Below are 57,671 nucleotides of genomic sequence, written 5' to 3'. Positions count from 1 at the left end.
TGAGCGCCGCCGGGCGCCCGGCAACCGTGGCCCCGAACGTGACGCTGTCCTGCCCGGTATAGCGTTGCAGCAGCAACAGCCAGGCACCCTGCAGCAAGGTGTTGAGGGTGACCTTGTGTTGGCGCGCCAGTGCCACCAGCTGCCCGGTGGTGGCGGCATCGATCACCTGCACATGCTCGGCGTAGCCCTGCCCGGCTTCGGCCTGGGCCTCGTAGGCAATGGCCTGCGCCAGGCGGGTGGGCCCTTGCAGGTCGCGCAGGCAGTCTTTCCAGAACGCTTCACCGGCAGCGGCGTCCTGCCGGCCCAGCCAGCCGATGTAATCGCTGTAGCGGCTGGTGACCGGTGGCAATGCCGAGGGCTGCCCGTCGCCCAGCAGGGCGTACTGGTGCAGCACTTCGCCCAACAGCTGGGAGTTGCTCCAGCCATCCATGAGGATGTGATGGCTGGTATAGAGCAAGTGCTGCCGGGCCGGACCAGTGCGCACCAGCGCCAGGCGCAGCAACGGCGCCTGGCTGAGGTCGAAGCCCTGCTGGCGCTGGTCGAGCGCCAGTTGCTCGAGGGCAGCCTCAAGGCCTTCGCGCCCCTGCCAGTCGTGCACCACGAACGGCAGTTCAACGTGTTTGCGTACCACCTGCAGGGCCTGCTCGTGTTCCCAGTGGAACTGCGTGCGCAAGATATCGTGGCGCTGCAGTACAGCCTCCCAGGCACGGCGGAAACGCTCGACATCCAGGCCGTCGACATCGACGCGCATCTGGTTCACGTAGTCCCCCGCCTGCTGCTCGTACAAGGCGTGGAACAGCATGCCCTGCTGCATCGGCGCCAGCGGATAGAGGTCGGCGATCTCGGCCGCGGGCACTGGCAGTTGGTCCAGCTGGGCCTGCGACAGGCGCGCCAGCGGGAAGTCGGACGGCGTCACACCGCACACCCCCGGTGTGCAGCAGTGCTCGATCAACGCCTGCAATTCGCGGGTGTAATCTGCGGCCAGGCGCTCAAGGGTGGCGCTATCGAACAGCTCGCGACTGAACGTCCAGCCCAGGCTCAGCTCACCGCCGTACACTTGGCCATTGAGGCTCAACAGGTTGCCCAGCGGCGCCTGCGCGTCGTGATCGGCGCCCTTGTCTTCCTTGGCCGGCACGAACAGCGCTTCGGCCTGATCGAAGCTGCCATCGAACTGGCCCAGGTAGTTGAAGGTGATTTCCGGCAGCGGTGCATGGCCCAGTTGCTGGCGCGCCTCGGCGCTGCCCCATTGGCCCAGCACCCCGAAACCGATGCCGTTGTCGGGAATGCTGTGCAGGTGCTGCTTGACCTGCTTCAAGGTGTGGGAACGCTCGCTGGGCACCGCCAGCTTCAGCGGGAACACCGTGGTGAACCAGCCGAGCGTGCGGCTGAGGTCCAGGTCGTCGAACAGCGCTTCACGGCCATGACCTTCCAGCAGCACCGACACTTCGTCGCGCCCGGTCCAGCCTGCAATCACCCGCACCAAGGCTGCCAGCAGCAGGTCGTTGACCCGTGTGCGGTAGGCGGCCGGCGCCTCGCGCAGCAGCCGCTCGGTCCATGCCCGGTCCAGGCGGCTGTAAACCGTGTGGGCGTGGCACTGCTGATTGGCTGCGGCCAGGTCGCTGACCTGCCGACGTGGCAGTGCGGCGCGCCCCTGCAACTGCTCGCACCAGTAGCCAAGCTGGCCCTGCATGTGCGCTGCATGCCCCTGCAAGCGCTTGGCCCATGCCTGCATGGAATGGCTCTTGGCGGGCAGGTTCGGCTGGTTACCCGCAAGCACGGCAGCGTAGGCCTGTTGCAGGTCCTCCAGCAGGATGCGCCATGACACCCCATCCACCACCAGGTGATGAACGACCAACAGCAAGCGCTGGCTGCCGTCCGCCAGCGTTGCCAGCAAGGCACGCAGCAATGGCCCGTTTTCCAGGTCAAGGCTGCGCTGCGCCTGCTCTACCAAGCTTTGCAACGTACCTTCGTCGGCCACCGCGGCCTGCCATAGCAGCGCCGCCTGGGCGCACTGGGCAGGGCTGCGGTAGCGCGCCTTCCAGCTGTCATCGGCGGGCGCAAAGCTCAGGCGCAAGGCATCATGGTGCTCGACCAGGGCGTGCAGGGCCTGGTCCAGGTCAGCAGCGTTCAAAGGCTGCCGTGGTTCAAGCAGGATCGACTGGTTCCAGTGGTGACGTGCCGGAATCTCCTGGGCAAAGAACAGCTGGTGCACCGGTAGCAGCACCTGCTCGCCACTGAGCGGCCCCTGGTCGGCTTGCACCTCGCATGCGCCGACCTGGGCAACGCTGGCCAGTGCGGCCACGGTCTGATGCTCGAACAGATCACGGGCACTGAACAGCAGGCCATCCTGACGCGCCCGACTGACCAGCTGGATCGAGATGATCGAGTCGCCCCCGAGCTCGAAGAAGTTGTCACTCACGCCCACCTGCGGCAGCTTCAGCACGCGCTGCCACAACGCGGCAAGACGCTGCTCCAGGGCATTGCGTGGCGCCACGTAGGCCTGCTGCAGGGCGCTGAAGTCGGGTGCCGGCAGTGCTTTGCGGTCGAGCTTGCCGTTGGGCAGCAACGGCAGTTGCTCAAGCACCAGCCAGTGGGTCGGCAGCATGTAGTCCGGCAGGCTCTGGCGCAGCGCCGCCTTCAGCTGCTCGCGCTGCTCGGCCGGCCCGTGTGCGGCAATGCTATCGGCCAGCACCAGGTAAGCCGCCAGCTGCTTGCCGCTTGGGCCGTCGACGGCTACCACCACGGCCTCGCGCACCTCGGCGCAGGCCAGCAGGCACGCCTCGATTTCGCCCAGTTCGACACGGAAGCCGCGGATTTTTACCTGGTTATCGATCCGCCCCAGGTAATCGAACTGCCCGTCGGCGCGCAGGCGAACCTGGTCACCGGTGCGGTACAGGCGCGCACCCTCGGTGCCAAACGGGTCGGGCACGAAGCGCTCGGCCGTCAGCCCCGGGCGCCCCAGGTAGCCGCGGGCCAGGCCGGCACCGCCCAGGTACAGCTGCCCGGCCACGCCTGCTGGCAGCAGGCCCAGGGCGGCGTCCAGCACACACGCGCTGCGCTCGCCGACAGGCTGGCCGATCGGTGCATAGGCGCTGTCGCAATGATCCCCGGCGCGGGTACGCCAGACCATCGGCGTGACCACGGTCTCGGTGGGGCCATACCCATTGATCATCACCTGGGGTTGCAGGCTTTGCTGCACCCGCTCGTAAGTCGCCCGCGGCATGGCATCGCCGCCAAAGCTGTAAAGACGAACCGGTGGAGGGTTACCGGCATGCGCCGCATGCTCGGCCAGCTGTTGCAGGTAGGCCGGCGGGAATCCGGCCATGGTCACCCCATGCCGGCGTATCTCCTCGTAGGTGCGCTCGGGGCTCCACAGCTCATCGTCGCGCAGCAGCAGGCTGCCCCCCATGACCAGCGAAGTCAGCCAGCGTTCATGGGCACCGTCGAAGGCAAACGACAGGAAATGCAGCTCACGGTCCGCCGGGGTCATTTCGTACCATTGGCCAGTGGCCAGGCAGTGCATGACCAGCGGCCCGTGTGCGACCGCAACGCCTTTGGGCTGGCCGGTAGAACCGGAGGTATAGATCACGTAGGCCAGGTTCTGTGGGTTCAATGCCACGGTGGGCGCATGGTCGGCGCCCGGCTGCTCAACCCGTTGGTCGAGCAGCAGCGTACGCATGCCGGCCTGCACGTCCAGGCCCGGGAGCACCCGGCTGTGACTGAGCAACAGGTCGATGCCGCTGTCCTGCATCATGTAGGCCAGGCGCTCTGCCGGGTACTGAGGATCAAGCGGCAGGAACGCGCCACCGGCCTTGAGGATGCCCAGCAAACCGACAACCATGTCGAGCGAACGCTCCAGGGCGATGCCCACCAGCACGTCGGGGCCGACACCCAGCGCCCGCAGGCGGTGTGCCAGCTGGTTGGCCCGGGCCTCGAGCTGGCCGTAGCTCAGTTGCTGGTCGCCGACCAGCAACGCTACCGCTTGCGGTTGGCGCAGGGCCTGTTCGGCAATCAGCTGGTGGACCGCCGCCGGCGCGGCCGCGAGCCCCGCCTGTTGCCAGCCCTGCAACAGGGCCGCCTGCTCCTGCGGCGCCAGCAACGGTAGCTCGCCGACAGCCTGGCCTGGGTCGGCGGCCAGGCCGCGCAGCAAGTTGCACCAGTGCTCAGCCATGCGTTGCAGGGTAGCGGCTTCGAACAGCTCGGCAGCGTAGAGGAACGACACGTTGATCGCCGCGTCGGTCTCCAGCGTTTCCAGGGTCAGGTCGAATTGCGCGGTGCCACCCTGCAGGGTCATTTCCTCGGCATGCAAACCTGCCAGGCTGGTGCTGCCCACCTGCTGGCCGGCAATGCTGAGGTGGTTGTACATCACCTGGAACAGCGGGTTGCGGTCCAGCGAGCGTTGCGGGTTCAAGGCTTCGACCAGGCGGTCGAACGGCAGGTCCTGATGCGCCTGGCCGGCCAGCGCCGTGGCCTTGACCTGGCTGAGCAGCGCCGCGCCGCTCATGGCCGGGTCGACTTCGACGCGCATGACCAGGGTATTGACGAAAAAGCCCAGGACGTTTTCCAGCTCTTGCCGGCTACGGTTGCTCACCGGTATGCCGATGCGTACATCGGGCTGTTCGCAGTAGCGTTGCAACAACAGGGCAAAAGCCCCGAGGAACAGCTGGAACAGGGTCAGCTCATGCTCACGTGCCAACTGCCGCAAGCGCTGCGCCAGTTCGCTGTCCAGGGCGAACGCGACCCGCCCCAGGCGGTGGTCTTTCAGCGCGCTGCGCGGGTGGTCGATTGGCAGCTCCAGAATAGGCTGCTCGCTTCCCAGCTGCCCGCGCCAGTAGTCCAGTTGGCGCTGGAGCTCGCCCTGCTCAAGCCAGTGCTTGTGCCAGGCGGCGTAATCGGCGTACTGGATCGGCAGCTTGGCCAATGCCGGCGCTTCGCCCCGGTGCAAGGCCTGGTACAGGGCAACGAACTCACGCACCATCACGCTCATCGACCCCCCATCGGAAATGATGTGGTGCAAGGTGACCACCAGCAGCTGGTCCTGCTCGCCCAACTGCAGCACCCTGGCGCGCCACAACGGGCCGGTGCCCAGGTCGAACAGCCGCTGGGTCTCGGCCAATACCTGAGCCTGTATCTGTGCCAGCTCGGCCGTTGCCGGTAGTCGGTCCCAGGCCAGCGGTAATTCACCCGCAGGCTGAATGCGCTGCAGCAGCACGCCATCGCGCTCGACGAACGTCGTGCGGAAGGCTTCATGGCGCTCGCAAAGGGTCGCGAAGGCCTGGGTCAATGCGGCACGATCCAGTTCGCCGCGCAGGCGCACGACCATAGGTGTGTGGTAGGCGGTGCTGTGCGGCTGCATCTGCCAGAACAGCCATTGCCGCTGCTGGGCGTGCGACGCGACCAGGGGCTGGTCACGCGGCACCGCTGCGATCGGCTCGACGTGCTGCGCGCCAGCGCCCAGTACCTGTTCGGCAAAGCCCTGTAGCGAGTTGCTTTCGAAAAGGCTGCGCAACGGTACGTCACGCCCCAGGATGCGCCGGACCCGGGCGATGATCTGCGTCGCCAGCAGGGAATGCCCACCCAGGGCAAAGAAGTTGTCGTCAAGCCCTACCTGGGCGACGTTCAGCACGTCCTGCCAGATCAGCGCCAGCTGCTGCTGCAAGGTGGTCTGCGGGGCACGGTAGGCCTGTGCCGGGCCTTCGTCAGGCACCGGCAAGGCACGTAAATCGAGCTTGCCGTTGAGTGTCAGTGGCATGCCGGGCAATGCCATGAAGCGGCTCGGCAGCATGTAGTCCGGCAACTGCCTGGCCAGCGCCGCTTGTACGTCGGCAAGCACCTGCGGGGCGTCGGCCTGGCTGTCGGGCACCACGTAGGCGACGATTCGGGCCGCGCTGCCGGTGCCGTGGATAACGGCCACGGCGTCGTGCACACGGGGCTGGCGCTTGAGGGTGTCGGTGATTTCACCCAGTTCGATGCGGTAACCGCGAATCTTCACCTGATGGTCGACCCGCCCCAGGTAATCGACCTGGCCGTTCGCCAACTGCCGCGCCAGATCGCCGGTTCGGTACACGCGGCTACCGGCGGCCCCGAACGGGTTGGGCACGAAGCGTTCGGCGGTCATCGCCGCGCGGCGGTGATAGCCTCGCGCCACCCCTGCGCCGGCAAGATACAACTCGCCCTGGCAGCCGGTGCTCAGCGGTTGCAGCGAAGCGTCCAGCACATAAGCCTGCATGTTGGCCAACGGCCGCCCAAGCGGCGCACGCCCCGTCGCCGGTGGCGCCTCGACCGCATCAGCGAGCGCGCCCACGGTGGTTTCGGTTGGGCCGTAATGGTTGAACAGCGTGCAGTGCGGGGCCAGCTGCGCCAGTTGTGCCATCAGCCCGGCGGGGCAAGCCTCGCCGCCCAGCACCAGCGCACGCTGCGGCAGTGCCCGGGCCGGGTGCGGGCCATCGAGCAATGCCTGCAGGTGGGAAGGGACAATTTTCAGCACGTCCACGGCGTGTGCGTGCATGTAGGCGGCGAAACGCTCGGCGTCCAGGCTGATGTCCAGGGCAATCACATGCAGGCAGCTGCCGCTGCACAGTGCGCCGAACAGAGTGGTATGGCCAAGGTCGGCCGCCAGCGTGGAGACCACCGCCATGCTCGCAGCCTGGCCCAGCGCAAGGCGCTGCAAGGCCGCCTGCACGTAGTTGGCCAGGGCGCCATGGCTGATGGTGACACCCTTCGAACGCCCGGTAGAGCCCGAGGTATAGATGACATAGGCCAGGTTATCGGCATTCAGCTGTGCAGGCGGAGCCGTCGTACTGAAGCGCGCCAGCTCCTCTGCTGCCTGGTCGAGCACCAGGTAGCGCACTTGTGTGTCCTGCGGTAGACGGGGCAGCAGCGCCTGCTGGGTCAGCAGCAGTTGAACACCGCTGTCGTCGAGCATGTAGGCAAGCCGCTCTTGCGGGTATTCGGGGTCGAACGGCACATAGGCACCGCCGGCCTTGAGGATGGCCAGCAGGCCAACGATCATCTCCACCGACCGTTCGACTGCAATACCCACCCGTACTTCAGGCCCGACGCCCCACTCGATCAGTTGGTGTGCCAGCCGGTTGGCATCGGCATCGAGTTCGGCATAGCTCAGTTGCCGGTCGCCGAACACCAGTGCCGGGGCCTGCGGCTGCTGCGCCACCTGCGCGGCGAACAGCGCAAGTATGTTGTCGACGGCGAACTCGCTGGCGGCCGGTTGGCTGGCCTGCAGCAGCCGCTGCCGCTCGCCGGCACCCAGCAGCGGCAAATCGCCGATGGCCGCCAGCGGGTCGGCGGCCATGGCCTGCAACAGGTTCAGCCAATGGCTCGCCATACGTTCGATGGTGGCCGGGGCGAACAATTCGCGGGCATAGGTGAAGGCGGCCTGCACCTGGCCATCGCGCTCCACGGTATCGAGGGTGAGCTCGAACTGGACACTGCGCTCGTGACGCTCCAGCACGTGCAGCTCAAGGCCTGATTCGCTGCGTAAGGCGCCGATGTCGGCGACGTTCGCCTGATGGTTGTGCAACACCTGGAACAACGGCGTGTGGCTGAGGCTGCGCTCGACTTGCAGGCCTTCGACCAAACGCTCGAACGGCAAATCCTGGTGGCTCTGGGCCGCGCGGGTGGTTTCGCGGATATCGGCCAGCAATTGGGCGACGGACATCTGCGGGTCGAGCTCGGTGCGCAACACCTGGGTGTTGACGAATACGCCAATCAGCCCCTCGACTTCTTCGCGATTGCGGTTGGCGACCGGCACCCCGACACGGATGTCCTGCAGGCCACTGTAATGTTGCAAAAGCAGCTTGAAACCGGCCAACAGCACACTGAACAAGGTGACCCCTTGCTGACGCGCCAGGCCCGCCAGTCGCTCGCTCAGGCCCTGTGGCACCGCGATGGGCAGGCGCTGGCCCTGGCGGCTGGCATGCAGCGGGCGCGGGTAGTCGGCAGGCAACTGCAATACCGGGTGCTGGTCGCCCAGCTTGGCCTGCCAGTAAGCCAGCTGTCGCGCCTGCTCCCCGGCCTCCAGCCAACGCCGCTGCCACAGCGCATAGTCACTGTACTGGATCGGCAACTCAGGCAGCACCGGCACCTGCCCGCGAACCAAGGCGTCGTAGCCGTGGACGAATTCCTGGATGAGCACGTTCATCGACCAGCCGTCGGCGACGATATGGTGCAGCGTCAACAGCAGCACATGCTCCTGTGCCGCCAGCTTCAACAAGCGTACGCGAAACAGCGGGCCCTGCTGGAGGTCGAAGGGCAAACCGGCTTCGTCCCGCACCGCCTGCGCGACGGCGGCGTCGCGGGCTTCGGCGGCCAGCGCCTGAAGGTCGTGTTCTTCAATGACGATGGCCGCTGGCTGCACCACTTGCACCACGTCGTCACCCTGGGTCTGGAACACAGTACGCAGGGCCTGGTGACGCTGCAGTACCTGCTCGAACGCGCGCTGTACCGCCGAGGTGTCCAGCGCCCCTTTCAGCACCACCGCACTGGGCAGGTTGTAGGCGGCACCGTGTGGGTCCAGTTGCCACAGAAACCACATGCGCTGCTGGGCATAGGACAGTGCATGGCGATCGTCGACGGCGACGTCCGCAGGGATCGGGAATTGTGAAAAGTCGATACCCTCGCTGGCCAGGGTTTCGAGAAACAGCCGCCGCTTTTCCACCGGCAGCTCAATGAAACGGCGGGCGAGCTTCAGGGACTTCTCAACATTCATCGGGTTTCATCCGTGCACATGGGTTTCGAGTAACAACTCGGCTATCCCTACGAAACGGATGGAACACCGGGAAAATTAACCCGTCACGGCCACCGGCAAAGGCAGGCTCAGCGGGGGCCTGGGGGTTCGCCATGACAGACGGTTTTCCGGTTTGCCTGCCCTCGCGCGTCATAAGGGTACCGGCGGGATTTTCCTCATACCGCGAGGGATCGACGCGCAAGCCACCCAAACCACAAGGCACCGGCCCCTATGTCCAAAAAGTCACGCTCGAAACTCTGGTTCCTGGTTCACAGCTGGCTGGCCCTGCCCATCTGGTTCTTCGTGCTGATCGTCTGCTTCACCGGCACCCTGGCAGTGGTCAGCCAGGAACTGGTGTGGCTGGCCAAACCGGAGATACGCGCGGCGAAGCCGAGCGATGATGCGCCACTGCTGACTTACGACCAGGTGCTCAAGGCCCTGCGTGAAGCCCGCCCCGATCTGGATGTGCAATACATCATGCGCCCGGACGAGTCGCACTTCGCGCTGCAGGTGCAGGTGGTGCAACCGGACAACACCACCCAGAACCTCTACGTGAACCCCTATACAGGCAAGATCCAGGGCATCAGCCCTTCCTTCGACTTCCGCCAGTTCACTCGCGCCTTGCATGGCTGGTGGCTGGTACCTTTCGGCAACGGCTACCCGTGGGGGTGGTACCTGGTCTCGCTGCTGGGCTTGCCGATGCTTGCCTCGCTGGTCACCGGCCTGGTCGTCTACAAGCGCTTCTGGAAAGGCTTTCTGAAACCTACCCTGCGCTTTCGCCAAGGTGCCCGCATCTTCTGGGGTGACTTCCATCGCCTGAGCGGTATCTGGTCGATCTGGTTCATTGCCGTGATCGCGATCACCGGCACCTGGTTCCTGATCCAGGCGTTGCTGGCCGACAACCACATCTCGATCTCAAGCCGCGACGTCCCCGCCGTGGTGGCCCGCGAGGACGTACCGCTGCTGCAGGCTGGCGAAGCGCCCCGGCTGGTCAGCCTGGAGCATGCCATCGAAACGGTAAAGGCGCAGATCCCCGGCTTCGAGGCATCCTTCGTGCGCCTGCCCGGCAATGCCTATGACACCTTCAACATCCGTGGCCGCGGCTGGTACCCGCTGATGTTCCAGAGCGCCAGCATCAACCCGTACACAGGCGTGGTCGCCACCTCGCACACCCTGGATGATCGCACGTCGCTGGAGTTCGTCACCGAATCCATGCGCCCGTTGCACACAGGCGACTTCGGCGGGCTGTGGGTCAAGATGATCTGGTTCGTTTTTGGCCTGGTGCTGACCTTGATGGTGCTCAGCGGCCTGTTGATCTGGAGCAAGCGCACCGCACAGGCCACTGCAGCCGCACTGAAACGCAAGCCGCGCAGCGCACCAACGGCCAACGCCGCGCAAGACGCCCACCTGCCGGAGACCGCCCGATGAGCCGAGCCACCACCACCGACGCACCTTCGGCCTCACGCCGCCTGTGGCTGAAATGGCGCTTTCACCTGAACATCCTGCTGATACTCATCCCCTTGGGGTTCATGCCCAGGTATTTTGCCGACCAGGCGTTGTTCAAAGGTGAAGCCGGGCTGGGTGAGCGGGAGGCGGGTGTGGTCGCAGTGGGCCCATGGAGCCTGCGCCTGGCCGAATTCCGTGCGTCGGCGCCCCGCCAGGAAGGCCCGGCCGGGTATTTCAAGAGTTTCAGTGCGGCGCTGTGCAACCACTGTATCGGCGAAGTGAAGGCCACCTACCTGCGGGTGGGTAAGCCACGCAGCCTGCGCGCGGCCGGGAGCATCTTCTTCGGTTCACCCTACAGCATGGGCGCTTCCGTCCCGGTTCCGGCCAAGACCCGTCCCAACGCTGAATTGTGGATCACCATGGAAGGCTGGGATGGCAGCGTGCACCAGGCTTCGATTCCCCTCAGCCAGGCCTCGCCGGCGACAGTTGCCTGGCTGCAGGCGCAGGTTGGCAGCCGCTAGACAACCCGGCGGCGCCCCCTGATCGGGTCAAGCGTTGCCAGCGGCGCTTTCCTTGCCCGCGTCCGTGGGGGCGCTTTCAGTGGGCGTGAAGACCATCACTTCCAGTACATCGGAATGGAACTCACGGCGGTACAGGATCAATACCACGCCCACACTCACCACCATGAATAGCCAAGGGCTGATGAACCAGGTCAGCATGGCCATGCCGAAGTAATACGAGCGCAGGCCGAAGTTGAACTGGTTGGCGGCCAGTGACAGCACCCGCGCCGCGCGGGAGGCGAACGCCTTGCGCTCCAGCTCATTGACCAGCCGTTCGCCGATCATCGGCGCCGACCCCACCAGCACGGCGGCAAAGTTGTATTGGCGCATGCACCAGCTGAACGTGAAGAAGGCATAGACAAATACCATGGCCAGGCACAGCAGCTTGATCTCCGACATGCCCTGGGATGTTTGCTGAACCAGCGGCAGGTCGGCCAGCAACGACAGTGCCCGGTCGGAGGCACCGAGCACGGTGAGGATGCCAGCCAGAATGATCAGGGTGCTGGAGGCAAAGAACGAAGCGTTGCGCTCCAGGTTACCGATCACGCTGGCATCGGCGATGCGGTTGTCGCGCAGCAGCATGCGGCGCATCCAGTCTTCGCGGTACAAGTGCAGCACACTGGCCAGGCACGCGGTGTCGCGCCCCTTCCAGATCGCATAGCGGGTATAGCCACCCCAGCACAGGGCGAACCAGGCGATGGCCAGCAGGTTGTTGAGGTTGCTTTGGATGAAGTTCATGCAGGGTTACCGAAAGGGCCATGTGCCTAAAGGATAGGGACCGGATTTCGACGCTGGCAAGCGGCAAAAGGCACACCTGCACACTGAAAAATGCATTACCTGTTGCGAAGCGGCCGAAACAGGCAAACAGCAAAAAGCCCCGCATCCTTTCGGAGACGGGGCTCTCTTGTTTTCACCCTTGGCGGGCACCCTTCGGCTTGTGGCCGGTGCCGCCCTCAGGCTTCGACTTGTCCGGTCAGGCCAGCGCCTCGCGCGGCTTGCCGAGCATGCGGTCGCAGGCCACGGCACCCACCAGGGTCACCACCGAAGGTACCAGCCAGGCCATGCCGGCATCACTCAATGGCAGGTGCGCCATGAAGTCTGGCAACACGTGGGCAAGGCTGCTGCCCTTGATCGCATCGACCATGCCGAACAACAGCGACACCAGCATCACCGGTGCCAGGATGCGCGTTGGCGAGTTCCACAGGTCTTTCACGAAGCTCAGGCCAACCACCACGATGCACGGCGGATAGATGGCGGTGAGCACCGGGATCGAGAACATGATCAGCTTGGTCAGGCCAAGGTTGGAAATCAGCAGCGAGAAGCCGGCGAGGATCACCACCAGCGCGCGGTACGACAGCGGCAGGATCTGGCTGAAGTACTCGGCGCAGGCACAGGTCAGGCCAACCGCGGTCACCAGGCAGGCCAGCGCGATCAGCACGGCCAGGAAGCCGCTGCCCAGGGAGCCGAAGGTGTGCTGTACGTAGGCATGCAGCACCGCCGCACCGTTGGTGGCGTCCGCCGCGATGTCGTGGCTGGTGGCACCCAGGCGGAACAGGCTGATGTAAACCAGGGCCAGGCCGACACCGGCGATCAGGCCGGCGATGATGGCGTAGCGGGTAATCAGCCTCGGCGACTCGACACCGCGCGAGCGAATGGCATTGACAATGACGATACCGAACACCAGGGCACCCAGGGTATCCATGGTCAGGTAGCCATCGGAGAAGCCCTTGGAGAACGCAGCGGCGGCATAGGCAGGCTGGGCGTCACCGATGGTACCGGCGGGCAAGGCGAAGGCAGCGATGCCCAGTACGGCCAGGGCAATGATCTTCAACGGTGCCAGGAAGCGGCCCACGGTGTCGAGCAACTTGCCAGGGTACATGGACACGGCCAGCACGACGATGAAGTACACCAGGCTGTAGATGAACAGCGCCAGCGGGCTTTCACCGGTCAGCGGTGCAACGCCCACTTCGAACGACACGGTCGCGGTACGCGGGGTGGCGAACAGTGGGCCTACCGACAGGTAGCACACAGCAGCCAGCAAGCCACCGAAGAACTTGCCGATCGGGCTGCTCAGGGCATCCATGCCGCCACCGACCTTGGCCAGGGCGACCACGGTGATGACCGGCAGGCCGACGGCAGTCACCAGGAAGCCCAGTGCAGCCATCCATACATGCGGGCCAGACTGCAGACCGACGATAGGCGGGAAGATGATATTGCCTGCACCCACGAAAAGCGCAAACGTCATAAAGCCAAGCGCCAGGATATCCTGGCCTTTGAGAACTTTCATTTAAGGTAGTACCACACTGCTGAAATCGGGATTCGAGAGGGGATTTCCCTTTGGGTAAGGGGAAATGCTGCCCGGCTTGATAGGCCAGACCCGTTTAGCGTGTCGTTCCCTTTTGGGGTACGGGCACAGAGTGAACGCGTAATGTAACTGTTTTGTCAGTCAAACGCACTGGCACAGTGCTGCTTGTCCGATGTGCGTACATGTTTGTCGTCTGCGCGACCGAGGACAGCAGGCATTATCCTCGGATTGAAACATTCGTCTGCGTGAAAATTCCTATTAAACCTGTCGAAGAATCTCTATCGCCAGCACCGGCCTCTTCGCGGGTAAACCCGCTCCTACGAACCCCACATACGACAAAGGCCACCCGAAGGTGGCCTCTGTGCGCGTGGGGGGTGTAGCAGTATTACTTCTTGGCTTCCCAGCCAGTCAGCTCGGCCAGGGCCTTGCCGATGTCAGCCAGCGAACGCACGGTTTTCACACCCGCGTCCTGCAGGGCGGCGAACTTCTCGTCCGCAGTACCCTTGCCACCGGAGATGATGGCGCCAGCGTGGCCCATGCGCTTGCCCGCAGGTGCGGTAACACCGGCGATGTAGGAAACGACAGGCTTGGTGACGTGGGCCTTGATGTAGGCCGCGGCTTCTTCTTCAGCCGAACCGCCGATCTCACCGATCATCACGATCGCTTCGGTCTTCGGGTCTTCCTGGAACAGCTTCAGGATGTCGATGAAGTTGGAGCCCGGGATCGGGTCACCGCCGATGCCGACGCAGGTCGACTGGCCGAAGCCGGCGTCGGTGGTCTGCTTCACAGCTTCGTAGGTCAGGGTGCCGGAACGCGAAACGATACCGACCTTGCCTGGCAAGTGGATGTGGCCTGGCATGATGCCGATCTTGCACTCGCCCGGGGTGATGACACCTGGGCAGTTAGGGCCGATCAGGGTCACGCCCAGCTCGTCGCACTTGACCTTGGCATCCAGCATGTCCAGGGTAGGAATGCCTTCGGTGATGCAGACGATCAGCTTGATGCCGCCAAAGGCAGCTTCCAGGATCGAGTCTTTGCAGAACGGAGCCGGTACGTAGATGACCGAAGCGTCAGCGCCGGTAGCTTCCACGGCTTCCTTGACGGTGTTGAACACCGGCAGGCCCAGGTGGGTGGTGCCACCCTTGCCTGGGGTTACGCCGCCGACCATCTTGGTGCCGTAGGCAATGGCCTGTTCGGAGTGGAAAGTACCCTGCGAGCCGGTGAAGCCCTGGCAGATGACTTTGGTATCTTTATTGATCAGGACGCTCATTACTTGCCCTCCGCAGCTTTGACAACTTGTTGAGCAGCGTCGGTCAGGCTGGTTGCCGCAATGATGTTCAAACCGCTTTCTGCCAGTACTTTAGCGCCCAGTTCGGCGTTGTTGCCTTCGAGGCGAACGACGACCGGAACTTTAACGCCGACTTCTTTCACTGCACCAATGATGCCTTCGGCAATCATGTCGCAGCGAACGATGCCGCCGAAGATGTTGACCAGAACGGCCGCGACATTGCTGTCGGACAGAATGATCTTGAACGCTTCGGTAACGCGCTCTTTGGTAGCACCACCGCCAACGTCGAGGAAGTTGGCCGGCTTGCCGCCGTGCAGGTTGACGATGTCCATGGTACCCATGGCCAGGCCGGCACCGTTGACCATGCAGCCGATGTTGCCTTCAAGGGCAACGTAGTTCAGTTCGAACTTGGCAGCGTGGGCTTCACGGGCGTCGTCCTGCGACGGGTCGTGGAAGGTTTTCAGCTTCGGCTGACGGTACATGGCGTTGGCGTCGATGTTGATCTTGGCATCGAGGCAGTGCAGGTCGCCATCGGCCTTGATCACCAGCGGGTTCACTTCCAGCAGCGCCAGGTCATGATCCTTGAACAGCTTGGCCAGGCCAACGAAGATCTTGGCAAACTGTTGAACTTGCTTGCCTTCCAGGCCCAGCTGGAAAGCCAGCTCGCGACCCTGGAACGGCTGAGCGCCGACCAGTGGGTCGATGGTGGCCTTGAGGATTTTCTCAGGCGTTTCGTGAGCGACTTTCTCGATGTCCACGCCACCTTCGGTGGAAGCCATGAACACGATACGGCGGCTCGAACGATCGACTACAGCGCCCAGGTACAGCTCTTTGGCGATGTCAGTGCAGGATTCGACCAGAATCTTGGAGACGGGTTGACCGTTGGCATCGGTCTGGTAGGTAACCAGATTCTTGCCCAACCACTGTGCAGCGAACGCCTTGGCGTCTTCCTTGCTGCGAACCAGCTTTACGCCGCCCGCTTTACCGCGACCACCCGCGTGAACCTGGGCTTTTACAACCCACTCGTTCCCGCCGATCTTGTCGCAGGCTTCTGCAGCTTGCTCAGGGGTGTCGACTGCGAAACCCTTGGAAACTGGCAGGCCGTATTCAGCGAACAGCTGCTTACCCTGATACTCGTGAAGATTCATGCTTTTTACCGTCTTCGTTAGGTACTGCGCTTCGGCGCTGCGCCATCAGTGGCGCCGCACCACCTGTGACCGTTGACCCCGGGTTTCCCGTGTGATCCGGTCCGGCGGACTTTCCGCGGTGAGTCATGCACGCAAGACTCACGACGGGCAGCCCGCCGTGGTTTCTTATAATTAACGCTTCTTACGGTTGGCCACGTGAATGGCGCCGCCATTCACCGCCAGCGCTGCTTCATGCAACGCTTCGGACAGGGTTGGATGGCTGAAGACCATCATGCCCAGATCCTCGGCACTGGTGCCGAATTCCATTGCGATTGCGCCCTGCTGCACCAGTTCGGCAGCCGATGGGCCAATCACGTGAACACCCAGAACGCGGTCGGTCTTGGCATCGGCGATGACCTTGACGAAACCACCGGTGTCGTTGGCAGCCATCGCACGGCCGCTGGCCGCGAACGGGAAGGTGCCCACGTTAACCTCAACGCCCTCGGCCTTCAAGGCCTGTTCGGTCTTGCCGACCCACGCGATTTCCGGGTGGGTGTAGATGACCGATGGGATCAGGTCGTAGTTCATCTGGGCCTTGTGGCCCTTGATGCGCTCAACGACCATGATGCCCTCTTCCGAAGCCTTGTGGGCCAGCATCATGCCGCGTACCACGTCACCGATGGCGTACACGCCCGGAACGCTGGTGGCGCAGTAATCGTCGACGAAGATGTAGCCACGCTCGTCGATGGTCACGCCGCTGTCGGCAGCCAGCAGATCGGTAGTCACCGGGCGACGGCCGACGGCAACAATCAGCTTGTCGAAGGTGATCTTCTGCTCGCCTTCGGCGTTGGTGTAGGTCACTTCGACTTCATTGCCGTTGACTTTCGAGCCGGTGACGCGAGCGCCCAGCTTGATGTCCAGGCCTTGCTTGGTCAGGGTCTTCTGGGCTTCTTTCGACACGGCGGTGTCGGCAGCCATCAGGAAGGTGTCCAGGGCTTCCAGGACGGTCACTTCAGCACCCAGGCGAGCCCATACCGAGCCCAGCTCCAGGCCGATCACGCCTGCACCGATAACGCCCAGGCGCTTCGGTACGGCCTGGAATTCCAGGGCGCCGGTGGAGTCGACGATGACGTTCTGGTCGACCGGGGCCGGCGGAATGTCGATCGGGCGCGAGCCGGAAGCCAGGATCACGTTCTCGGCTTCGATGATTTCAGTGGTGCCGTCAGCTTTGGTAACTTCGACTTTCTTGCCGGCCAGCAGCTTGCCGTGGCCCTGGATCGAAGTGACGCCGTTGGCCTTGAACAGGGTGGCAACGCCACCGGTCAGGTTCTTGACGATGCCCGCCTTGCGGCCAACCATCGCGGCCACGTCCATCTTCACTTCGCCAGTGGAGATACCGTGGACGTTGAAGCTCTCTTTGGCTTCCTTGTATTTCCAGGAGCTGTCCAGCAGCGCCTTGGATGGAATGCAACCTACGTTCAGGCAGGTGCCGCCCAGGGCCAGCTTGCCCTCGGCGTCGGTGTACTTCTCGATACAGGCAGTCTTCAGACCAAGTTGTGCGGCCTTGATGGCAGCCACATAGCCGCCTGGGCCTGCACCGATTACCACTACGTCGAATTTCTGGGTCATAAAAGATTCCTTATCAGCTACAAGCTACAAGCCGCGAACCGCGCGGCATGGCTTCTCGCGAAGCCAGGCCCGGCACGGTACGCAGCCAGAGGGTTAGATGTCCAGCAGCAGGCGAGACGGATCTTCCAGCAGGTTCTTGATAGTGACCAGGAAGGTTACCGCTTCCTTGCCGTCGATCAGGCGGTGATCGTACGACAGCGCCAGGTACATCATCGGGCGAATCACGACCTGGCCATTGATGGCCATCGGGCGCTGGATGATGTTGTGCATGCCGAGAATGGCAGCCTGCGGCGGGTTGACGATCGGGGTCGACATCATCGAACCGAAGGTGCCACCGTTGGTGATGGTGAAGGTACCACCGGTCATCTCTTCGATGGACAGTTTGCCGTCACGGGCCTTCTTGCCGAAGGTAGCGATGCCGTTCTCGATTTCAGCCAGGCTCATCGACTCGGCGTTACGCAGCACCGGCACCACCAGGCCACGGTCGCTGGACACGGCAACACCGACGTCGGCGAAGCCGTGGTAGACGATGTCGTTGCCGTCGATCGAGGCGTTGACAGCCGGGAAGCGTTTCAGCGCTTCGGTAGCAGCCTTGACGAAGAACGACATGAAGCCCAGGCGCACGCCATTGTGGGTCTTCTCGAACAGGTCCTTGTACTTCGAACGCAGGGCCATGACTTCGGTCATGTCCACTTCGTTGAAGGTGGTCAGCATCGCCATGTTCGACTGGGCTTCGACCAGACGCTCGGCGATCTTGGCACGCAGGCGGGTCATCGGCACGCGCTTCTCGGTACGGTCGCCAGCGGCGACGACAACCGGGGCAGCGGCAGCAGCGGCAGGCTTGGCAGCCGGTGCAGCGGCAGGAGCCGACTTCTTGTTGGCAACAGCAGCAACCACGTCTTCCTTGGTGACGCGACCGCCTTTACCGGTGCCTGCCACGGTAGCCAGGTCGATGCCGTTTTCTTCAGCCAGCTTGCGCGCAGCCGGGGCAGCGATCGGGTCATCTTCGCCGGCGTCAGCGCTGGCAGCGGCCGGAGCCGCTGCTGGTGCGGCGGCCGCGGCAGGCGCGGCGGCAGCACCGCCTTCAACGATCGAACCCAGCAATTCGTCGGACAGGACGGTGTCGCCCTCGCCCTTGACGATGTCGCCCAGCACGCCATCGGCAGTCGCCAGTACTTCCAGGACAACCTTGTCAGTCTCGATGTCGACGATCAGCTCGTCACGCTTGACGGCTTCGCCCGGCTTCTTGTGCCAGGTGGCAACGGTGCCATCGGCAACCGATTCCGGGAAGGTTGGGGCTTTGATCTCGATAGCCATTATCTGTGTTTCCTTAAATTCGGTTTCAGGTGCGCGAAGGCGTTAGACAGTGAAGGCGTCTTGCAGCAGTTTTTCCTGCTGTTCGGCGTGCTTCGAAGCGTAACCACAGGCTGGCGCGGCAGAAGCGTCGCGACCGGCGTATTCCAGGACCAGTGCCTTGTTGTGGCGGCCCAGGATACGGCGCATGTGGTGCTGGCTGCTGTACCAGGCACCCTGGTTCATCGGCTCTTCCTGACACCAGACCGCATGCTTGAGGTTGGTGTAAGGGGCGAGGATTTCGACCAGATCGTCCTCAGGGAACGGATACAGCTGCTCGATACGCAGGATGGCGATGTCTTCGCGGCCTTCGGCACGGCGTTTTTCCAGCAGGTCGTAGTAGACCTTGCCGCTGCACAGCACCAGACGCTCGACCTTGGCCGGATCGATTGCGTCGATTTCCGGGATCACGGTCTGGAACGAGCCTTCTGCCAGGTCTTCCAGGGTCGAGATGGCCAGCTTGTGGCGCAGCAGCGACTTCGGCGTCAGGACGACCAGCGGCTTGCGCAGCGGGCGAATGACCTGGCGACGCAGCAGGTGGTAAATCTGTGCCGGCGTCGTCGGTACGCAGACCTGGATGTTGTGCTCGGCGCACAGCTGCAGGTAACGCTCCAGACGCGCGGAGGAGTGCTCCGGCCCCTGCCCTTCATAGCCGTGTGGCAGCAGCATGGTCAGGCCACACAGGCGGCCCCACTTGTGCTCACCACTGGTGATGAACTGGTCGATCACCACTTGCGCACCGTTGGCGAAGTCGCCGAACTGGGCTTCCCAGATCACCAGCGCGTTCGGCATGGTGGTGGAGTAGCCGTATTCGAAGGCCAGTACCGCTTCCTCGGACAGGAACGAATCGTACAGATCGAAACGTGGCTGGCCAGGGAACAGGTTCTGCAACGGAATGTAGGTGCTGGCGTCCTTCTGGTTGTGCAGCACCGCGTGACGGTGCGAGAAGGTGCCACGGCCGATGTCCTGGCCGGTCATGCGGATCGGGTGACCTTCGAACTGCAGGGTGGCGTAAGCCATGGTCTCTGCATAACCCCAGTTGATCGGCAAGCCACCGGCCTGCATCTTCTGACGGTCTTCGTAGATCTTCGACACCTGACGCTGGACCACGAAACCTTCCGGCAGCTCGAGCAGCTTGGCCGACAGATCCTGCAGGGTCTTGAGGTCGAAACGGGTGTCGTGACGCGCGGTCCAGGCATGGCCCAGGTACGGACGCCAGTCGACGAACAGCTCGCGGTTCGGCTCCTTGACCAGGCTTTTCACCACGTGCAGGCCATTGTCCAGCGCGTTGCGGTACTCGTCGATCTTGGCCTGAGCGCGCTCGGCGTCGATGCGACCGGCCTGGATCAGCTGCTCGGCATACAGCTCACGGGTAGTGCGCTGCTTGCTGATTTGCTGGTACATCAGCGGCTGGGTGCCGTTCGGCTCGTCAGCCTCGTTGTGGCCACGGCGACGGTAGCAGACCAGGTCGATGACCACGTCACGCTTGAACTGCATGCGGTAGTCGATGGCCAGCTGGGTGACGAACAGCACGGCTTCCGGGTCATCGCCGTTCACGTGCAGGATCGGTGCCTGGATCATCTTGGCAACGTCGGTCGCGTACTCGGTGGAGCGCGCATCCAGTGGGTTGCTGATGGTGAAACCAACCTGGTTGTTGATCACGATGTGCACGGTACCGCCGGTCTTGAAACCGCGGGTCTGCGACATCTGGAAGGTTTCCATGACCACGCCCTGGCCAGCGAACGCAGCGTCGCCGTGGATCGAGATCGGCAGCACCTTGTCGCCAATGGTGTCGTTGCGGCGGTCCTGACGGGCGCGCACCGAACCCTCGACCACCGGCGAAACGATTTCCAGGTGGGACGGGTTGAACGCCATGGCCAGGTGCACTTCGCCACCCGGGGTCATCACGTTCGAGGAGAAGCCCTGGTGATACTTCACGTCACCGGAGCCCAGCTCGTTCATCTTCTTGCCTTCGAACTCGTCGAACAGCTCGCGCGGGTTCTTGCCGAAGGTGTTCACCAGCACGTTCAGGCGGCCACGGTGGGCCATGCCGATCACGACCTCCTTGGCGCCGTAAGAGCCGGAACGCTGGATCATTTCATCCAGCATCGGAATCAGGCTCTCGCCGCCTTCAAGGCCGAAACGCTTGGTGCCCGGGTACTTGGTGCCCAGGTACTTTTCCAGGCCCTCACCGGCGGTCACGCGCTCGAGCAGGTGGGCCTGCACGTCAGCGGAAAACTCCGGACGGCCGCGCACGCTTTCCAGGCGCTGCTGGAACCAGCTGCGCTGCTCGGAATCGACGATGTGGGTGAATTCGGCGCCAATGGTGCGACAATATGTCTTCTGGAGTGCATCGAAGATGTCGCGTAGGCTCGCCTCCTCTTTGCCGATGAACAGGTCGCCGGCACGGAAGGTCGTATCAAGATCGGCATTGGTCAAGCCGTAGTGATTGATCGACAGGTCTACGGGCGCAGGGCGCTGCCACAACCCCAACGGGTCGAGCTTGGCAGCCTGATGGCCGCGCATACGATAGGCCTGGATCAGTCGCAGAACTTCAACCTGCTTCTTCTCGTGTTCACTGCTCACGCTCCCGGCGGAAACCGGTTGAGCGCGGCGCTGGTTCTTTGCCAGCAGTACGAAATGGTCGCGGATTGTCGAGTGCGATACATCAGTAGCGGTGCTGCCGTCGGCTGGCAACTTCTGGAAGTAAGTGCGCCACTCTTCTGGCACAGCGTTAGGGTCGTGCAGGTAGAGCTCGTAGAGCTCTTCCACATATGCAGCGTTACCACCTGAAAGGTGGGCGCTATCCCACATGCGCTGCATCACGCTTTCTTGCATGCTTGGTCACCCTCGATTAGGGGACTGATCGGCGAGAGCCACAGCAAACCTGGAAAAGTCCGAAAACAGCGACTGAACCACGCCACCTGGATCCTGCTGATTTTCCGGGTACCAGCCCGGAAAGCCCCTGCTGGTCTCATATCTTCATAGGTAATGAACGCGGGCTTTGTGGGCCCTTGTTCGGGTTTTACCTCAGTGCGGGCTCACCACCCGCACCTCGGCTTACTGCAGGTACAACGCTTTGTATCAGGTGCCGCTTTGCAGCAGCATGTTACGTACGTGACCGATTGCCTTGGTCGGGTTCAGACCTTTCGGGCAAACGTTTACGCAGTTCATGATCCCGCGGCAGCGGAATACGCTGAACGGGTCATCCAGGGACGCCAGGCGCTCCTGAGTCTTGGTATCGCGGCTGTCGGCAAGGAAGCGGTAGGCTTGCAGCAAGGCTGCCGGGCCCAGGAACTTGTCCGGGTTCCACCAGAACGACGGGCAGGAAGTCGAGCAGCACGCGCACAGGATGCACTCGTACAGGCCGTCCAGCTTGTCACGGTCTTCCGGCGACTGCAGGCGCTCGATGGCCGGGGCCGGGGTGTCGTTCTGCAGGAACGGCTTCACCTTCTCGTACTGCTTGTAGAAGATGCTCATATCGACCACCAGGTCACGAATGACCGGCAGGCCTGGCAGAGGACGCAGAACCAGCTTGCCGCCCTTCACGACCGCCGACAGCGGGGTGATGCAGGCCAGGCCGTTCTTGCCGTTCATGTTCATGCCATCGGAACCGCAAACGCCTTCACGGCAGGAGCGACGGTACGAGAAACCCTCGTCCTTTTCCTTGATCAGTGCCAATACATCCAGCACCATCAGGTCCTTGCCGCCGGTATCGACGTCGAACGACTCCATTTTTGGCGCCGAGTCGGTGTCCGGGTTGTAACGATAAACTTCGACTTTCAACATAGCAGCCACCCTTAGTAAGTCCGGACTTTTGGTTCGAAGGCTGGAACAGTCTTCGGCGCAAAGTTGACGCCGCGCTTGGCAACGCGCTTCTCACCCGGGTAGTACAGGGTGTGGCACAGCCAGTTTTCGTCGTCACGGTCTTCGAAGTCTTCACGGGCGTGAGCGCCGCGGGACTCTTTACGGGCTTCCGCCGCGATGGCGGTAGCTTCGGCAACTTCCAGCAGGTTCTGCAGCTCCAGCGCTTCGATACGCGCGGTGTTGAAGGCCTGGGACTTGTCGTTGATCTTGACGTTGGCGATACGGTCACGCAGACCGGCCAGTTGCTCGATACCCTTCTGCATGTATTCGCCAGTACGGAATACACCGAAGTAGTTCTGCATGCAGCTCTGCAGCTCGCGCTTCAGGCTGGCAACGTCTTCACCGCTGGTACGCTCGTTGAGCTTGTTCAGGCGGTTCAGGGCAACATCGACGTCGGTGTCGCTGGCGTCGCGGTATTCCACGCCCTCGCTCAGCGCCTTCTCCAGGTGCAGGCCGGCAGCACGGCCGAACACCACCAGGTCGAGCAGCGAGTTGCCGCCCAGGCGGTTGGCACCGTGAACCGATACGCACGCCACTTCACCTACGGCGAACAGGCCCGGGATGATGTGATCCTGACCGTCGGCGTCCATGGTGATGGCCTGGCCATGGATGTTGGTGGCAACGCCGCCCATCATGTAGTGGCAGGTTGGAACCACCGGCACCGGCGCGACCACAGGGTCGACGTGGGCGAAGGTCTTGGACAGTTCGCAGATACCTGGCAGGCGGCTGTGCAGCACTTCCTCGCCCAGGTGGTCCAGCTTCAGCAGTACGTGGTCCTTGTTCGGGCCCACGCCGTTGCCGGCGATGATTTCCTTGACCATGGAACGGGCAACCACGTCGCGGCCGGCCAGGTCTTTGGCGTTCGGCGCGTAACGCTCCATGAAGCGCTCGCCGTGGGCGTTGATCAGGTAGCCACCTTCACCGCGGCAACCTTCGGTGACCAGTACACCGGCGCCGGCGATACCGGTCGGGTGGAACTGCCACATCTCGATGTCCTGCACCGGCACGCCTGCACGCAGGGCCATGCCGATACCGTCACCGGTATTGATCAGGGCGTTGGTGGTGGACGCGTAGATACGGCCTGCACCGCCAGTGGCCAGTACGGTGGCCTTGGACTTGATGTACAGGGTTTCGCCGGTTTCGATGCAGATGGCGATCACACCCACGAATGCGCCGTCCTGGTTCTTCACCAGGTCAACTGCGTAGTACTCGTTGAGGAACGTGGTGCCCGCTTTCAGGTTGCCCTGGTACAGGGTGTGCAGCAGCGCGTGACCGGTACGGTCCGAAGCGGCACAGGTACGGGCGGCCTGGCCACCTTTACCGAAGTCCTTGGACTGACCACCGAACGGGCGCTGATAGATGCGGCCGGTTTCAGTGCGCGAGAACGGCAGACCCATGTGGTCCAGTTCGAAGACCGCAGCCGGGCCTTCCTGACACATGTATTCGATAGCGTCCTGGTCACCGATGTAGTCGGAACCCTTGACGGTATCGTACATGTGCCAGCGCCAGTCGTCGTTCGGGTCGGCCGAAGCGATGGCGCAAGTGATGCCGCCCTGGGCGGATACGGTGTGCGAACGGGTCGGGAAGACCTTGGTGACTACGGCAGTCTTGTGGCCGCCTTGAGCCAGTTGCAGCGCTGCGCGCATGCCGGCGCCGCCGCCACCGATGATGATGGCGTCGAAGGAAATGGTTGGAATGCTAGCCATGGATCAGATACCCCAGAGAATCTGCACACCCCAGACGAAGTAAGCGAACATCGCAACGCCGCATACCGCCTGGAACAGGAAACGAATCGCAGTTGCCGACTTGCCGAACGACATAGGCGTCAGGTAGTCGGTTGCAATGGTCCACATGCCGACCCAGGCGTGAGCGCCCAGGGCAACGAGGGCCAGCAGACTGAAGATCCGCATCGCGTTGTTGGAGAACAGACCATGCCACTGGGTGTAGTCGATGCCTGGGTGGGCGACCACGTAGCCGATCAGGAAGAGGAAGTAAGCCGCGAGAACGACCGCAGAAACGCGCTGCGCCATCCAGTCATAGAGGCCCGAACGCGACAGGTTCGTGACATTGGTTACCATACCCAAACTCCCACCAGAACGATCAGCACCACGGAGATGACGATCACGATTTTCGAGCCCAGCTTGCCGCCTTCCAGCGTCTCACCGATACCCATGTCCATGATCAGGTGACGAACACCTGCCACGAGGTGATAAAGCAGGGCGGACAGCAGACCCCAGGTCACGAACTTGGCCAGCGGGCTGGTCAGACACGCCTTCACCTCACCGAAGCCTTCCTCGGAACCCAGCGACTTGCCCAGTGCATAAAGCATGATGGCAAGGCCGATGAACAGGATGACGCCGGAGATACGGTGCAGGATGGACGTGTACGCAGTGACGGGGAGCTTGATGGTCCTTAGGTCTAGGTTTACAGGTCGTTGGCTTTTCACGGCTTTTTTCACACTGAAGAGCCCCTAGCGAATCAGGGCAAAGTTGTTGGTAAGTGTACTGGTCAGGTACCCACCACCCAGGGAACGGCGACCCCCAGCAGTTCGGGCTTGCAAGCCCCTGGCGGTCGGGTGCCGAGTATAGACAGTTAGGCTGCTTATGACAACGTGACGGGGTAGCCCAAATAGCGCATTGCCTTTAATGAACAAAAGGCGTAAATGGGCGAGAATTTCGGGAAAAATCAGGCTTGAATGCCTGATTCAACAAGCCTTTAGGCAAATTGACATCTGAATTTATCCCTCTATAGTGGTGCGGGCCCTGCGTGGGGGGTCTGTCTGATGATTTCAAGCATTAATAGGAGGCCACATGGCTGACAAAAAAGCGCAGTTGGTCATCGAGGGCGCTGCCCCCGTCGAGCTGCCCATTTTAACCGGCACCGTTGGTCCTGATGTAATCGACGTCCGCGGGTTAGGGGCCACTGGTCACTTCACCTTCGACCCAGGTTTCATGGCGACTGCCTCGTGCGAGTCGAAGATCACCTATATTGACGGCGACAAAGGTATCCTGCTGCACCGCGGCTACCCGATCGAGCAACTCGCCGAACAGTCCGACTACCTCGAAACCTGCTACCTGCTGCTCAACGGCGAACTGCCGAATGCCGAGCAAAAGGCCCAGTTCGTCAGCACCGTGAAGAACCACACCATGGTTCACGAGCAGTTGAAGTCCTTCTTCAACGGCTTCCGCCGCGACGCTCACCCGATGGCGGTGATGTGCGGCGTGGTCGGCGCACTGTCGGCGTTCTATCACGACTCCCTGGACATCAATAACCCGCAACACCGCGAAATCTCCGCGGTGCGCCTGGTCGCCAAGATGCCGACCCTGGCTGCGATGGTTTACAAGTACTCCATGGGCCAGCCGATGATGTATCCGCGCAACGACCTGTCGTACGCGGAAAACTTCCTGCACATGATGTTCAACACCCCGTGCGAGATCAAACCGATCAGCCCGGTGCTGGCCAAGGCAATGGACCGGATCTTCATCCTCCACGCCGACCACGAGCAGAACGCCTCCACCTCCACCGTTCGTCTGGCCGGCTCGTCGGGTGCTAACCCGTTCGCCTGTATCGCCGCCGGTATCGCCGCACTGTGGGGCCCGGCCCACGGCGGTGCGAACGAAGCCGTACTGACCATGCTGGATGAAATCGGCGATGTTTCGAACATCGACAAATTCATCGCCAAGGCCAAGGACAAGAACGACCCGTTCAAGCTGATGGGCTTCGGTCACCGCGTGTACAAGAACCGCGACCCGCGCGCCACCGTGATGAAGCAGACCTGCGACGAAGTCCTGCGCGAGCTGGGCATCAAGAACGACCCGCAGCTGGAACTGGCCATGCGCCTGGAAGAGATCGCCCTGACCGATCCTTACTTCATCGAGCGTTCGCTGTACCCGAACGTCGACTTCTACTCGGGGATCATCCTCAAGGCGATCGGCATTCCGACCAGCATGTTCACCGTGATCTTCGCCCTGGCACGTACCGTGGGCTGGATCTCGCACTGGAAAGAAATGCTCTCCAGCCCGTACAAGATCGGCCGTCCGCGCCAGCTGTACACCGGTGAGCAGAAGCGCGACATCGTTGACCTGAAAGACCGCAAGTAAGCTGCAGTAGCCGAACGCAAGAAGGCTGCCCTCGGGCAGCCTTTTTTATTTGTCCTGTACCGGCCTCTTCGCGGGCTTGCCCGCGAAGAGGTCGGCACAGACACCACAAAACCTCAGTTTTTCTCCGCCCGCTCGCGCAGCCCTTTCAGGGTATTGAACGGCGCATCCACCACGAACTTGTTGGCCACCATCGCCGGCACGCTACCACCTGGCTCGGTGTGCACCTGGTAGGTCACTTCAGTGCTGTCACCCTTGGGCACCAGCTTCCAGAAGCCTTCGACTTTTGCCACCCGAACAAAACCCTTCTCTTCCGGCAGGTAAGTCGGCTCTTCTTTCAGGTTACGGGTCAGGCTGCCATCCGCCTCCTTGACGGTCGTAATGTGCAGCACGGAATCACGCGGGGTCACCGGCCAAGGCGTATTGAACTGGGTGTAGGTCCAACTTTGGTCGCCCTCGTGCTTGAGCAGCTTCTGCGACTTGCATTCGTGAATCCACGCACAGGCACCGGCCACGTCTTCCTGCAGCGCCTGCACCTTGGCCAGCGGCGCCTTGATCAAGGTAACACCCTGGTAAGCCTTGTACTTGGAACCCGCCACTTCGCTGAGGGATACCTTGATCCCCTCCTCGTCCTTGGCCACTTGCCAGTTCTCGGCCCAGGCCGCCGGTGCCAGCAGAACACCCATGCCACACAGCAGTGCAATACGCTTGAACGATCTCATCATGTTTATCCTTGTTGTCGAAGATCCAGCCTGTCACGCCGCCGTCATCTGCTCCCACCAGCCAAGAATCCTGATTGCCTCGTCACGATCACTGCCGCACACCTCGGCATCCGCCTTGAAGCCACCGCACACCGCCGGCCGTTCGGGCTTGCCGAACAGGTCGCAAAGGTTGGCCGCAGTCAGGTGCAGACAGCGCTCACCCGCCGGCTTGCCATTGGGCATTAGCGGCATCGCAGAAGTGATGGACGGGGCGATGCAGCAGGCACCACAGCCCTCACGGCATTTCATGGCTATTCACCAAAATCAGGACTCCCTGGAACAAAACGGGACGAACGTCCCTGGATAGTAACCGCTCAAACAGTCGTTTGAAATTGCTGGCACGATGAAATCTGCTGTGACCCAGCAGTCAGTACTCGCCTATTGGCGATACTCGAAATCGATGGCAGCGCCCTCCACCTCACGACGGCTATCATTGCGCAGTTGCAGCTGCATTTCGTTGTTGATCAGCCGGCCATTGAGCTGGAACGGGCTGTCATTGGTCTCTGGCTTTTCTGTGAACATGGGCGGCAACAAAGGTTTGCGCCGCTGGATTGGGGAAAGCGTGCCCACATTCGGCTCAAGGTTGTTGACCATCTCGACGGGCAAGCTAAGGTCCAGCCCTGTCTTGGGCAATGGCTTGGCAACCGCTTTGCTGACCGGCTTGTGCGCGGACTTGGCTGTCGCCTTTTTTGGCACGTGCTTACCCTGAGCTGCCTGAACCTCGCTTGCCGGTTGCGCAGCCAAGGCAGGGACGACCGGGCAGCAAAACGGCAAAAGGCACACGATCAGAACAAAGCAGCGCAAAACGTTCATGGCAAATGGACAGACTGGCAGGAAAAATGCGTATGCTCCCTGTTCCACAGGCAGCTTGCAAGCCTTACAAAAGCGTAACCGCAGTCTCCCTGCACAACTGCTGCGCCAGCAAACCGAGCGTAATCACAGCCCGCTCGGCCTCTTTATTCCAAGGTATGCCGCAGTTGAGTCGGACACAGTGGTTGAACTGCTCTGTGTTACTGAATATCAGTCCAGGGGCAATGCTGATGCCCTGCTCCAGCGCGCGCACATGCAGCTCCTGGGTATTGACCCGACCCGGCAGGCTCACCCAGAGAATGAAGCCGCCTGTCGGCCGGGTCATCTGGGTACCCTCGGGGAAGTGCTGCTGCACTGCCAGCTGATAGGCACTGAGGTTCTTGCGATATTCCTGGCGTATGTAGCGCAGATGCCGATCGTAGCCGCCATTCTCCAGGTAGGCTGCCACGCCCATCTGCGTCACGCTACAGGCCGAGTGGGTGGTAAACGTCTGCAGGCGCTGAATCTCGTCCTGGTAACGCCCGGCGATCATCCAGCCCACCCGCACCCCAGGGGACAGGGTCTTGGAGAAGCTCGAACAGTAGATCACCCGGTCCAGCCGGTCGAACGCCTTCAGCGCCTTGGTCTTGCCCTGCTCGAACATCAGCTCACCGTAGATGTCATCCTCGATGATCTGGATATCGAAGTCCGAGGCCAGGCGCAGCAATTGCTTTTGCCGCTCTTCGGGAACGGTGCCGCCCAGCGGGTTGCTCAAGCGCGCAGTGAGCACCAGCGCCTTGATCGACCATTGGTTGGCCGCCAGTTGCAAGGCTTCGAGGCTGATACCGGTGGACGGGTCACTGGGGATTTCGATCACTTTCAAACCCAGCAGGTCAGCCAGCTGCAGCAAGCCGTAATAGGTCGGCGACTCGGCGGCGATCAGGTCACCTGGGCGGGTGAGCACCCGCAGCGACATCTGCAGGGCATCGACACACCCATGGGTCACGATCACTTCGCGCGGGTCGACCAGCACGCCGGCATCGCGCATGCGTATGGCAATCTGTCGGCGCAGCGGCTCGAAACCGGGGCTGAACATGTAGCTGAAGGCGCGCGGGCTGTGGAAGCGCGTCACCTTGGCGATTTGCTGATGCAGGGCGCGCACTGGCAGGTAGTCGACATGCGGCACTGCAGCGCCAAACGGGAACACACCATCGCGGCGCGCCTCAGTCAGCACCTGCTGGATGATGCTGGCGCGCGTGACCAGGCCGGGGCGCTCCACCCGGGCGATGTCCGGGGTTTGCGCGGTCAAGGCAGGGGTCTGGTGCACGTAATAGCCAGACTGCGGCCGCGCCCGGATAAGCCCTTGGTCCTCAAGATTGGCATAGGCCTGCAACACCGTGGCATGGCTGACGTTGAGCTGGGCGCTCATCTTGCGCACGGAGGGTACCCGCTCGCCTGGCTGGTAGACGCCGCGACGGATATCATCGGCCAGTTGCTGGGCGATACGCTGGTACAGCAGCAGGTTGGTCATGTCGACATGCTCGTTATTCTTGTACGGGTCACTGACGGTAGAGAATACCGTAACAGTTGCAAAGTGTACTGGGACAGATCGCAACATAGTCGACAATACAACAGCGTGACCGCTATCGAAACGATTAAACCGACATAAAACGGGCCGCAAAGCGGCCCGTTTCGACAAGACTCAGCGCGCTGGCGCGAGCCGACCCTTGTCATCGGAGAATACGATCTCCACTCGACGGTTTTGCGCCCTGCCCCGCTCCGAAGCATTGGCCTCGATCGGGTACTGGTCGCCATAGCCCTCAACCTGCAGGCGCTTTTCATCGATGCCCAGGTCCACAAGCATGTCGGCCACGGACTGCGCCCGGTCGCGCGACAGCTTGAGATTCTCCTCGCCCGCGCCAGTACTGTCGGTATAGCCCTCGATACGCACTACCCGGCGCGGGTTGAGCTGCAGGAACTGCACCAGCTTGAGCACAGTACGGCTGGCCGAGTTCTTCAGGTCGGCGCTGCCGGTATCGAACAGCACATCGCCCAAGGTCATCACCAAGCCACGATCGGCCTGCTCCGACGCCAACGCGGCAATCTGCGACTCGACCCACTTGCCCTGCTGCTGCACGCTGGCCAGCTTGGCCTCACGCAAGGCCAACTGCAGGCGCTGGCGCTCCAGGTCCAGCTTGGCCTGGCGCTCCTGGTTCAGCGCCAGCTTGGCATGCTCGCGGGCAATCTCGCTGTAGCGCTGGCTGAGGTAAGCATAATGCCGCACATCAGAACCGGTGCCGATGTAACTGGACAGGCGCTCGGCGCGAGCCAGCGATTCACCCGCCCGAATCACGTCACGCGGCGCGCTGCGCAGCACATCGGAATCATCTTTGACCCCCTGGAAGGCAACGGTGGCCTCATCCAGCGCGGCACTGCTGCGCTGGCTGGCGCAACCTTGCAAACCTGCCGTCAGCGCCAACAATGCCAGTGCAGCCAAAGGCGTACGACGGATCATGGCTGCACCTCCAGTTGCTTGCGCAAGCGCTTGACCCGCGACTGCAGCACCTGCAGCTGCTCTTCGCTCTTCTGGTTCAGCACCTGGGCCTCGGCCAGGCGCGCATCCAGCTCGGCTTGCTCGGCGCGCATGCGCGCATCGCGATAGTCCTGGGTAAGCATGTTGGCCTTGGCGCGGGCCAGCTTGTCTTCAGCCAGTTTCAGCGTTTCTACCTGCTCAGTGGCGCCGACGGCCTTGGCCTGGTCCAGAGCCTGTTCGGAAATGCGCATCTGCTCGTCAGGGGCCGGATCATTGGCGCAGCCAGCCAGGCCGAGCACGGCCAGGGCGAGGATTAGTGGTTGGGTTCTCACGCAATCTTCCTAGTGTTTGGGGGCGTCCGCAGGCACGTGCAACTGCGCTTTCCAGCGCTCGACATTACGTTGCAGCACAGCTTCGGATGCACCAGAGATCGGCAATTCTGTCAGTTTTTTTGCCAATTGCCCACGCAACCAGCTGTCATTGCACGCCGAGTTGTGCGACAGCGCCAGGTACAGGCCCGGCCTGTCCACCGGCAAGCCGCGGGCTATCAGGTCATTGCTCATACCCAGGCTCTGGGCCATGGCCATACCGGAGTAACGGCCAGCCAGCACATAATCCACCTGGCCTAGTACCAGTTTCTGGAACGCCTGGGTCAGGTTCTGCGCCGGCACCAGCTTGAGCTGGGCCTTGGCGAACGCAGTAAAGGCCGGGGTCAGGCGCGCACGCTCGGACAAACTGCCCTGGTACCTGGCCAGATCGGCCGGGCCATCAAAGGTCACCGCTGCATCGTGGCGGGTCCACACCAGGTACTCATTGAGCTGCAACGGCGGATGGATGTAGTCCAGCGCGGTCAGTTGCTCCACCTGCATGGGGGTGTCGAGCAGCAGGTCCATGCGCCCGCTGCGCACCTCTTCCAGCGCCTGATCACGGCGACCGGCACTCAGCACCTCGACCTTCACACCCAGCTCTTCCGCCACCTGGCGCAACAGGTCAACGTTGGCGCCGATCAGGTGCTTCGGGTCTTTCGGGTCCTGCCACGAATAGGGCGGCGCATCAGGGCTGCCGGTCGCCACCAGGCGCTCGCACTTGCCTGCGGCCATGGCCAGTGGTGACACCAACAGCGCCACACATGCCAGCACCCTGCCCGTTCCGCGCAACGTCATCCCTCACCCCTCAAGCCATAAAAAAACCCGACCCTCAAAACGAGGGCCGGGTTCTTTATAAGTGAAGCAGGCGGATCAGACCAGCTTTTCCAGCTCCGGCACCGCTTCGAACAGGTCAGCAACCAGGCCGTAATCAGCCACCTGGAAGATCGGCGCTTCTTCATCCTTGTTGATCGCCACGATCACTTTGGAGTCTTTCATGCCGGCCAGGTGCTGGATCGCGCCGGAGATACCGACGGCGATGTACAGCTGTGGCGCAACGATCTTGCCGGTCTGGCCGACCTGCATGTCGTTCGGCACAAAGCCTGCGTCGACCGCGGCGCGCGAAGCACCGACGGCGGCGCCGAGCTTGTCGGCCAGGCTGTACAGGTGTTTGAAGTTGTCACCGTTGCCCATGCCACGGCCGCCGGAAACGACGATCTTGGCTGCGGTCAGCTCTGGGCGATCGGACTTGGCCAGCTCTTCGCCAACGAAAGCCGAAATGCCGGCGTTGTGCGCAGCGCCAACAGCCTCGACGGCAGCCGAGCCACCTTCGGCGGCCACGGCGTCGAAGCCGGTGGTACGCACGGTGATCACCTTGATGGCCGCGCTCGATTGCACGGTAGCAATGGCGTTACCCGCATAGATCGGGCGCTTGAAGGTGTCGGCGGACTCGACCGAGATGATCTCGGAGATCTGATCCACGTCCAGCAGCGCGGCAACACGTGGCAGGATGTTCTTGCCGTTGGTGGTAGCCGGGGCCAGCACATGGCTGTAACCCTTGGCCAGCTCGACGATCAGCGGCGCGACGTTTTCCGGCAGGACGTGGGCGTAGGCGGCGTTATCAGCCACCAGCACCTTGGCAACGCCGGCGATCTTGGCAGCGGATTCGGCAACGCCACCGACGTTCTGGCCAGCGACCAGGACGTGCACATCACCACCGATCTTGGCGGCTGCAGCGACAGTGTTCAGGGTGGCCGGGGCTACGGCGCCGGCCTCGTATTCAGCGACAACCAGGATAGTCATTTAGATTACCTTCGCTTCGTTCTTCAGCTTCTCGACCAGTTCGGCCACCGATTTGACCTTGATGCCCGCGCTGCGGGCAGCCGGGGCTTCAACCTTCACGGTCTTGTTGGTGGAGGCGAGGGAAACGCCCAGTGCGTCTGGAGTAACAGTCTCCAGCGGCTTCTTCTTGGCCTTCATGATGTTCGGCAGCGACGCGTAGCGTGGCTCGTTCAGGCGCAGGTCGGTGGTGACGATCGCGGGCAGGTTCAGCGCAACGGTCTGCAGGCCGCCATCGATTTCACGGGTGACATTCAGCTTGTCGCCAGCAACTTCGACCTTGGAAGCGAAGGTGCCCTGGGCGAAGCCAGTCAGCGCGGCCAGCATCTGGCCGGTCTGGTTGTTGTCACTGTCGATGGCCTGCTTGCCGAGGATGACCAGCTGCGGCTGCTCCTTGTCGACAACGGCCTTCAGCGCCTTGGCCACGGCCAGGGAGTTCAGTTCGTCAGCGGCTTCTACCAGGATGGCACGGTCGGCACCCAGGGCCAGGGCGGTACGCAGTTGCTCCTGGGCAGTGGTCGGGCCGACGGAAACGACGACGATCTCGGTCGCAACGCCTTTTTCCTTCAGGCGCACGGCTTCTTCGACGGCGATTTCGCAGAAGGGGTTCATGGACATCTTGACGTTAGCAAGGTCGACGCCGGAGTTGTCCGCTTTGACGCGAACCTTGACGTTGTAGTCGACCACTCGTTTGACAGCTACAAGAACCTTCATGGATTCCTCGTTACTCTCCGGTGAATAGATAGTCGCCTGGGGCAGAGCCCAGCGATGCGCGTGGGTACAAGGGCACCTCTAAAAACGTATCGGGAGGCAGCAACTTCACAGTGACCAAACAGTCTTGTTCGGACTCTTGCGACAAATCCTCACGGGTCATTTCCTGTCGTGGCGTGTAAACTCCACTACAAACTGGCCTAAGCCCGCAAAACCCTGCTCCACACCTGGTCTTTAGAGGTGTACCTGCGCCCGGCTGCAAGCCTACGGCGAACGTAAAACCGCTCGTATCTTGACCGTAACACCCATTCCGGTCAATACGGCAAATCGGTCACCCTCCAGCCGCGTTCCTGTGATTTTACTGGCCTGCGGCAAATTCAAACAAACGTTTGTATTGGACCCGCCAAGTGGTGTAGATATAATGCGCGGCCAAGACAAAACGGTGTAGTCCGTCATTTGCCCAGCTACAGTTCCGCCGTTGCGTAGAACCGCTGCGAATGCCCCGCACCCATAAGACAAAGCAACAGCACGAGCCTTGATGAGTAGGAGAGAACCAGTGGAACGCGAATACATGGAATTCGACGTGGTCATCGTCGGCGCCGGCCCGGCGGGCCTGTCCGCCGCCTGCCGCCTGAAGCAGAAGGCCGCCGAAGCCGGTAGCGAAATCAGCGTCTGCGTGGTGGAGAAAGGCTCTGAAGTCGGCGCCCACATCCTCTCTGGCGCAGTGTTCGAGCCCCGCGCCCTGAACGAGCTGTTCCCCGACTGGAAAGCGCTCGGCGCACCGCTGAACACCGAAGTGAAGCGCGACGACATCTACGTGCTCAAGGATGCCGGCAGCGCGACCAAGGTGCCTGACCTGTTCGTGCCCAAGACCATGCACAACCATGGCAACTACATCATCTCGCTGGGCAACCTGTGCCGCTGGCTGGCGCAGCAGGCCGAAAACCTCGGTGTAGAGATCTACCCGGGCTTCGCCGCCCAGGAAGCGCTGTTCGACGACAACGGCGTGGTCCGCGGCATCGTTACCGGCGACCTCGGTGTCGACCGTGAAGGCAACCCCAAGGACGGCCTGTACACCCCGGGCATGGAGCTGCGCGCCAAGTACACCCTGTTCGCCGAAGGCTGCCGTGGCCATATTGGCAAGCAACTGATCAAACGCTTCAACCTCGACAGCGAGTCCGACGTCCAGCACTACGGCATCGGCCTGAAGGAAATCTGGGAAATCGACCCGGCCAAGCACGAACAGGGCCTGGTGGTACACACCGCCGGCTGGCCGCTGGACGTGGTGGCCAAGGAAAACACCGGTGGCTCGTTCCTTTATCACCTGGAAAACAACCAGGTGGTGGTCGGCCTGATCGTCGACCTGTCCTACGCCAACCCCTACCTGTCGCCGTTCGACGAATTCCAGCGCCTCAAGCACCACCCGGTGATCAGCCAGTACCTCGAAGGCGGCAAGCGCATCAGCTACGGCGCCCGCGCCTTGGCCAAGGGCGGCATCAACTCGCTGCCGAAAATGGTCTTCGAGGGTGGCGCGCTGATCGGTTGCGACCTGGGCACCATGAACGTGGCCAAGATCAAGGGCAGCCACACCGCGATGAAGTCCGGCATGCTTGCTGCCGAAGCAGTGGCCGACGCATTGATCGCCGGTAGCGAAGGCGGTGATCAGTTGAACAGCTATGTCAGCGCCTTCAAGGCGAGCTGGCTGTACGAAGAACTGTTCGCCAGCCGCAACTTCGGCCCGGCCATGCACAAGTTCGGCCCGCTGCTGGGCGCGGCGTTCAACTATGTCGACCAGAACTGGTTCGGTGGCAAGCTGCCGTTCACCCTGCACGACACCAAGCCGGACTATGCCTGCCTCAAGCTGGCCGCCGACTCGAAAAAAATCGACTACCCGAAACCGGACGGCAAGCTCAGCTTCGACAAGCTCAGCTCGGTATTCCTCTCCAGCACCAACCACGAAGAGGAACAACCCTGCCACCTGAAGCTGACCGATCCGAGCGTACCGATCGCCAGCAACCTGCCGCTGTACGACGAGCCAGCCCAGCGCTACTGCCCGGCCGGCGTGTACGAAGTGGTCACCCAGGAAGACGGCAACAAGCGTTTCCAGATCAACGCGCAGAACTGCGTGCACTGCAAGACCTGCGACATCAAGGACCCGGCCCAGAACATCACCTGGGTCACCCCTGAAGGCGCTGGCGGGCCGAACTACCCGAACATGTAAGGCCCCTGCCCTTGCGGCAACAAAAAGCCCCCGGTTCTCATGAGCCGGGGGCTTTTTGTTGGCTGCCATTATCAGGCAGTACGCACTTCCTCAAAGAGTTCTGGATGGCGATCCAGCAGCTTGAGCAGTTTCACCAACGCCACTGGCGGGGTGGTCTTGCCGTTTTCATAACGGGAGAACGCATTGACCCCACCACCGAAGATTTCCCCCGCTTCACGCTGGTCGAGGTCGAACTTTCTGCGTATGGAGGCAATAAAGGAAGGATCCACAACATTTGCGTTGACCTGGCGCTCGAATGCCGTCATCAAGTGACTGACGCGCATGGCTTCATCATGACTCAGTACACATTCACCACATGCGGAGCAGTAATCGCCACTTACCTCAGGGATCACTGTCATCTCGCCTTTGTAGCTATAGGGCATGCCCTGAATGTCAGGTGCAAGCTCCGAGCCGCCGCATATTGGACATCTCATGGTTACAACTCCTTGAAAGACACGATGAGCACGTCGTCTACCACGGACAATTTCAAATAAACGTACCCAATTGCTGTAAGCGGGCGATACACATCCTGCCAAACCCGGTGGTCAATATGGCTGGTCATGCTCTTGTAGAAATCAGTGCGCTTCAAGCTGGTGATCACCTCAAGCATGCCCGGAAAATCCATTCCCAGCGCCTTGGCGCCTTTCAATGCAGCACCCGTAGGGCGGATTCGCCTTGCCGCAGCCAGGGCTTTTACCCGCTCCAGCGGGCAATGAGGCATTCTCTTTTCCATGAGAAATTAACCTTCCAGGTTAAATTTGGCTAATAGGTTATTCCAATAGCCCCCACCTGGAAGTCTGCCCCAATGCCCCGCAGCCGTTACCGGCTCATTTGTCGCCACACATGACCGGCATCGGCTCAGCCGCAAACGCCAATGGCTCACGACGCCCGAAATACAAGGCCGTCAGCAGCCCCACCGCGCCCATGATCAGACAAAACCCGACACACACCCACGGGCTCCACGGCATCAGCGCAATCAGTGCCAACGGCGTGGTACTGGCCCACAGTGCGTAGGCCACGTTGTAGGTGAAGGAAATGCCCGATACGCGGATCTGCGCCGGGAACAGCCCCACCATCACCGAGGGCACCACCCCCACCACGCCACAGCTCAACCCCGCCAGCGCATAGGCCAGCCAGGTCATGCCCCACTGCCCCACCAGGCTGGCGTACAACGCGCCAATACCCAGCGGCAGCAACAGGCTATACAGCATCAGCGCGCGCCAGGCACCCACACGGTCGACCAGCAGCCCGGCCAGCACGCAGCCCATGTTGAGGAAGACGATGCCCACACTGCTGAGGGCGAAGGTGTGCCCGGCAGTCATGCCGAAACGCTGCTGCATCACCGTCGGCGTGATCACCACCAGCACCACCACCGCCGAGGTCAGCACACAGGTCAGCAACGCGGCAGGGATCAACGCCCGGCGGTGCTCGCCCAGCACTTGCCGCAGCGGAAACGTCACAGGTTGCTCCTGGCGCGCGCGCAGGGCGAGGAACACCGGTGTTTCACTGAGCCAGCGGCGCAGCCACACACCCACCACACCGAACACCCCACCCAACAGGAACGGGTAGCGCCAGGCGTAATCGAGGATTTCCTGCGGGGTGAACAGTTGCGCCAGCAAGGTGGCGGTCAGCGCCCCCAGCAGGTAGCCGAAAGTCAGCCCGGCCTGCAGAAAGCCCAGGGCATAACCGCGCCGCCCGTTGGGCGCGTGCTCGGCAACGAATGTCCAGGCGCTTGGCACTTCACCGCCTACGGCAGCCCCCTGGAGGATGCGCAAGGCCAACAGGATCAGCGGGGCGGCATAGCCGATGTCGGCATAGGTCGGCATCACCCCGATCAGCAGGCACGGCAGGGCCATCATCAGGATGCTCAGGCTGAATACCCGCTTGCGCCCCAGGTGGTCGGCGAAGTGCGCCATCAGGATGCCGCCCAGCGGCCGCGCCAGATAGCCGGTGACGAAGATTCCGAAGCTTTGCAGCAAGCGCAGCCATTCGGGCATCTCGGGCGGGAAGAACAGCTGGCTGAGGGTCAGCGCGAAGAACACGAAAATGATGAAGTCGTAGATTTCCAGCGCGCCACCCAGCGCCGCCAGGCCCAGGGTCCGATGGTCGCCGCGGCTGAACCGGGGCGGGCGAGCGGTATCGATGGCAGTCATGGCAGGGTCCGCAGATCGGCAAAGGGCAAGAGCATAACAAATAGCTGCCCGATTGCCCCGCCGGTGGTACCGCTAGCGGTTGAACACCGTATGCGCAAAGTTGGCTCGCGGCCGTGGCCGCGCTGTACTGGCCGGCAGGGTGCCCGGCAGCGGTAGCCTGCCGACCACCATCGGTGCGTCGATGATTGCCATGAACGTCTCCAGCGCCTCGTTATCGGGCGCCTGAGGCAGGCTCAGGCTGACCGCCTGGCGCTCGGCCTGCGGCACTGCTGGCACTTTCAACTGGCTGGAATGGTAAAGCAGGGCATGCTGGATCTGTGTGCTGACACGGCAGAAGCGCTCCAGATCGACGCCACAATGGCTGGCCAGCTCGATATTGCCCAGCAACAGGTGAAAGGGCTGCAAGGCGCACTGCACCAGGCGCTGCAGCTCCTCGAAGCTGGCCACTGGGGCTATCCGGTAATAGCCCAAACCATTGAGCAACCGCTCCAGCTGAAGGCGCTGGCACGGGTGTGTATCGGCGATGAGAATGCGCAGGGTCTTGTTTACCATGGTCGGACCTGGGCCATTGGATAATGGGCACGCTCCATGACCCTACTGCGCCAGTAACGGCTAATGCCAAGGCCATGCCCGGCAACGGTCTTCTTTGATAGAAGTCGGGAAAGCCGCATAAATCAAGTGATTGACTGACGGAATTTGCATTTGCCTTTAACCTGGCAATCAGGATTCCCATTGCCGCATGCGCACCCGGCAGTGCTTCATGGCATTGACGATGTGCTTTTCCACCAGGCTGCGGGAGATGCCCAGCCGCTCGGCGATCTGCAGATGTGAAAGGCCTTCGATCTTGCGCAGCAGGAAGCATTCGCGGCAGGGGCCGGTCAGTTCGTCAAGTGCCCGCTGCATGAGGGCCAGGCGTTGGTTGAGCTGCAGTTCCTGCGACAGCGCCGGCACATGCCCGCCCTCATCACTGTCGAGTATCTCAAGCGGTTCGGCCTGACGCACCAGATGGCGACGATGACGGTCGATCACCAGGTTCAGGGCGATACGATACAGGAATGCGCGCGGATGCTCGATCTGCCCGTTGTCCGTTCGCTCCAGTACCCGCAGGTAGGCATCGTGGGCAACATCCTCTGCCGCCTGACGGTTACCCAAGCGCGCGGACAGGAAACTCACCAACTCACGATAGTAACGTTCCACAAACACACCTGGAATCGTCTGCACACCCACGCTGGGGCAGATGCAGAACTGAGTGATATCAGCGTGCGATCTTACAAAATATAATGATTCTCAGCAACGTACACCTGCGCTGTGCTCACCGTCAGCCCGACGGCCGCACAACCTTGAGATTGCGGGCATACCAGGGGCGCTGCGGCACCCGTGGTTGCAGCCGGGCAAAGAGGTCTTCGTTGCCATAAATGATGCGCAACGCCAGCTTCATGGTTTCCGGGTCCATTTCGACGCTTCGACCGGGCCGCAAGCCCGGCACCGTCGAACAGCCATGGGTATCGGGACCCAGCCACGGGTCAGCCACCGCCACCCAACGCCCGGGTGCGAACCAGGGCACGCCGTTCACCTGCAAGCGGCGGATCTCACCCGGGTGGACCCGCTCATGGGCTCGAAACCAATCGTCGACTCGGTCGTCGATCCAGCCATGAAAATGCCAGAACACCGGGTTTACATGTGACGAGAACGGGTCGCCGAGAAAATCGTTGCGTGCTTCGAACCAGCGCTCAGCGAAATCACCCGGGGTACGTGCAGCAGGCACCGGCATACCGTTGGACGGGTCGCGCGGCACCGCCGCCCAACGCATGTGCAACCAGTCATGCAGGCCCAGCTCCAGTTCTGAGCCGAACTGCCCCAAGGTCAGCTTGCTCAGGTATTCCGGATCACTGTAGCGCGACTCCCAGACCTGAAAGTTGCCATGGAAGGTATCCGGGCTTTTGATGTCGCGTACCCACTGGGTGTACTCCTGGTCGTCATGGGCCAGCCAGGTCGGTGGCAAGGCATTGCCGTCGTGGTTGTCGAAGTAACGGGCGAAACCGATGCGGTCACGCTCGAGCTCCGGCTGAGGCAGCGGGAACCGCGTCCACGAAGGCAAGTCCTGCAGGGCCCTGGCACTGCCAAGCATGTGCCGGTGCATGAACAGGAAGTCCTCTCCGGAACCGTTGCGATCCTTGTGCCGGCCACGCGCATCACGCTCCTGGCCACGCGGCCCGGGTTGCCAGCCCAAGCCACGCAGGGCGGATTGCTTGTCCTCTTCCAGCTTGTGCCACTTGTCCCGCGATGCGTGCCATAGCTGGTGGAACAGCCGATGCTCCGGCGAAATGAGCCAAGCCAGCAGCTGTGGCGACAGCGGCGTACGTTCGCGAGCCTCCGGGAAAGGCCGCTTCAAGGCCAGGAAGCCGTTGTCCAGAACAGGCAGAGACAGGGCGCGGTCCAGGGCCGAGATACGACCATTGAGCGTTGCCGGCCCGGCATTGCCATAGGCGCCCCAGACCTCATCGAGCACCACATGGCATTCATAGCGCGCCTGCCCTGCACCGGGCTCGGTTGAAAACAGCCGCCAGCGCAACATCCCGGGCTTGTCCGTCAGCAAGTCACCCATGACCCGATAACGGGGTTCCTGCTCACTGCGCAGGCGTTCGGCGGTGTCCAGGTAACCTCGCAGCCCCCGGCCATTGCTGGCGACATCCAGAAACAATTCCAGCTCCCCGTCGGGCAAACCCAGCAGTTGGGCATCCTTGCCATGTGCAGTCCAGCGCCAGATGCCCCGCAGGGTGTCGCCCAGCTGCTGCAGGCGGGTATCGGCCAACTCGACAACAGCCTCGCCAGGCGTTTCCGCAAACGCCTCGGCATCCCGCTGGCGCTGCATATACAGCGCTCCGGGTACCGCTACGCCCGTCAATGCCACAGCAGCGATGAACCCGCGTCGAGAAATCGTCATTGCAACTACCTGCGCCTTCATTGCGGCCATGGAGCACGGCCCGTCCAAGGCTAGAACGTTGTACCTGCACTGAAATTTAACGCCGCGGCCGGGGCGGCTAAATTTCCTCCGTGTCGACTCGTTCACCCCAGGTAGCGACGGCCTCTGTGCCCTCCCTCGACGGCGAACCTACCGAGACCAAGATGACGACACCACGCTGGAAAAAAGCCCTGTACATCAGCCTGGCTGCGGCAGTCGCCGCGGGTGCCGGTCTGGCTGCCTGGTACCATTTCGCGGCCCCTGGCGGCTACGCCCGGGAAGTCGTTCGTCAAGCCAACGACTTGCAGGAACGCATCATCTCGTTCGACAGCCATGTCACCTTGCCGCTGGACTTCGGCAACGAAGGCAGCGAAGCCGACAAGGACGGGCCGGGCCGCTTCGACCTGGCCAAGGCTGCCCAAGGGCGGTTGTCTGGCGCGGCGCTGACCATCTTTGCCTGGCCCGAATCCTGGACGGGCGCAAACAGCCCGCATCGCCCCACACCAGGCTTCGTCGAGGCCGCCCGCCACACCCAGGAAGTGCGCTACAACGCCATCACCGCAATGGTGCGCGACTTCCCCGAACGCGTCGCCATCGCCTACACCCCACAGGACATGCGGCGCCTGCACGGCGAAGGCAAGTTCGCGGTGTTCCTGAGCATGCTCAATGCGTATGCGCTGGGGGACGATATCGACCAGCTCGACCGCTGGGCGGCGCGCGGGGTGCGCATGTTCGGCTTCAGCTACGTCGGCAACAACAGCTGGGCCGACTCGTCTCGCCCCTTGCCGTTCTTCAATGACACTGTCGATGCGCTCGAGGGTCTGTCCCCCATCGGCAAGCGCGCCGTACAGCGGCTCAATGACCTGGGCGTGATCATCGATGTCTCGCAGATGTCCAGCAAGGCGCTGAACCAGGTCATTCAGCTCAGCCGTACTCCGGTGGTGGCGTCGCACTCGGCACCACGGGCCATGGTCGATATCAACCGCAACCTGTCCGACAAGGAAATGCAATTGATCAAGGAAGGCGGCGGGGTCGTGCAACTGGTCGCGTTCTCCAGCTACCTCAAGCCGCTCAGCGCGCAGACCCAGGAAAAGCTCAATGCCTTGCGTGCCCGCTACGCGCTGCCGCCACTGGCTGACCTGAACTACGCGCTGATGCCTGGCGACCCGGTCATAGCCGGCTGGCCCGAGCAGAAGGTCGGGCAATATGCCAACGAACTCTATGCAATCCTCGAACAGGAGCCGCCAGCGACCCTGAAGGACTACGGTGATGCCATCGATTACACCGTGCGCAAGATCGGCATAGACCACGTAGGCATCAGCTCGGACTTCAACGAAGGCGGCGGCATCGACGGCTGGCACGACGCCAGCCAAGCACGCAACGTAACGGCCGAACTCATTACCCGCGGCTACTCCGAAGCCGATATCGCCAAGCTTTGGGGTGGCAACTTCCTGCGCGTCTGGGCACAGGTACAGAGCGCCGCCCGCGGTACCGACACTTCTCTGCGCTAAGCCATTGGGCACCTTTATGAACGACCGCCGCAATTTTCTCAAAAGGGCCGGCATCCTCGCCGCCGGCCTGCCCCTCGCCAGCGATCTGCTACCCGTTGCCGAGGCCGCCACGCCGATACCGAGCGCCGGCAACCAACGATGGGCCGATTTTCGCCGCCTGTTCGAACTCGACCCAAACTATGCGCACTTCGCCAACTTCCTGATCACCTCTCATCCAAGGCCGGTACGCGAAGCCATCGAGGCCCTGCGTGCACGTTTCGACCGTCACCCGGCGCTGATGGTCGACTGGGATGCCCAGTCGGAGTGGAAGCATGAGGCTGAGGTACGCCAATGGGCGGCACGCTACCTGGAGGTGGCGCCACGCCAGATTGCCCTGACGGGCAGCACTACCGAGGGCCTGGGTTTGATTTATGGCGGCATCAAGCTGGCGCCCGGCCAGGAAATCCTGACCACGGTGCACGAGCATTCCGCCGCACGGCAGACCATGAACTACCGCAGCGCCCGCGATGGCAACCCGGTACGCAGGCTACGCCTGTTCGAGCAACCCTGGAAGGTGAGCACCGACCAGGTGCTGGGCACCGTGCGGGCCGCCATTTCCCCGCAAACGCGCGTGCTGGGCATGACCTGGGTACATTCGGGCAGCGGGGTGAAACTGCCGGTTGGCGAAATCGGTGCGCTCGTACGCGAGGTCAATCAGAACAGGGACGAACGCGACCATATCCTGTATGTCATCGACGGGGTTCACGGTTTTGGCGTCGAGGACATGCGCTTCGCCGACCTGAACTGCGACTACTTCATATCCGGGACCCACAAGTGGATGTTCGGCCCCCGCGGGACAGGCATCATCTGCGCCGCATCCTCGGCACTGGGGCAGCTGCAACCGAGCATCGCCACCTTCTCGGAAAACGAAGACTTCGCCACCATCATGAGCCCGGGCGGCTACCACGCCTTCGAGCACCGCTGGGCCCTGGGCAAGGCGTTCGAACTGCACCTGCAAACCGGCAAGGCTGCCGTGCAGGCACGCATCCACGCCCTCAACGACTACCTGAAGCAACAGCTGGAAAGCCTGCCTGCCATCGAGCTGGTGACGCCGCGCAGCAGCACCCATTCGGCGGGCTTCACCTTCTTTCGCGGTAAAGGCCAGGACGCCGACGCGCTGGCCAGGTACCTGACTAGCCAACGCATCATCGTCGACGCCGTCTCGCGCGATGCCGGGCCAGTGGTGCGCACTGCGCCGGGTTTGCTGAATACCGAAGCGGAAATCGACCGTTTGGTCGAAGTACTGCGCCAGCGCCTGCGCGCCTGACAACCCCTGCCCGGCCACACGCGCCCATGCCAACCCTGCACAACGACAACCGACGAGGCTTACCGTGGACCTTCAGCGCATACTCGAAAAACTGTTCGTCAATGCCCATGCCGTCGGCATCGAGGGCGTGTTCCAGTTCGACTTCGGCCAGGGACTCGCCTACTGGTCCGAGGTATGCGACAACCCCTGCACGGGGGGTGGCCGGCATGAGGCTCCGGACGTCACGATCGAAGTGGCTCAAGATGACTTCCTCGGCATCATGGCGGGCGCTGTCGACGTAGAGGAGCTTTTCGCCAGTGGACGCCTGAAAATAACCGGCAACATGGGCCTGGCGACCCTGCTGCCGCAGGTTATCAGCAGCGCGCGGCAAGGCGCGACCACCAGCAAGGCAGCAATGAACCAGCGCTACCCCACGCCAGGACGCTACAGCGAGGAGGTCTCGGCAGCCCAACCCGTGCTGTATGAGGTACAACGCCTGTCACGGGCCGAAATGCCGCCGTCGCGGTTTCACCATGAACACCTTTCAATGGGCGTGCCAGTGGTGCTGAGCGACGCCCTTGGCGACTGGCCGCTGTTCACCATGGGCCGTGACGCTTCGCTGGCCCACTTTGCCGAGCTGCAGGGCATCACCCGGCATGGTGACTACGTGAAGAAGACGTTCTCTACCGACCGCGACTTCCGCACCACCCCCATGGCCGACTTCATCGCTTCGCTCGACAAGCCGGCCAAGCCCGGCGAGCCGCCCGCCTACATGGGCAACAATATCGTGCCGGAAAAGCTGCAGGCTCTGATCCGCTACCCGGACTACTTCGATCGCCAGCGCTTCATTCCACCGCGCATCTGGATCGGTCCCAAAGGCACCCTTACACCCCTGCACCGGGATGACACTGACAACCTGTTCGCCCAGGTCTGGGGGCAGAAATCGTTCATTCTGGCAGCACCGCACCATCGCGCCGCACTGGGCACCTGGTCAACCAGCCCGAAGGGCGGCCTGGACGGCTGCGATTTCAACCCCGATGCCCCCGACTACGAGCGCTTCCCCGAAGCCCTTAAGGTGCCCTTCCTGCGCGTGGTGTTGCAGGCCGGCGACTTGCTGTTCCTGCCCGAGGGCTGGTTCCACCAGGTAGAGTCAGTGTCCACGTCGCTGTCCGTGAACTTCTGGGTAGACTCCGGACGCGGCTGGTAACCGGCGTGACGGCAACCTGATCTTGATGGGCCATTGGCGCAGGCGATGGGCCGCAACGCGGCCCTGACGAAGGTTCAGACTGCCGCGATCAACGCCTCTGCAAAGCGCTGCGCCACGTCATCGATCTGCTCAGCGCTGATGATCAACGGCGGCAGGAAACGCACCACCGCGCCATGCCGCCCGCCCAGTTCCAGGATCAACCCGCGCTTGAGGCACTCGCGCTGCACCTTGGCCGCCAGCTCTCGGTTGGCCTGTGGATACCCCAAGGCATCCCGCTCGCCCTGCGGCTCCACCAGTTCGACCCCAAGCATCAAGCCACGCCCGCGTACATCACCCAATTGCGGATAGTCACGTTGCAATTGCTGCAAGTGCTGACGCAGGCGCAGCCCCATGGCCTCGGCATGCTCGGCCAGGCGATGCTCGACCAGGTAGTGGATCACCGCCGAACCCGCCGCCATGGCCATCTGGTTGCCACGGAAGGTACCGGCATGGGCGCCCGGCTTCCAGGTGTCCAGCCAGTCGCGATAGACGACTACCGCCAGCGGCAGGCTGCCACCGATGGCTTTGGACAAGGTGACCACATCGGGCACGATGCCGGCGTGCTCGAAGGCGAACATGCGCCCGGTACGGGCGAAGCCGCTCTGGATCTCATCGACGATCAACGCCACGCCGGCCTGCTCGGTAATGCGCCGCACGCCCTTGAGCCATTCGATGTCGGCCGGAATTACCCCGCCCTCACCCTGTACCACTTCGAGGATCACGGCGGCGGGCAGCGGCACGCCGCTTTCCGGATCGAGCAGCAGGTTTTCCAGGTAATGCAGGTTGGCCTTGACCCCGGCCTCACCACCCAGGCCGAACGGGCAGCGGTAGTCGTAGGGGTACGGCATGAACTGCACGCCGCTGCTCAGCAACGCACCCAGTGGCTGCTTGGGGCCAAGGCTACCCATCAGACTCAACGCGCCCTGGCTCATGCCATGGTAGGCGCCGTGGAAGGCCAGCACGGTGCTGCGCCCGGTTGCACCACGCACCAGTTTGAGCGCCGCTTCAACGGCGTCGGTACCGGTTGGGCCGCAGAACTGCACCTTGGCCTCGCGACGCAGCGCCTCGGGCAGGATGCCGAACAGGTCCTGGACGAAACGGTCCTTGACCGGTGTGGTCAGGTCGAGTGTATGCAGCGGCAGTTCGTCAGCCAGCACGCGCTGGATTGCCTCGACTACGACCGGGTGATTATGACCCAGCGCCAAGGTGCCAGCGCCGGCCAGGCAGTCGATGAACTGGCGGCCTTCGACGTCTTCGACATGGATGCCCCGGGCGCGCTTGAGCGCCAGCGGGATGCGCCGCGGGTAGCTGCGGGCGTTGGATTCCTGCTGTTGCTGGCGTTGCAGCAAAGGCGAATCGGTGAATTCGTACAAGGGTTGCGGCAAGCTGGCCGGTGCAACCTGGGCAAGGCTGGAAGCGGTGGACATGGGTGAATCCTCGCAAGCAAGCGGATGGGCGGTTATCGCTTTGGAAACGCTTGAGTGGGGGGAGGATTTAGCGGTTGTTACTGGATTTTATTTTTGTCTGTGCCGGCCCTTTCGCGGGTAAACCCGCTCCTACAAGAACCGCACCCCCCGTAGGAACGGGTTTACCCACAAAGAGGCCAGCACAGGCAAACCCGCCCCCACAGACCGCACCACCCGTAGGAGCGGGTTCACCCGCGAAGAGGCCAGCACAGACAACCCCGCCCCACAGACCGCACCGCCCGTAGGAGCGGGTTCACCCGCGAAGAGGCCAGCACAGACAAACCCGCCCCACAGAACGCACCGCCCGTAGGAGCGGGTTCACCCGCGAAGAGGCCAGCACAGACAACCCCGCCCCACAGAACGCACCGCCCGTAGGAGCGGGTTCACCCGCGAAGAGGCCAGCACAGGCAATAAACATCAATGCACCGGACGCGCCGGTACCCGCAACAAGACCCGCAAGCCGTCACTACGGCTGTCAAAGCGCAGGCTACCGGCACACCGCTGCACGATCGCCTGCACTATCGCCAGCCCCAACCCGCAACCACCACTTTGCCCATTACGCCAGAAGCGCTCGGTCAGGTGCTCCAGGTCCGCTTCGGCAATCCCTGGCCCATGGTCACGCACCATGAAGCCCACTTGGCCGTCTGCCATCTGCACGTCCAGCTCTACAGCTTCATCACCGCCGTGACGCAAGGCGTTGTCCAGCAGGTTGCGCAGTGCTGCCACCGCCAACGGTGCCGGCATGCCCAGGTAGATTTGCGTAGCCTCCTCAGGCAGACGCAGCACGATACGCCGGTTGTCGCCGCCGCCCGCATCCTGCATCGCCTGCCGCGCCACCTGCTCGGCGCTGCACTGCACGCCATCCTCGAACGACAGGCTGCCTTCTACCCGCGCCAGCATCAGCAACTGCTCAAGCGTGCGGTGCATGCGGTCGGTGCCCTGCTCGGCATGTTCCAGCGCCTGCTCGCGCACTGCACCGTCGGTCATGCGCGCCACCTGCAGGTGGGTCTTGATCGCGGTCAACGGGCTGCGCAGTTCATGCGCGGCATCGTCGGTCAGGCGCCGCTCACGCTCGAGGGTCTGAGCAATGCGCAGGAACAGCTGGTTCTGGGTCTCCAGCAACGGCTGTAACTCGCTGGGCATGCCCGCCACCTGCAGCGGCTCGACACTGTCCGCACGCCTGCGGCGCAAGGCATCACGCATGCGGTTGAGCGGCTCCAGGCCCTTGCCAAGGCCGATCCACAACAGCCCCAGGCTGCCAAGCAGGGCCATCAATACCGGCGCCGATGCCGCCAGCAGAATCGACTGGTTCAGCGCCTCGCGCTCCATGTGCCGGTCGGCCGTGGTGATGCGCACATCGCCGTGGTTGTAGGTAAAGGTGCGCCAAAGCGCATCGTCGATGGTCTGGTCACGGAACCCGCTGCGCTCGTCGTCCATGGCGCCATCGTGCTTATGGTTGCTGGCGAGGATCTCGCCACGCAGCGAGCTGACCTGGCAGGCCATGCCGTCCGGTACGCTGAACTGGTCGGCGGAAAAATGCGCCTCCCCGCCCTTGGCAGTCAGCGGCTGCGGCAACTGGTCGATCAGCCCGGCGACCATACGCGCCGACGCCACCAGGCGCTGGTCGAGGGAAAACATCATCTGTTGGCGCAGGTCACGCAGCATCCACGCCGCGGCCAGCGCCCAGATGATCACGAAGGCACTGCCGAGGATCAGGCTCAGGCGTACCCGAAGGCTCATGATGCGGCCTCTTGCGGTGCCTGCGCCGGGCCCAGCCGGTAGCCCAGGCCACGCACGGTCTCGACAATGCCGTTACCCAGCTTGCGACGCAGGTGGTGGATGTGCACATTCAGGGCGTTGCTCTCGACCTCGTCGCTGAAACCGTATACGCAGTCCTTTAGTTGCTCGCTGGACAGCACGCGCCCGGGGTTCTGCAGCAGCGCCTGGAGCAGGGCCTGCTCACGGCGGGACAGGTCGACATGCTGGCCGGCCAGGGTCGCCTCGCAGCTACTCGGGTCATAGCGCAGCGGGCCGTGCTCGATCACGTTCACCGCCCGCCCGGCCACCCGCCGCAGCAAAGTATGCAGGCGTGCGGCAAGCTCACGCAGATCGAAGGGCTTGAGCAGGTAATCGTCGGCACCGGCCTGCAGGCCATCGACACGATCGGTGACGGCATCGCGGGCGGTGAGCACCAGTACCGGCAGGGTCTCGCCTTTTTCGCGCAGGCGGCGCAGCAGCTTGAGGCCATCTTCGTCGGGCAGGCCGAGGTCGAGGATCATCACGTCGAACTGCGCGGCCTGCAGCATCGCTCGCGCAGCGGCGGCGTTGCCAACCCGGTCCACGGTCAAGCCCTGAGCGGTGAGGCCGGCGCAGATGCCGGCGGCGATCAGGTCGTCGTCCTCGCAGAGCAGAACGTGCATGGTGGGGCTCCCGGAGTGGTGTGGCTGGTATTGCACCTTGGGCGGATTAAGGGGGGATTATGGACCTTTTGGGGTGGGTTGGGGGGAGATCGAGCACCGCGCGGGTCGCCACCCTGCCCCTCGCAGCCTCAACCCCAATTCCCGAGCTTCTCGAACACTACAGAAACGAAGTCGCCTTTTCCTACAACTGACCCAGAAACCTCTGATCCGAATCCATGATGGGATTTCCCCCTGCACGCGCTGTCAGGGAGACACCTCATGTACCTGGATTACCTCGTGCCCTCCTGGCACGAGATCGAGTCACGTGTCATCGCCATGGTGGGCTACCCAAGCGGTGGCCAGTTCCGCACCGGCCTCAATGAAGAGGTCGCCTCGCTGGGCCTCAACCTGCGCCGGATCGAAGCTGTCCGCACAGCCTTCTACCACGCCGAATGGCAGGCGGCGCAGATGCTGCGCCAGCGCTTCGCCGACCTCGACATCAACAGCATCGTCGACGAACTGCTGAGGGTCGTGCAGCAGATGGCGATGATCGTCGCCGGCAGCACCATTACCGGTGGCCTGCTTGGCGCGGGGTTAGGCGCATTCGCCGGCGGCGCCGGAACCATACCGTTCGCTGGCGCAGGCGCGGCCATGGGCCTCAAGGTCAGCGGCTGGATCCTTGGCGCGCTGGGGCTGGCTTCCATTGCCGAGTTCTTCATCGAGGGCTTGCCGCGGATCGGTGAGTACTACGTCGATGGCATCCGCTTCGCCTGGGAAGGCACCTGCGGCAATGAAGGCACCGGCCCGTTCTGCCGGGACGACCCCTATGCGATATCCCGGGCCACGCATCAGATTGCCCAAGGCCATGTGGAAGTCGTGGTGCTGTTGTTGGGGGCGATCGTGTCGTACCTCACCCGCGGGCGCGGCGATGCCCGAGTGCTGGCCCAGGAGATGGCGGCCAGCCGCAAAGGCGCGCGGCTGGGGCAATGGATGCTCAAGCATGAAGAGGGGTTGAAGAAACGGCCGGATCTGCAGGTGCCGGAGCGGCGCAAAGGGACGATGGATGATCCGCAGCCAGTTCAGCCGAATCGGCAGGCGGGAAAAGACAAGGAGCACCCCACAGGGAAGCCCGGTAGCATGCCGTTGCATACGGTGGCGTGTTTCAAGGCGGATAAATTGCCAGCGTCGAAGCATGGCGAGTTTGAGCGGCAGTTAAAGGGACAACAAGATGGACTCAATCGGCTGACGGTTGAAGAGTTCCTGGAAAATATTGCAAACCCCATAAAGCGAGATCCAAAAACTGCGAGAAAAGCAAGACAAAAACTGTATGACGACCTAAGGAAAAGAGCTTATAGAAAACTGCCCAAGGACATGAACCCAATTGAAGCAAGAAAAATTTCAACGATGCAGGCTAAGGAAACGATGTCCTCTCTTGCTGCGCTGCACAATCCAGATCTAATCGCCGGCGGCAAGGATGTCATCTCTGACTTCGGGGATAGGCAAGTAAATTCCACTATAGGTCCCCAATGGAGAAGCAGGGTAGGAGAGCTGACAAGATCAGTCGAAGAACAAGCCAAAGATGGCCGCGCATCAGGCTTTTTAAATGTCAGACTGCACAAATGCTAACAAGATAAGGAGCGCGACAATGGACGAATTTTTCTCCCTCTTCATAGAAGAGATGGGCGAGCCGATTTTCAGGCAGGAGGTGCCTCCTTCTAGCATCGAGCGCTACAGCGGTAAATTGCCGAAGAAACTGTTGGAATACTGGACCGAGCACGGATGGTGCGGATATGGTGATGGAATATTCTGGACGGTCAATCCGCAAGACTACGAGGGCGTAGCCGCCTCATTCATAGAGGGCACTGCGCTCGAAGGGCGAGATACCTATCATGTCATCGCTCGGGGCGCCTTTGGTGATCTCTATCTGTACGGAGAAAATTCCGGTTTTTCATTAGACATCGTAGCCCACACTTCACAATACTGCGGCAGAGTGAATGAACTTGATGCAGGCAACATGGACAAGGAGGTGCAAGATTTCTTTCTATTGATCGAACGGGAGTCCAACGACTTTGGCGATTTATTCGAGCCTGCATATAACAAATTAGGCAAACTCAATCATGATGAGATGTATGGTTTCGTTCCAGCCTTGGCATTCGGTGGCCCCTGCGATCTTGCCCACCTAGAAAAAGTCAAAGCTGTCGAGCACTTAATACTACTTGCACAGATCTCCACCCTCGAACCCTATAGCTTTTCTGACTTCTAAACACAGTATTGGCCGTGAAAAGCGGCGGATGAGATGCACGGCTTCGTCCCGGCGTTGATGCTGGGCGTGTCTGCCAGCCTGGCCAATCTTCAGCGGCTGAAGGCCGACGTGCATCTGATTCTGCTAGCGTAGACGGGCGAACTGGGACCCTACGAACTCGATGAAAAGGAAGATGATTAGCACGCGCTTACAACGCTCACTGGCGCAGCGCATCGGGCGAATCGACATCCTGCAGCACGCCGGCATCCTCGACATCCAGCCGGACGCAACGGTCCACATGGGCCTTCAGCACCGAACGCGCCCCTTCATCACCCTTCAACCGGGCAAGCGCCGGCCAGAAATCGCGCCCGAACAACACCGGATGGCCCTGTCGTCCAGCATGACAAGGCAGGACTATCGTTGACCCACTGGCCTCGCGTGCAAGCAAATCCAGGGTCGCGGACGCCACCCAGGGCATATCACCCAACAGAATCGCTACTGCCTGCGCCTCGCTGTCAGCCAGCGAAGCGGCCCCGGCCGCCAGGCTATGGCCCATGCCCAATGTGAAATCCGGACTGGAGACCACCCTGCACCGCGCAGGCAACCCCAGGTCCACGCCTCGCTCCCCTTCACGCAACACCACCCGCACATCATCGAACACTGCGCAGGCGCTCTCTACGCTGTGTACCAGCAAGCTTCGACCGTCAGCCAGCAGCGAACGGCGCTTGTCAGCGCCGAAACGCACACTGCTGCCTGCCGCCAATACCAACGCAACCACGCTCACAGCGCCGCCCGCTCGATGCCATTGCGCGCACGAAGGATATCGGCCAGTACCGCCAGGGCGATCTCGGCCGGGGTCTTGCTGCCCAGGTTCAGGCCTATCGGCGCATGGATGCGCGCCAGCTCGTCGCAACCCAGGCCACCAATTCGCTGCAAGCGTTCGCGACGCTTGTCGGAGGTGGCCTTGGAGCCCATCACGCCGATGTAGAACGCTTCGGTCCGTACGGCTTCAAGCATGGCCAGGTCATCGATTTTTGGATCATGGGTCAATGCCACCACTGCCGTATCGGCATGGCAACCGCCATTGGCGATGAATTCCGACGGCAGCTCGCGGCGCACCTCTATGCCATTCAGCACTACGCCGTCGAGTACTTCGTCACGCGGCTCGCAAAGGATGACCTCAAACCCCATGCCCCTGCCGAATTCGACGCAAAAATGCGCCACGCTGGAATAACCGGCCAGCAGCAGCCGCTGGGCGGCGCCGACACGCAAGCGCACCCGGGCATTTTCCCGTTCCACCCGTGGCCCCTGACTATGGTCATCGAACAGCTGGCGGGTCCCCATAGGCAGGCTCACCTCACGCAGTACCCGGCGCTGGCCCTGCAGCGCACGTTCCAGCTCACGCAGATGCGCCTGCACCTCGCATTCAACCGGCAGGTTCTCCACCAGTACTTCAAGCACACCGCCACACGGCAGGCGAACGCGCGAACGCGGGTCGCTGCCGTCGCCATAACGCACGATGGCAACCGGCTCCGGGAATTCCCCGAGGGCCACGCGTTCGAGAAAGTCGTCTTCGACACAGCCACCGGACAGCGAGCCCAGCCACTGGCCGCTGGCGTTCACCGCCAGCAGCGAACCCGGCGCACGCGGCGCCGAGCCGTAGGTGGCGAGCACCGTGCACAACCATACCCGCTGGCCGTTGCAGGACCACTGCAAAGCCTGACGGATCACCTGTAGATCGAGATGCTGCACGCTTTACTCCGCCTTCAGCTCGGCGAGCTGCTGTACGTTCAGGTCGCCGGGCAATCCACCCCAGGCCTGGCGCAAGTAGTTGACCATATCTGTCACCTGTTGGTCATCAAGCTTGTCGGCAAAGCCCGGCATCGGCTGCATGCGCTCGAAGCCGGTGAACTGCTGTTCACGGATACCCTCGAGGACCACCTTGACTAGATTGCGCGAGTCGGCCTGACGCAGCACGGTGTTGCCGCGCATGGCCACGGCGATGTGCGGCTTGCCCTCGCCGTCGACACCATGGCAGCCGGCGCAGACGTTCAGGTACTGCTGGTGGCCCCGCTTGGCACTGTCGCTCATCCGCTCCAGGGCAACGGCCTCGATAGCCTTGGCCGGCGGCGGCTGGTCGCCCAGCAGGTAGGTGGCCATGGCCGCAAGGTCTGCATCTTCCAGGTGCTGGGTGCTGTGGTGCACCACCGGGAACATCTCGTTGAACATGCTGCCCTGGGCGCTGATGCCGTGCTTGAGGAAGGTGGTCAGGTCCGGCTGCGTCCAGCCGCGCTCGGCCAGGTCCTGGGCCAGCAGGCTTGGCGCCAGGTAGCCACCCAGCAGGCCGCCGCTCAGGCGTTGGTCCTGCTGCAGCGCACCGATCGGATTGCGCGGGGTATGGCATTCGCCACAATGGCCCATGACCTCGACCATGTACTGGCCGCGCTGCCAGGCCGTGCTTTTACCCTCGGTCGGCTGCAGTTGCACGCTCTTGCCATACAGCATGTTCCAGCCGCTGAGCCCCATGCGCACATTGAACGGGAAGCGCAACGCGGTCTGCGGTGCCGGGCGGTTGATCGGCGGTATGGTCATCAGGTAGGCGAGGATCGCGTCCGAGTCTTCACGCTTGATCAGGTGGTACGAGGTGTAAGGCATCGCAGGATAAAGGTTGGCGCCGTCCTTGCGCTTGCCCTCGGTGACTGCGGCGAAGAACTCGTCGGCGCTGTAGTTGCCGATGCCGTACTGTTTGTCCGGGGTGATATTGCTGCCATAAATGGTGCCGAACGGCGAATGGATCGGCAAGCCGCCCGCATACGGCGCGCCGCCTTCGGCGGTATGGCAGGCCATGCAGTCGGCCGCGCGGGCCAGGTATTCACCGCGCTTGACCTGCGCATCGTCGGCCGCCAAGGCAAACGAACTGACCGCCAGCCCGAGGGCCAACGCCGAGGCGCTACGTACGAAGCCCATGTTCAACCCTCCTTGACCAGGCCGAGATCGTTGAGCACCTTGCGGGTGGCATCGTAGTAACGCACGTAGCCTGTGCAGCGGCAGATGTGGTGACCGAGGCTGGCCTCGATGCGGTCTTCCACTTCGCTCTTCTTCAGCGGCTGGCGCTGGGCCGTTTCCACCAGCACGGTAGCGGCGTTGACGAAGCCTGGTGCGCAGTAGCTGCACTGGAAGGCGAACAGGTCGACGAACTTCTGCTGGATCGGGTTGAGCGTCAGGTTGCCGGCCTGGTCTTTTTTGGCATGGCCTTCGATGGTGCGAACCTTCTTGCCTTCGAAGTAATGCGCACCGGTGATGCAGGTGCGCACTTCTTCGCTGGTGCCGTCGGGGTTGTCGACGATCACCACGCAGGCGTGGCAGATGCCCTGGCCGCAACCCAGGCGCGAGCCGGTGAGGTTCTGGTGTTCGTGCAGGTAGTCGATCATCGCCAGGTCCGCGGGAACCTCGACCGGCCCGACCGGTTGACCGTTGAGCGTCAGTTGCAGTGGACGGTTAGCCATTGAGGGCCTCCTTGATACGGGCTGGGGTGATGGGGAGATCGCGCACGCGCTTGCCGATGGCATGCGCGACGGCATTGCCGATGGCACCGACGACCGGGATCATCACCACTTCGGCGATGCCCTTGGAGGGGTCGGTCGGTGACAGCGGCGGGAGGATTTCGCTGGTCTGCTGCCACACCGCCACATCGCGCGCATGCGGCAGGCGGTAGCGGTTGAAGTTCCAGTCGCCCTCCCCGGGCCCACCCTCGTACAACGGCATTTCTTCGGTCAGTGCATGGCCAATGCCCATGGCGATACCGCCTTCGAGCTGGCCCTTGACCAGTTCCGGCACCAGCACCCGGCCACACTCGACCCAACTGTGGTGGTTGAGCACCTGCGTCTCCAAGGTGCCTTTGTTGACCTTGACCTCGACGATGGTCGCCACCGGGCTGTAGTAGGTGACCATGGCGTTGTTCAGCTGGGTGTCGGGGTAGGCCGCATTCTGCCGGTCGAGCAGGTGATAGCCATGGCTGCCCATCTGCGCCTTCTTGGCATTCACCGCACCATCGCCGTACTTCACCGCCATGGCATCGAGGGGGAAGCGCTCGCGCACGCCATCGATGACAAAGTCGGCCTCGGCCCAGCTCCAGCGGTTGAAGCCGTGCACGCTCACGCCAGTAACCAGCCCCATGTCGTGGGCCTTCTGCGCCAGCTGGGCAAACGGAATCGGCGCCAGGCCATTGCCGGTCAGCTCACCGTTGACCCACACCGCATTTTCGCGGCGCACCACCAGCGGGTTGGCCTGGCCGCCGTGCGGGCCTTGGCTCCAGATCGCCATGGCCGCCGGCCACAACCCATGATTGAACAGCACACGCGCCGCTTCGCGGGTGGCATGGCTGAAGTAAAACGCCGAGTTGGTCGCCGACGATGGCGATGCCAGCTTGCCGACCCAGCGCGGGTTGCGCAGCGCGGCGTCCTGCTCCGGCTGGCTGATCAGGTACGGGTTTCCGCTGGTGCTCAATTGCAGCTCTGGCCATTCGGTGACTGCAGTCGTCACCTCGTCGGCCGAACGGCCGAGGAAATCGCTGACCACCAAAGCCTGGGAGGTGGACATGCCGGTGCCCAGCTCGGTGCCGATATGGCGCAGGCTGATGCGGCCATCGGCGCTGAACTCGACACTGGCCATCGGCGCCTCGGAACCTGTGCCGAAGTCCTTCTGGCAGATGGCGAAGCCGACGCCGTACCAGTGGTCCGGGTCCTTGGCGTCCATCTGTTGCTTGCGTGCATCGCGGTTGCGCCACCACTCGTGCACAGCGGCCTTGTCGAGGATCTCGTACAGGCGCAGGGCGCCGGCCGGGACCGCACCCTGGGTGTTCTTCATGCCCGATTTCAGCGCGTTGGCGCGGCGCAGGTCGATGGCATCGACCCCCAGGCGGCCGGCGATCTCATCCACCATCATCTCGGTGGCCGCCATGCTCTGCAGGGTGCCGTAACCGCGCATGGAGCCGGCCTCGACGCCACGGGAATAGTAGGCGGTCACCGACAGGTCGTTCTGTGGCATGTAGTAGATCGACTGCGCTGCCGTGGCGCCCACGGCTGCCACCGACGGGCTGTAGTTGATGCGCCCGCCGCCGTCGCAGCTCATGTCGGCGCGGAAGATCTTGAAGCTGTTGTCCTTCTTGTCCACCGCCAGCTGGTAGCGGATATCGAAGGCATGGCGCTTGATGCCGCTCTGGAACTGCTCGTAGCGGTCGTTGGCCAGGCGGATCGGCACGCCGGCGCCGTAAAGCGCAGCCACCGCAGCATAGAAGACGAAGATGTTGTTGTCTTTTGAGCCATAGCCCACGGTATAGCCCGGGTGCATGTTCAGCGTGTTCAGGGCAAAGCGCGACGGCTTGATCATGTGCACGCATTCCTGCGCCACTTCGAACGGGCACTGAGTGGCGACCACGAAGTGCAGCGTGCCCGTGGCCGGGTCATACCAGCCGTTACCGTTGTCCGGCTCCAGCGCGGCAGGTTCGATGGACGGCGTCTTGTAGCGCTCGTCGAACACCAGCCAGTCCTCGGGCGGGTTGTCCAGCTGCTCGGCCATGCGCTTGGCGTAGAACAAACCCTGCTCGGTCAGGTCGCCGTGCTGGTTGGGCTGCTTCGACCACACCGGCTTGCGGTTGAGAATGGTGGGGAACAGCATGGCGTTCTTCAGGCTGGAGAACTCATCGTCGTCGAACGGCGTGGCGCCGCCCACCCGCACGAAGCGGAAGCTGCCATAAGGGTCGCGCTGGTACAGCGGCGCCTGGGCACCGTAACGGATCGCCTGCTGATTGAACTGCAGCTTGCGCTTGGCCTGGCGGAAGCGCTCGAAGTCGTGCCAGATCAGGATCGCCACCGGGTGGCCGATGAACATCGGCACCTTGCCGGGCGGCAGCAGCGGGTCGGGCGAATGGGCCTCGGGCCAGGCAATGCCGTCCTGTTCGAGGTCGGCGGCAGTGACGATGCGGTCCGGCTGCAGGTCGGTGCCGAGCAGGCTGAGGTCATGCCCGGCATAGATACGATCAACCGTGGTGGCCTTGAGCAGCAGCGCATGGCCCTGCTGCGCGGGCCACCCGGGCATGTCCTTGGCGCGGATGTCGCGGGCGAACACTTTGTCGCCGCAGACCTTGGACAACGCATCGTTACGGAAACGCGCCTTGCCGTCGTGGTTCATCCACTTCTGCGGCGAGGTGGTGACGCGCTCCTCCATCAACGCGGCGAAGGCCTGGCTGCCAAGTGGCGCCATGGTCACGCCGACACCAGCGATCAGGCCGCCTTGCAGAAAGGCGCGCCGGGAAATATCACGGTTGGACATGCTTGATCCTCTGGGCAGTTGGGGCCTGCCCTTTCTTTTGATTCTTGGCCTGGCTTGAGAAAAGCTGACCTTGGCGTCAACTTTACAGCAATTGGGTGGGTATAGGCAAAGTCAAGCCGACAATGTGTCGCGGTGTGTATAGGGCAAGAGGCGGAATTCGCGCTTTGGCGGGTAGGTGTTTGGCGGGAGAGTTTCAGCGCCTGGTAGGTGTTCGCCGCGAGAGTTTCAGCGCCCGGTAGGTGTTCGCCGGGAGAGTTTCAGCGCCTGTGAGATCGAGCGCCGCGCGGGCGGCGCGGAAGTGTCAGATTTTTTGTGTGCGGGCCGGTAACGGCCTGCCGTCAGGCAGGCCTTGATTTCACCAGGTTGGCCTGATGAACCGATCTCCGTACAGAATCGCAAATTGA

Annotated in this window: 45 protein-coding genes (1 of these 45 running past the window's edge); 10 read left to right on the top strand and 35 right to left on the bottom strand. The window is 62.6% G+C overall.

All coding sequences use genetic code 11. The annotated features are described in order from the left end of the window. On the bottom strand, nucleotides 1-8,725 hold part of the coding region annotated (locus I8746_RS25590) for a non-ribosomal peptide synthase/polyketide synthase (RefSeq protein ID WP_221101168.1) (this coding region is incomplete at its 3' end). 5,453 nt of the annotated region lie to the left of the window's left edge; 8,725 of 14,178 annotated nt are visible. A gap of 249 nt (nucleotides 8,726-8,974) precedes the next feature. Here I8746_RS25590 and I8746_RS25585 point away from each other — a divergent pair. After that, nucleotides 8,975-10,171, top strand: coding sequence for a PepSY domain-containing protein (locus I8746_RS25585; protein ID WP_003254197.1), 1,197 nt, complete (start codon nucleotides 8,975-8,977; stop codon nucleotides 10,169-10,171). Further along, on the top strand, nucleotides 10,168-10,710 hold the full coding sequence (locus I8746_RS25580) for a hypothetical protein (RefSeq protein WP_004573639.1): 543 nt from the start codon (nucleotides 10,168-10,170) through the stop codon (nucleotides 10,708-10,710). The genes I8746_RS25585 and I8746_RS25580 overlap by 4 nt, the downstream gene beginning before the upstream one ends. 27 nt (nucleotides 10,711-10,737) lie before the next feature. Here I8746_RS25580 and I8746_RS25575 read toward each other — a convergent pair whose 3' ends face one another. The 11 genes from I8746_RS25575 to sdhC form a co-directional block, all read right to left on the bottom strand. Beyond that, nucleotides 10,738-11,487 carry a DUF599 domain-containing protein gene (locus I8746_RS25575; protein ID WP_003254200.1) on the bottom strand — a complete coding sequence of 250 codons (750 nt, stop codon included), beginning with the start codon at nucleotides 11,485-11,487 and terminating at the stop codon, nucleotides 10,738-10,740. A 235-nt stretch (nucleotides 11,488-11,722) separates the two neighbouring features. Next, complete coding sequence (gene brnQ / locus I8746_RS25570; RefSeq protein WP_003254201.1) at nucleotides 11,723-13,036, bottom strand: branched-chain amino acid transport system II carrier protein; 1,314 nt, start codon at nucleotides 13,034-13,036, stop codon at nucleotides 11,723-11,725. Between the two features lie 403 nt (nucleotides 13,037-13,439). Further along, entirely contained in the window at nucleotides 13,440-14,324 is an 885-nt protein-coding gene (gene sucD, locus I8746_RS25565) for a succinate--CoA ligase subunit alpha (RefSeq protein ID WP_003254203.1), read from the bottom strand. Further along, the gene (gene sucC, locus I8746_RS25560; RefSeq protein WP_003254205.1) at nucleotides 14,324-15,490 is read right to left on the bottom strand and encodes an ADP-forming succinate--CoA ligase subunit beta; all 1,167 of its coding nucleotides are present in this window, start codon (nucleotides 15,488-15,490) and stop codon (nucleotides 14,324-14,326) included. Before sucC ends, sucD begins: the two co-directional genes overlap by 1 nt. A gap of 171 nt (nucleotides 15,491-15,661) precedes the next feature. Next, a complete protein-coding gene (gene lpdA / locus I8746_RS25555) occupies nucleotides 15,662-17,098 on the bottom strand; it encodes a dihydrolipoyl dehydrogenase (protein ID WP_014755881.1) in 1,437 nt (478 codons plus the stop codon). 93 nt (nucleotides 17,099-17,191) lie between these two features. Then, nucleotides 17,192-18,415 carry a 2-oxoglutarate dehydrogenase complex dihydrolipoyllysine-residue succinyltransferase gene (odhB, locus tag I8746_RS25550; protein ID WP_003254209.1) on the bottom strand — a complete coding sequence of 408 codons (1,224 nt, stop codon included), beginning with the start codon at nucleotides 18,413-18,415 and terminating at the stop codon, nucleotides 17,192-17,194. Between the two features lie 42 nt (nucleotides 18,416-18,457). Next, nucleotides 18,458-21,289, bottom strand: coding sequence for a 2-oxoglutarate dehydrogenase E1 component (locus I8746_RS25545; protein ID WP_014755880.1), 2,832 nt, complete (start codon nucleotides 21,287-21,289; stop codon nucleotides 18,458-18,460). Between the two features lie 246 nt (nucleotides 21,290-21,535). Further along, nucleotides 21,536-22,240, bottom strand: coding sequence for a succinate dehydrogenase iron-sulfur subunit (locus I8746_RS25540; protein WP_003254212.1), 705 nt, complete (start codon nucleotides 22,238-22,240; stop codon nucleotides 21,536-21,538). 11 nt (nucleotides 22,241-22,251) lie between these two features. After that, nucleotides 22,252-24,024, bottom strand: coding sequence for a succinate dehydrogenase flavoprotein subunit (gene sdhA / locus I8746_RS25535; RefSeq protein ID WP_003254213.1), 1,773 nt, complete (start codon nucleotides 24,022-24,024; stop codon nucleotides 22,252-22,254). A 3-nt stretch (nucleotides 24,025-24,027) separates the two neighbouring features. Then, nucleotides 24,028-24,396, bottom strand: coding sequence for a succinate dehydrogenase, hydrophobic membrane anchor protein (gene sdhD / locus I8746_RS25530; RefSeq protein WP_003254214.1), 369 nt, complete (start codon nucleotides 24,394-24,396; stop codon nucleotides 24,028-24,030). Then, nucleotides 24,390-24,776, bottom strand: a complete 387-nt coding sequence (gene sdhC / locus I8746_RS25525) for a succinate dehydrogenase, cytochrome b556 subunit (RefSeq protein WP_008091902.1) — start codon at nucleotides 24,774-24,776, stop codon at nucleotides 24,390-24,392. Before sdhC ends, sdhD begins: the two co-directional genes overlap by 7 nt. A 352-nt stretch (nucleotides 24,777-25,128) precedes the next feature. Between sdhC and gltA the strand changes: the two genes are divergently transcribed. Further along, complete coding sequence (gltA, locus tag I8746_RS25520; RefSeq protein WP_012051724.1) at nucleotides 25,129-26,418, top strand: citrate synthase; 1,290 nt, start codon at nucleotides 25,129-25,131, stop codon at nucleotides 26,416-26,418. 113 nt (nucleotides 26,419-26,531) lie between these two features. On the opposite strand, the gene I8746_RS25515 is transcribed toward gltA, so the two are convergent. The 9 genes from I8746_RS25515 to I8746_RS25475 form a co-directional block, all read right to left on the bottom strand. Further along, nucleotides 26,532-27,137, bottom strand: coding sequence for an START domain-containing protein (locus I8746_RS25515; protein WP_029380551.1), 606 nt, complete (start codon nucleotides 27,135-27,137; stop codon nucleotides 26,532-26,534). A gap of 33 nt (nucleotides 27,138-27,170) precedes the next feature. After that, the gene (locus I8746_RS25510) at nucleotides 27,171-27,425 is read right to left on the bottom strand and encodes a YkgJ family cysteine cluster protein (protein ID WP_012051722.1); all 255 of its coding nucleotides are present in this window, start codon (nucleotides 27,423-27,425) and stop codon (nucleotides 27,171-27,173) included. A gap of 129 nt (nucleotides 27,426-27,554) precedes the next feature. After that, nucleotides 27,555-27,989: a hypothetical protein gene (locus tag I8746_RS25505; RefSeq protein ID WP_012051721.1), complete on the bottom strand. Its 435-nt coding sequence runs from the start codon at nucleotides 27,987-27,989 to the stop codon at nucleotides 27,555-27,557. A gap of 64 nt (nucleotides 27,990-28,053) precedes the next feature. Then, a complete protein-coding gene (locus I8746_RS25500; protein WP_003254223.1) occupies nucleotides 28,054-29,496 on the bottom strand; it encodes a PLP-dependent aminotransferase family protein in 1,443 nt (480 codons plus the stop codon). Nucleotides 29,497-29,667: 171 nt separating this feature from the next. Beyond that, nucleotides 29,668-30,480: an OmpA family protein gene (locus I8746_RS25495; protein ID WP_010954955.1), complete on the bottom strand. Its 813-nt coding sequence runs from the start codon at nucleotides 30,478-30,480 to the stop codon at nucleotides 29,668-29,670. Then, a complete protein-coding gene (locus I8746_RS25490) occupies nucleotides 30,477-30,830 on the bottom strand; it encodes a DUF4398 domain-containing protein (RefSeq protein ID WP_003254227.1) in 354 nt (117 codons plus the stop codon). The genes I8746_RS25495 and I8746_RS25490 overlap by 4 nt, the downstream gene beginning before the upstream one ends. A 9-nt stretch (nucleotides 30,831-30,839) precedes the next feature. Continuing rightward, entirely contained in the window at nucleotides 30,840-31,661 is an 822-nt protein-coding gene (locus tag I8746_RS25485; RefSeq protein WP_012051719.1) for an ABC transporter substrate-binding protein, read from the bottom strand. A gap of 75 nt (nucleotides 31,662-31,736) precedes the next feature. Continuing rightward, nucleotides 31,737-32,666, bottom strand: a complete 930-nt coding sequence (locus I8746_RS25480; RefSeq protein ID WP_010954958.1) for an electron transfer flavoprotein subunit alpha/FixB family protein — start codon at nucleotides 32,664-32,666, stop codon at nucleotides 31,737-31,739. Then, a complete protein-coding gene (locus I8746_RS25475; RefSeq protein ID WP_003254232.1) occupies nucleotides 32,667-33,416 on the bottom strand; it encodes an electron transfer flavoprotein subunit beta/FixA family protein in 750 nt (249 codons plus the stop codon). Nucleotides 33,417-33,951: 535 nt separating this feature from the next. On the opposite strand from I8746_RS25475, the gene I8746_RS25470 reads away from it, so the two are divergent. Further along, nucleotides 33,952-35,634, top strand: coding sequence for an electron transfer flavoprotein-ubiquinone oxidoreductase (locus I8746_RS25470; RefSeq protein WP_012051718.1), 1,683 nt, complete (start codon nucleotides 33,952-33,954; stop codon nucleotides 35,632-35,634). A 71-nt stretch (nucleotides 35,635-35,705) separates the two neighbouring features. Here the strand turns inward: I8746_RS25470 and I8746_RS25465 are convergent, their stop codons facing one another. The 6 genes from I8746_RS25465 to I8746_RS25440 form a co-directional block, all read right to left on the bottom strand. Beyond that, nucleotides 35,706-36,107: a type II TA system antitoxin MqsA family protein gene (locus tag I8746_RS25465; RefSeq protein WP_003254235.1), complete on the bottom strand. Its 402-nt coding sequence runs from the start codon at nucleotides 36,105-36,107 to the stop codon at nucleotides 35,706-35,708. A gap of 2 nt (nucleotides 36,108-36,109) precedes the next feature. Further along, complete coding sequence (locus I8746_RS25460) at nucleotides 36,110-36,406, bottom strand: type II toxin-antitoxin system MqsR family toxin (RefSeq protein ID WP_010954960.1); 297 nt, start codon at nucleotides 36,404-36,406, stop codon at nucleotides 36,110-36,112. Between the two features lie 94 nt (nucleotides 36,407-36,500). Next, nucleotides 36,501-37,826, bottom strand: a complete 1,326-nt coding sequence (locus I8746_RS25455) for an MFS transporter (RefSeq protein WP_012051717.1) — start codon at nucleotides 37,824-37,826, stop codon at nucleotides 36,501-36,503. 72 nt (nucleotides 37,827-37,898) lie between these two features. Beyond that, nucleotides 37,899-38,378 (bottom strand): hypothetical protein, encoded by a 480-nt coding sequence (locus I8746_RS25450; RefSeq protein ID WP_012051716.1) that lies wholly within the window; start codon nucleotides 38,376-38,378, stop codon nucleotides 37,899-37,901. Nucleotides 38,379-38,546: 168 nt separating this feature from the next. Then, nucleotides 38,547-39,023 carry a sigma-70 family RNA polymerase sigma factor gene (locus I8746_RS25445; RefSeq protein ID WP_012051715.1) on the bottom strand — a complete coding sequence of 159 codons (477 nt, stop codon included), beginning with the start codon at nucleotides 39,021-39,023 and terminating at the stop codon, nucleotides 38,547-38,549. A 121-nt stretch (nucleotides 39,024-39,144) separates the two neighbouring features. Further along, nucleotides 39,145-40,770 carry a twin-arginine translocation signal domain-containing protein gene (locus I8746_RS25440; protein ID WP_017148195.1) on the bottom strand — a complete coding sequence of 542 codons (1,626 nt, stop codon included), beginning with the start codon at nucleotides 40,768-40,770 and terminating at the stop codon, nucleotides 39,145-39,147. A 182-nt stretch (nucleotides 40,771-40,952) separates the two neighbouring features. Here I8746_RS25440 and I8746_RS25435 point away from each other — a divergent pair, with 182 nt between their 5' ends. From I8746_RS25435 to I8746_RS25425, 3 genes are all read left to right on the top strand, one after another. Beyond that, the gene (locus I8746_RS25435; RefSeq protein ID WP_088513751.1) at nucleotides 40,953-42,299 is read left to right on the top strand and encodes a dipeptidase; all 1,347 of its coding nucleotides are present in this window, start codon (nucleotides 40,953-40,955) and stop codon (nucleotides 42,297-42,299) included. A gap of 16 nt (nucleotides 42,300-42,315) precedes the next feature. Next, the gene (locus I8746_RS25430) at nucleotides 42,316-43,605 is read left to right on the top strand and encodes an aminotransferase class V-fold PLP-dependent enzyme (RefSeq protein ID WP_221101167.1); all 1,290 of its coding nucleotides are present in this window, start codon (nucleotides 42,316-42,318) and stop codon (nucleotides 43,603-43,605) included. A 64-nt stretch (nucleotides 43,606-43,669) separates the two neighbouring features. Further along, entirely contained in the window at nucleotides 43,670-44,791 is a 1,122-nt protein-coding gene (locus I8746_RS25425; RefSeq protein ID WP_221101166.1) for a cupin-like domain-containing protein, read from the top strand. Nucleotides 44,792-44,865: 74 nt separating this feature from the next. On the opposite strand, the gene I8746_RS25420 is transcribed toward I8746_RS25425, so the two are convergent. The 3 genes from I8746_RS25420 to I8746_RS25410 form a co-directional block, all read right to left on the bottom strand. Next, nucleotides 44,866-46,257, bottom strand: a complete 1,392-nt coding sequence (locus I8746_RS25420) for an aspartate aminotransferase family protein (protein ID WP_014859274.1) — start codon at nucleotides 46,255-46,257, stop codon at nucleotides 44,866-44,868. Between the two features lie 456 nt (nucleotides 46,258-46,713). Continuing rightward, nucleotides 46,714-48,036, bottom strand: coding sequence for an ATP-binding protein (locus tag I8746_RS25415; RefSeq protein ID WP_003254253.1), 1,323 nt, complete (start codon nucleotides 48,034-48,036; stop codon nucleotides 46,714-46,716). Further along, nucleotides 48,033-48,716, bottom strand: a complete 684-nt coding sequence (locus tag I8746_RS25410; protein ID WP_004576176.1) for a response regulator transcription factor — start codon at nucleotides 48,714-48,716, stop codon at nucleotides 48,033-48,035. Before I8746_RS25410 ends, I8746_RS25415 begins: the two co-directional genes overlap by 4 nt. Before the next feature lie 258 nt (nucleotides 48,717-48,974). Here I8746_RS25410 and I8746_RS25405 point away from each other — a divergent pair, with 258 nt between their 5' ends. The 3 genes from I8746_RS25405 to I8746_RS25395 are packed head-to-tail and all read left to right on the top strand — an operon-like array spanning nucleotide 48,975 to nucleotide 51,090. Further along, entirely contained in the window at nucleotides 48,975-50,321 is a 1,347-nt protein-coding gene (locus I8746_RS25405; RefSeq protein ID WP_221101165.1) for a DUF6861 domain-containing protein, read from the top strand. Nucleotides 50,322-50,340: 19 nt separating this feature from the next. Then, a complete protein-coding gene (locus tag I8746_RS25400; RefSeq protein WP_143494136.1) occupies nucleotides 50,341-50,958 on the top strand; it encodes a GAD-like domain-containing protein in 618 nt (205 codons plus the stop codon). Between the two features lie 33 nt (nucleotides 50,959-50,991). Continuing rightward, nucleotides 50,992-51,090 (top strand): T6SS immunity protein Tdi1 domain-containing protein, encoded by a 99-nt coding sequence (locus tag I8746_RS25395; RefSeq protein WP_080756757.1) that lies wholly within the window; start codon nucleotides 50,992-50,994, stop codon nucleotides 51,088-51,090. A gap of 64 nt (nucleotides 51,091-51,154) precedes the next feature. Here I8746_RS25395 and I8746_RS25390 read toward each other — a convergent pair whose 3' ends face one another. Genes I8746_RS25390 through I8746_RS25370 form a run of 5 tightly spaced genes read right to left on the bottom strand, consistent with a single transcriptional unit; the run spans nucleotide 51,155 to nucleotide 57,267 of the window. Then, a complete protein-coding gene (locus I8746_RS25390; protein WP_221101164.1) occupies nucleotides 51,155-51,721 on the bottom strand; it encodes an NTP transferase domain-containing protein in 567 nt (188 codons plus the stop codon). After that, nucleotides 51,718-52,689: an XdhC family protein gene (locus I8746_RS25385; RefSeq protein WP_221101163.1), complete on the bottom strand. Its 972-nt coding sequence runs from the start codon at nucleotides 52,687-52,689 to the stop codon at nucleotides 51,718-51,720. Before I8746_RS25385 ends, I8746_RS25390 begins: the two co-directional genes overlap by 4 nt. 3 nt (nucleotides 52,690-52,692) lie before the next feature. Continuing rightward, a complete protein-coding gene (locus I8746_RS25380) occupies nucleotides 52,693-53,904 on the bottom strand; it encodes a cytochrome c (RefSeq protein ID WP_012051706.1) in 1,212 nt (403 codons plus the stop codon). A gap of 2 nt (nucleotides 53,905-53,906) precedes the next feature. Beyond that, nucleotides 53,907-54,443, bottom strand: a complete 537-nt coding sequence (locus I8746_RS25375) for a (2Fe-2S)-binding protein (RefSeq protein WP_014755857.1) — start codon at nucleotides 54,441-54,443, stop codon at nucleotides 53,907-53,909. Beyond that, the gene (locus tag I8746_RS25370) at nucleotides 54,436-57,267 is read right to left on the bottom strand and encodes a xanthine dehydrogenase family protein molybdopterin-binding subunit (protein ID WP_221101162.1); all 2,832 of its coding nucleotides are present in this window, start codon (nucleotides 57,265-57,267) and stop codon (nucleotides 54,436-54,438) included. Before I8746_RS25370 ends, I8746_RS25375 begins: the two co-directional genes overlap by 8 nt. Between the last annotated feature and the right edge of the window lie 404 nt (nucleotides 57,268-57,671).

Source organism: Pseudomonas sp. USTB-Z, from assembly GCF_019691255.1.
Taxonomy (GTDB): Bacteria; Pseudomonadota; Gammaproteobacteria; order Pseudomonadales; family Pseudomonadaceae; genus Aquipseudomonas; species Aquipseudomonas alloputida.
This window is presented reverse-complemented; position numbering and strand designations above follow the sequence as displayed.

Excerpts from the sequence above, each read along its gene's own strand:
- I8746_RS25405 (WP_221101165.1), top strand. The coding sequence starts at position 48,975 with ATGTACCTGGATTACCTCGTGCCCTCCTGGCACGAGATCGAGTCACGT.
- I8746_RS25575 (WP_003254200.1), bottom strand. The coding sequence starts at position 11,487 with ATGAACTTCATCCAAAGCAACCTCAACAACCTGCTGGCCATCGCCTGG.
- I8746_RS25400 (WP_143494136.1), top strand. The coding sequence starts at position 50,341 with ATGGACGAATTTTTCTCCCTCTTCATAGAAGAGATGGGCGAGCCGATT.
- I8746_RS25395 (WP_080756757.1), top strand. The coding sequence starts at position 50,992 with ATGCACGGCTTCGTCCCGGCGTTGATGCTGGGCGTGTCTGCCAGCCTG.
- I8746_RS25450 (WP_012051716.1), bottom strand. The coding sequence starts at position 38,378 with ATGGTAAACAAGACCCTGCGCATTCTCATCGCCGATACACACCCGTGC.
- I8746_RS25465 (WP_003254235.1), bottom strand. The coding sequence starts at position 36,107 with ATGAGATGTCCAATATGCGGCGGCTCGGAGCTTGCACCTGACATTCAG.
- I8746_RS25410 (WP_004576176.1), bottom strand. The coding sequence starts at position 48,716 with ATGCACGTTCTGCTCTGCGAGGACGACGACCTGATCGCCGCCGGCATC.
- I8746_RS25585 (WP_003254197.1), top strand. The coding sequence starts at position 8,975 with ATGTCCAAAAAGTCACGCTCGAAACTCTGGTTCCTGGTTCACAGCTGG.
- I8746_RS25495 (WP_010954955.1), bottom strand. The coding sequence starts at position 30,480 with ATGATCCGTCGTACGCCTTTGGCTGCACTGGCATTGTTGGCGCTGACG.
- odhB (WP_003254209.1), bottom strand. The coding sequence starts at position 18,415 with ATGGCTATCGAGATCAAAGCCCCAACCTTCCCGGAATCGGTTGCCGAT.
- I8746_RS25470 (WP_012051718.1), top strand. The coding sequence starts at position 33,952 with ATGAGTAGGAGAGAACCAGTGGAACGCGAATACATGGAATTCGACGTG.
- I8746_RS25475 (WP_003254232.1), bottom strand. The coding sequence starts at position 33,416 with ATGAAGGTTCTTGTAGCTGTCAAACGAGTGGTCGACTACAACGTCAAG.
- I8746_RS25500 (WP_003254223.1), bottom strand. The coding sequence starts at position 29,496 with ATGACCAACCTGCTGCTGTACCAGCGTATCGCCCAGCAACTGGCCGAT.
- sdhA (WP_003254213.1), bottom strand. The coding sequence starts at position 24,024 with ATGGCTAGCATTCCAACCATTTCCTTCGACGCCATCATCATCGGTGGC.
- I8746_RS25545 (WP_014755880.1), bottom strand. The coding sequence starts at position 21,289 with ATGCAAGAAAGCGTGATGCAGCGCATGTGGGATAGCGCCCACCTTTCA.
- I8746_RS25580 (WP_004573639.1), top strand. The coding sequence starts at position 10,168 with ATGAGCCGAGCCACCACCACCGACGCACCTTCGGCCTCACGCCGCCTG.
- I8746_RS25430 (WP_221101167.1), top strand. The coding sequence starts at position 42,316 with ATGAACGACCGCCGCAATTTTCTCAAAAGGGCCGGCATCCTCGCCGCC.
- sdhD (WP_003254214.1), bottom strand. The coding sequence starts at position 24,396 with ATGGTAACCAATGTCACGAACCTGTCGCGTTCGGGCCTCTATGACTGG.
- brnQ (WP_003254201.1), bottom strand. The coding sequence starts at position 13,036 with ATGAAAGTTCTCAAAGGCCAGGATATCCTGGCGCTTGGCTTTATGACG.
- I8746_RS25370 (WP_221101162.1), bottom strand. The coding sequence starts at position 57,267 with ATGTCCAACCGTGATATTTCCCGGCGCGCCTTTCTGCAAGGCGGCCTG.
- I8746_RS25505 (WP_012051721.1), bottom strand. The coding sequence starts at position 27,989 with ATGAACGTTTTGCGCTGCTTTGTTCTGATCGTGTGCCTTTTGCCGTTT.
- I8746_RS25415 (WP_003254253.1), bottom strand. The coding sequence starts at position 48,036 with ATGAGCCTTCGGGTACGCCTGAGCCTGATCCTCGGCAGTGCCTTCGTG.
- I8746_RS25510 (WP_012051722.1), bottom strand. The coding sequence starts at position 27,425 with ATGAAATGCCGTGAGGGCTGTGGTGCCTGCTGCATCGCCCCGTCCATC.
- sucC (WP_003254205.1), bottom strand. The coding sequence starts at position 15,490 with ATGAATCTTCACGAGTATCAGGGTAAGCAGCTGTTCGCTGAATACGGC.
- I8746_RS25485 (WP_012051719.1), bottom strand. The coding sequence starts at position 31,661 with ATGACGTTGCGCGGAACGGGCAGGGTGCTGGCATGTGTGGCGCTGTTG.
- I8746_RS25455 (WP_012051717.1), bottom strand. The coding sequence starts at position 37,826 with ATGACTGCCATCGATACCGCTCGCCCGCCCCGGTTCAGCCGCGGCGAC.
- I8746_RS25420 (WP_014859274.1), bottom strand. The coding sequence starts at position 46,257 with ATGTCCACCGCTTCCAGCCTTGCCCAGGTTGCACCGGCCAGCTTGCCG.
- I8746_RS25515 (WP_029380551.1), bottom strand. The coding sequence starts at position 27,137 with ATGAGATCGTTCAAGCGTATTGCACTGCTGTGTGGCATGGGTGTTCTG.
- I8746_RS25435 (WP_088513751.1), top strand. The coding sequence starts at position 40,953 with ATGACGACACCACGCTGGAAAAAAGCCCTGTACATCAGCCTGGCTGCG.
- gltA (WP_012051724.1), top strand. The coding sequence starts at position 25,129 with ATGGCTGACAAAAAAGCGCAGTTGGTCATCGAGGGCGCTGCCCCCGTC.
- I8746_RS25480 (WP_010954958.1), bottom strand. The coding sequence starts at position 32,666 with ATGACTATCCTGGTTGTCGCTGAATACGAGGCCGGCGCCGTAGCCCCG.
- I8746_RS25375 (WP_014755857.1), bottom strand. The coding sequence starts at position 54,443 with ATGGCTAACCGTCCACTGCAACTGACGCTCAACGGTCAACCGGTCGGG.
- sucD (WP_003254203.1), bottom strand. The coding sequence starts at position 14,324 with ATGAGCGTCCTGATCAATAAAGATACCAAAGTCATCTGCCAGGGCTTC.
- I8746_RS25460 (WP_010954960.1), bottom strand. The coding sequence starts at position 36,406 with ATGGAAAAGAGAATGCCTCATTGCCCGCTGGAGCGGGTAAAAGCCCTG.
- I8746_RS25540 (WP_003254212.1), bottom strand. The coding sequence starts at position 22,240 with ATGTTGAAAGTCGAAGTTTATCGTTACAACCCGGACACCGACTCGGCG.
- I8746_RS25380 (WP_012051706.1), bottom strand. The coding sequence starts at position 53,904 with ATGGGCTTCGTACGTAGCGCCTCGGCGTTGGCCCTCGGGCTGGCGGTC.
- I8746_RS25440 (WP_017148195.1), bottom strand. The coding sequence starts at position 40,770 with ATGACGATTTCTCGACGCGGGTTCATCGCTGCTGTGGCATTGACGGGC.
- lpdA (WP_014755881.1), bottom strand. The coding sequence starts at position 17,098 with ATGACCCAGAAATTCGACGTAGTGGTAATCGGTGCAGGCCCAGGCGGC.